The sequence below is a fragment of the Nonomuraea sp. NPDC051941 genome, assembly GCF_044593615.1.
Genome location: NZ_JBIUCF010000073.1, coordinates 1 through 49642, shown reverse-complemented (window position 1 = coordinate 49642; position 49642 = coordinate 1). Strand labels below are relative to the sequence as shown.

The 49642-nt window shown below is 72.4% G+C and carries 41 protein-coding genes; 28 read left to right on the top strand and 13 right to left on the bottom strand.

Annotated features, from left to right (window positions below; all coding sequences use genetic code 11):
* Window positions 1–334: 334 nt before the first annotated feature.
* Window positions 335–3265, bottom strand: coding sequence for an AfsR/SARP family transcriptional regulator (locus ACIHFD_RS61840; protein WP_397374930.1), 2931 nt, complete (start codon window positions 3263–3265; stop codon window positions 335–337).
* Between the two features lie 133 nt (window positions 3266–3398).
* Between ACIHFD_RS61840 and ACIHFD_RS61835 the strand changes: the two genes are divergently transcribed.
* Genes ACIHFD_RS61835 through ACIHFD_RS61820 form a run of 4 tightly spaced genes read left to right on the top strand, consistent with a single transcriptional unit; the run spans window position 3399 to window position 7095 of the window.
* On the top strand, window positions 3399–3851 hold the full coding sequence (locus ACIHFD_RS61835) for a carboxymuconolactone decarboxylase family protein (protein ID WP_350726930.1): 453 nt from the start codon (window positions 3399–3401) through the stop codon (window positions 3849–3851).
* A complete protein-coding gene (locus ACIHFD_RS61830; RefSeq protein ID WP_397374929.1) occupies window positions 3845–4549 on the top strand; it encodes an SDR family oxidoreductase in 705 nt (234 codons plus the stop codon). The genes ACIHFD_RS61835 and ACIHFD_RS61830 overlap by 7 nt, the downstream gene beginning before the upstream one ends.
* A gap of 31 nt (window positions 4550–4580) precedes the next feature.
* Window positions 4581–5876 carry an FAD-binding oxidoreductase gene (locus ACIHFD_RS61825; RefSeq protein WP_397374928.1) on the top strand — a complete coding sequence of 432 codons (1296 nt, stop codon included), beginning with the start codon at window positions 4581–4583 and terminating at the stop codon, window positions 5874–5876.
* Window positions 5877–5889: 13 nt separating this feature from the next.
* Window positions 5890–7095, top strand: coding sequence for an SGNH/GDSL hydrolase family protein (locus ACIHFD_RS61820; RefSeq protein ID WP_397374927.1), 1206 nt, complete (start codon window positions 5890–5892; stop codon window positions 7093–7095).
* Window positions 7096–7106: 11 nt separating this feature from the next.
* Here the strand turns inward: ACIHFD_RS61820 and ACIHFD_RS61815 are convergent, their stop codons facing one another.
* On the bottom strand, window positions 7107–7850 hold the full coding sequence (locus tag ACIHFD_RS61815; RefSeq protein WP_397374926.1) for a hypothetical protein: 744 nt from the start codon (window positions 7848–7850) through the stop codon (window positions 7107–7109).
* Between the two features lie 180 nt (window positions 7851–8030).
* On the opposite strand from ACIHFD_RS61815, the gene ACIHFD_RS61810 reads away from it, so the two are divergent.
* Window positions 8031–9230: a cytochrome P450 gene (locus ACIHFD_RS61810; protein ID WP_397374925.1), complete on the top strand. Its 1200-nt coding sequence runs from the start codon at window positions 8031–8033 to the stop codon at window positions 9228–9230.
* Window positions 9231–9311: 81 nt separating this feature from the next.
* Entirely contained in the window at window positions 9312–10298 is a 987-nt protein-coding gene (locus ACIHFD_RS61805; RefSeq protein ID WP_363972620.1) for an aldo/keto reductase, read from the top strand.
* An 18-nt stretch (window positions 10299–10316) separates the two neighbouring features.
* Here ACIHFD_RS61805 and ACIHFD_RS61800 read toward each other — a convergent pair whose 3' ends face one another.
* From ACIHFD_RS61800 to ACIHFD_RS61790, 3 genes are all read right to left on the bottom strand, one after another.
* The gene (locus ACIHFD_RS61800; RefSeq protein WP_397374924.1) at window positions 10317–10970 is read right to left on the bottom strand and encodes an HAD family hydrolase; all 654 of its coding nucleotides are present in this window, start codon (window positions 10968–10970) and stop codon (window positions 10317–10319) included.
* A gap of 36 nt (window positions 10971–11006) precedes the next feature.
* Window positions 11007–11186 (bottom strand): hypothetical protein, encoded by a 180-nt coding sequence (locus ACIHFD_RS61795; RefSeq protein WP_397374923.1) that lies wholly within the window; start codon window positions 11184–11186, stop codon window positions 11007–11009.
* A 152-nt stretch (window positions 11187–11338) separates the two neighbouring features.
* Window positions 11339–12055: a FadR/GntR family transcriptional regulator gene (locus ACIHFD_RS61790; protein ID WP_397374922.1), complete on the bottom strand. Its 717-nt coding sequence runs from the start codon at window positions 12053–12055 to the stop codon at window positions 11339–11341.
* 308 nt (window positions 12056–12363) lie between these two features.
* Between ACIHFD_RS61790 and ACIHFD_RS61785 the strand changes: the two genes are divergently transcribed.
* Genes ACIHFD_RS61785 through ACIHFD_RS61770 form a run of 4 tightly spaced genes read left to right on the top strand, consistent with a single transcriptional unit; the run spans window position 12364 to window position 18290 of the window.
* Window positions 12364–14670 (top strand): LuxR C-terminal-related transcriptional regulator, encoded by a 2307-nt coding sequence (locus ACIHFD_RS61785; protein ID WP_397374921.1) that lies wholly within the window; start codon window positions 12364–12366, stop codon window positions 14668–14670.
* Complete coding sequence (locus ACIHFD_RS61780; RefSeq protein WP_397374920.1) at window positions 14660–16189, top strand: sugar ABC transporter ATP-binding protein; 1530 nt, start codon at window positions 14660–14662, stop codon at window positions 16187–16189. The genes ACIHFD_RS61785 and ACIHFD_RS61780 overlap by 11 nt, the downstream gene beginning before the upstream one ends.
* Window positions 16183–17190 (top strand): ABC transporter permease, encoded by a 1008-nt coding sequence (locus ACIHFD_RS61775; protein WP_397374919.1) that lies wholly within the window; start codon window positions 16183–16185, stop codon window positions 17188–17190. The genes ACIHFD_RS61780 and ACIHFD_RS61775 overlap by 7 nt, the downstream gene beginning before the upstream one ends.
* On the top strand, window positions 17187–18290 hold the full coding sequence (locus tag ACIHFD_RS61770; RefSeq protein WP_397374918.1) for a substrate-binding domain-containing protein: 1104 nt from the start codon (window positions 17187–17189) through the stop codon (window positions 18288–18290). Before ACIHFD_RS61775 ends, ACIHFD_RS61770 begins: the two co-directional genes overlap by 4 nt.
* Window positions 18291–18293: 3 nt before the next feature.
* On the opposite strand, the gene ACIHFD_RS61765 is transcribed toward ACIHFD_RS61770, so the two are convergent.
* On the bottom strand, window positions 18294–19061 hold the full coding sequence (locus tag ACIHFD_RS61765; RefSeq protein ID WP_397374917.1) for an alpha/beta hydrolase: 768 nt from the start codon (window positions 19059–19061) through the stop codon (window positions 18294–18296).
* Window positions 19062–19168: 107 nt separating this feature from the next.
* Here ACIHFD_RS61765 and ACIHFD_RS61760 point away from each other — a divergent pair, with 107 nt between their 5' ends.
* Genes ACIHFD_RS61760 through ACIHFD_RS61745 form a run of 4 tightly spaced genes read left to right on the top strand, consistent with a single transcriptional unit; the run spans window position 19169 to window position 23376 of the window.
* On the top strand, window positions 19169–20392 hold the full coding sequence (locus tag ACIHFD_RS61760; RefSeq protein WP_397374916.1) for a CoA transferase: 1224 nt from the start codon (window positions 19169–19171) through the stop codon (window positions 20390–20392).
* A complete protein-coding gene (locus ACIHFD_RS61755) occupies window positions 20389–21255 on the top strand; it encodes a MaoC family dehydratase N-terminal domain-containing protein (RefSeq protein ID WP_397374915.1) in 867 nt (288 codons plus the stop codon). Before ACIHFD_RS61760 ends, ACIHFD_RS61755 begins: the two co-directional genes overlap by 4 nt.
* 1 nt (window position 21256) lies before the next feature.
* On the top strand, window positions 21257–22873 hold the full coding sequence (locus ACIHFD_RS61750; protein ID WP_397374932.1) for an acyl-CoA dehydrogenase family protein: 1617 nt from the start codon (window positions 21257–21259) through the stop codon (window positions 22871–22873).
* A 50-nt stretch (window positions 22874–22923) separates the two neighbouring features.
* Entirely contained in the window at window positions 22924–23376 is a 453-nt protein-coding gene (locus ACIHFD_RS61745; protein ID WP_355198100.1) for a GNAT family N-acetyltransferase, read from the top strand.
* On the opposite strand, the gene ACIHFD_RS61740 is transcribed toward ACIHFD_RS61745, so the two are convergent.
* Together ACIHFD_RS61740 and ACIHFD_RS61735 are read right to left on the bottom strand one after the other, a co-directional pair.
* A complete protein-coding gene (locus tag ACIHFD_RS61740; protein WP_397374914.1) occupies window positions 23377–26688 on the bottom strand; it encodes a BTAD domain-containing putative transcriptional regulator in 3312 nt (1103 codons plus the stop codon).
* A 35-nt stretch (window positions 26689–26723) separates the two neighbouring features.
* Window positions 26724–27392, bottom strand: coding sequence for a hypothetical protein (locus tag ACIHFD_RS61735; RefSeq protein ID WP_397374913.1), 669 nt, complete (start codon window positions 27390–27392; stop codon window positions 26724–26726).
* Window positions 27393–27551: 159 nt separating this feature from the next.
* On the opposite strand from ACIHFD_RS61735, the gene ACIHFD_RS61730 reads away from it, so the two are divergent.
* The gene (locus ACIHFD_RS61730) at window positions 27552–29591 is read left to right on the top strand and encodes a sensor histidine kinase (RefSeq protein WP_397374912.1); all 2040 of its coding nucleotides are present in this window, start codon (window positions 27552–27554) and stop codon (window positions 29589–29591) included.
* Window positions 29581–30228 carry a response regulator transcription factor gene (locus ACIHFD_RS61725; protein ID WP_185077309.1) on the top strand — a complete coding sequence of 216 codons (648 nt, stop codon included), beginning with the start codon at window positions 29581–29583 and terminating at the stop codon, window positions 30226–30228. Before ACIHFD_RS61730 ends, ACIHFD_RS61725 begins: the two co-directional genes overlap by 11 nt.
* 39 nt (window positions 30229–30267) lie before the next feature.
* Here ACIHFD_RS61725 and ACIHFD_RS61720 read toward each other — a convergent pair whose 3' ends face one another.
* On the bottom strand, window positions 30268–30945 hold the full coding sequence (locus ACIHFD_RS61720) for a TetR family transcriptional regulator (RefSeq protein WP_350726961.1): 678 nt from the start codon (window positions 30943–30945) through the stop codon (window positions 30268–30270).
* Window positions 30946–31047: 102 nt separating this feature from the next.
* Here ACIHFD_RS61720 and ACIHFD_RS61715 point away from each other — a divergent pair, with 102 nt between their 5' ends.
* The 3 genes from ACIHFD_RS61715 to ACIHFD_RS61705 are packed head-to-tail and all read left to right on the top strand — an operon-like array spanning window position 31048 to window position 34546.
* A complete protein-coding gene (locus ACIHFD_RS61715) occupies window positions 31048–32586 on the top strand; it encodes an acyl-CoA carboxylase subunit beta (protein ID WP_350726962.1) in 1539 nt (512 codons plus the stop codon).
* Window positions 32583–32792, top strand: a complete 210-nt coding sequence (locus ACIHFD_RS61710) for an acyl-CoA carboxylase subunit epsilon (RefSeq protein WP_397374911.1) — start codon at window positions 32583–32585, stop codon at window positions 32790–32792. Before ACIHFD_RS61715 ends, ACIHFD_RS61710 begins: the two co-directional genes overlap by 4 nt.
* An 8-nt stretch (window positions 32793–32800) precedes the next feature.
* Complete coding sequence (locus ACIHFD_RS61705; protein WP_397374931.1) at window positions 32801–34546, top strand: acetyl/propionyl/methylcrotonyl-CoA carboxylase subunit alpha; 1746 nt, start codon at window positions 32801–32803, stop codon at window positions 34544–34546.
* Window positions 34547–34609: 63 nt separating this feature from the next.
* Here the strand turns inward: ACIHFD_RS61705 and ACIHFD_RS61700 are convergent, their stop codons facing one another.
* Window positions 34610–35968 (bottom strand): cytochrome P450, encoded by a 1359-nt coding sequence (locus ACIHFD_RS61700; RefSeq protein ID WP_397374910.1) that lies wholly within the window; start codon window positions 35966–35968, stop codon window positions 34610–34612.
* Between the two features lie 159 nt (window positions 35969–36127).
* On the opposite strand from ACIHFD_RS61700, the gene ACIHFD_RS61695 reads away from it, so the two are divergent.
* Together ACIHFD_RS61695 and ACIHFD_RS61690 are read left to right on the top strand one after the other, a co-directional pair.
* Window positions 36128–37639: a serine/threonine-protein kinase gene (locus ACIHFD_RS61695; protein ID WP_397374909.1), complete on the top strand. Its 1512-nt coding sequence runs from the start codon at window positions 36128–36130 to the stop codon at window positions 37637–37639.
* A gap of 173 nt (window positions 37640–37812) precedes the next feature.
* Window positions 37813–38844, top strand: coding sequence for a TerC/Alx family metal homeostasis membrane protein (locus tag ACIHFD_RS61690; protein ID WP_397374908.1), 1032 nt, complete (start codon window positions 37813–37815; stop codon window positions 38842–38844).
* Between the two features lie 36 nt (window positions 38845–38880).
* Here the strand turns inward: ACIHFD_RS61690 and ACIHFD_RS61685 are convergent, their stop codons facing one another.
* On the bottom strand, window positions 38881–39441 hold the full coding sequence (locus tag ACIHFD_RS61685; protein ID WP_397374907.1) for a TetR/AcrR family transcriptional regulator: 561 nt from the start codon (window positions 39439–39441) through the stop codon (window positions 38881–38883).
* 77 nt (window positions 39442–39518) lie between these two features.
* Here ACIHFD_RS61685 and ACIHFD_RS61680 point away from each other — a divergent pair, with 77 nt between their 5' ends.
* The 3 genes from ACIHFD_RS61680 (at window position 39519) to ACIHFD_RS61670 (ending at window position 43904) form a co-directional block, all read left to right on the top strand.
* Entirely contained in the window at window positions 39519–40391 is an 873-nt protein-coding gene (locus ACIHFD_RS61680; RefSeq protein ID WP_397374906.1) for an NmrA family NAD(P)-binding protein, read from the top strand.
* A gap of 139 nt (window positions 40392–40530) precedes the next feature.
* Window positions 40531–42222: an RNA polymerase sigma factor gene (locus ACIHFD_RS61675; protein WP_397374905.1), complete on the top strand. Its 1692-nt coding sequence runs from the start codon at window positions 40531–40533 to the stop codon at window positions 42220–42222.
* Window positions 42223–42290: 68 nt separating this feature from the next.
* Window positions 42291–43904, top strand: coding sequence for an AbfB domain-containing protein (locus tag ACIHFD_RS61670; RefSeq protein WP_397374904.1), 1614 nt, complete (start codon window positions 42291–42293; stop codon window positions 43902–43904).
* Between the two features lie 142 nt (window positions 43905–44046).
* Here ACIHFD_RS61670 and ACIHFD_RS61665 read toward each other — a convergent pair whose 3' ends face one another.
* The gene (locus ACIHFD_RS61665; protein ID WP_397374903.1) at window positions 44047–44187 is read right to left on the bottom strand and encodes a hypothetical protein; all 141 of its coding nucleotides are present in this window, start codon (window positions 44185–44187) and stop codon (window positions 44047–44049) included.
* Window positions 44188–44640: 453 nt separating this feature from the next.
* Between ACIHFD_RS61665 and ACIHFD_RS61660 the strand changes: the two genes are divergently transcribed.
* From ACIHFD_RS61660 to ACIHFD_RS61645, 4 genes are all read left to right on the top strand, one after another.
* Window positions 44641–44799 carry a hypothetical protein gene (locus ACIHFD_RS61660; protein ID WP_397374902.1) on the top strand — a complete coding sequence of 53 codons (159 nt, stop codon included), beginning with the start codon at window positions 44641–44643 and terminating at the stop codon, window positions 44797–44799.
* A gap of 389 nt (window positions 44800–45188) precedes the next feature.
* The gene (locus ACIHFD_RS61655) at window positions 45189–46634 is read left to right on the top strand and encodes a sialidase family protein (protein WP_397374901.1); all 1446 of its coding nucleotides are present in this window, start codon (window positions 45189–45191) and stop codon (window positions 46632–46634) included.
* Between the two features lie 914 nt (window positions 46635–47548).
* Window positions 47549–47977 carry a hypothetical protein gene (locus ACIHFD_RS61650; RefSeq protein ID WP_397374900.1) on the top strand — a complete coding sequence of 143 codons (429 nt, stop codon included), beginning with the start codon at window positions 47549–47551 and terminating at the stop codon, window positions 47975–47977.
* Window positions 47967–48368 (top strand): hypothetical protein, encoded by a 402-nt coding sequence (locus ACIHFD_RS61645; RefSeq protein WP_397374899.1) that lies wholly within the window; start codon window positions 47967–47969, stop codon window positions 48366–48368. Before ACIHFD_RS61650 ends, ACIHFD_RS61645 begins: the two co-directional genes overlap by 11 nt.
* Window positions 48369–48545: 177 nt before the next feature.
* Here ACIHFD_RS61645 and ACIHFD_RS61640 read toward each other — a convergent pair whose 3' ends face one another.
* Window positions 48546–49442: a hypothetical protein gene (locus tag ACIHFD_RS61640; RefSeq protein ID WP_397374898.1), complete on the bottom strand. Its 897-nt coding sequence runs from the start codon at window positions 49440–49442 to the stop codon at window positions 48546–48548.
* Window positions 49443–49642: the final 200 nt, after the last annotated feature.

Here is a 49642-nt window from a genome sequence, read left to right as displayed (position 1 = left end):
CGCGCAGCGGGTGGCTGAGCTGGAGAAGCGCATCGCCACTCTCACCCGGCTGCGCGACAGCCTTGTCCACCGCATGCCCTGGCCGGCGGCACCTGACGACACCGCAGACGAGCGGGCCACCTGATAACGAGGTGCCGCGGACTTTCGGCAGGGCGAGCACACCATCCAACGCGCCGCGCACCACGCCCGCGACGCGCGGCGGACCAGGCACACCGCGGCCGCCGTCAGCGAGTCCCCCGTGGCGGTGGGGCCGCTGGTCAGTGGGACGAGTGGATCGTCATCGCGATCATCGGTTCTGTGTTGGGGGATGGGAGCTTTGTCGTCGAGGTGCCGATCACCTGTGGTCGGAGGGTTCCGATACGGGGAGGAGCCGGGCGAGGGCCTGGCGGGCGCGCTTTTCCTCGCCTGGGTTGTTCAGCTCCACGGCCAGGTCGAGGGCGGCAGTGTGCAGGCGTACGGCCTGGCCGGGGTCGCCCGTGGTCGCCGCGACCTCGGCCAGGTTGTTGAGTGCCTTGGCCTCGCCTCGCCGGTAGCCGAAGCGCCGATACAGCTCCAGCGCCTGCTCGTGATGGTCACGGGCCTCGGCGTGGCGGCCCAGCCGGGTGCAGGCCACCCCGAGATTGTCCAGGGCGTCGGCCTCACCGCCTCGGCTGTCGATCTCCCGGGACAGCGCCAGCGCCTGGCGGTGCAGGTCGGCCGCGCGTGCGTACTGGCCCAGCCGCTCGTGGACGATGCCGAGGTAGTCCAGCGTCACGGCCTCGCCGAAGCGGTCGCCGATCTCGCGGAACAGCTCGAGGGCGCGCAGGTTCGCCTCCCTGGCCCGCTCGTGCTCGCCTTCGTCCGTACTCACCTGGCCTATGCCGACCAGCGCCCGAGCCTGACCTCGCAGATCCTCTGATGTACGGCAGGCGGCCAGGGCTCGTTGGAAATGGTCACGGGCGACGTCATGGCTGCCCTGCACCTGGTGCACCCAGCCGAGATCGGTCAGTGCCCGCCCTTCACCGGTCGGATCCTCGCGGCGGCGGGCGGCCTGCAGTGCCTTGCCGTACAGAGCGAGCGCATCGCCGTGGTGGGCGTGGTCGTAGAGGTAGCGGTACAGCGTGGTGGCCAGCAGGCCGGTGTGCGTCAGGTCGCGATCGGCGGCCAGGACGAGGTTGGCCCGTTCGGCGTCCAGCCAGGCCAGTGCCTGCGGCGCGTCCTGGAGGGGGACCGGCGGCGGCGCGGTTCGCTCGATGCGCGGTCGCCGGTGGGCGCTGTCGGGGTAGAGCACGTCCATGGCGGCCGACGCCGTGGACAGCTGGTGGCCGAGCAGCCGGGTCAGCGCCGCCTGCCCGACATGCGGCGGCTCCTGCTCGGCGGCGAGCTGCGCGGCGTAGTGGCGGAGCAGGTCGTGGAAGGTGTAGCGGCCGAAGGCGCGCTGCTGGAGCATGTGCGCATCCAGCAGGTCCTCCAGCAGGTCCTCGGTGCGTTCCACCGGGAGATCGGCGAGCGCGGCGGCCGCGTGGGGTTCGATGTCGCGGCCGGGATGCAGCCCGAGCAGGCGGAAGAGCCGCTGCTGGTCGGCGGTGAGCTGCCGGTACGACAGGGTGAACGCGGCCGCCACGCCGCGTTCCGACCTGGCCAGCTCGGTGAGCCTGCGGCGCTCGTCCCGCAGGCGTTCGGCGAGGTGGGCGACGCTCCAGCGGGGGCGGTGCCGCAGGCGGGTGGCGGCGATCCGTACGGCCAGCGGCAGGAACCCGCACAGCAGCAGGACCTCCGCGACCGCCTCGGGTTCGGCGGCCGCGCGCTCGCCCGCGATGCCGGTGAAGAGCGCGACGGAGTCGGGCAGGGGCAGCACGTCCATGGACAGGGTTCGCGCGCCGTCCAGGTCGGTGAGCCGCTGGCGGCTGGTGATGAGCACCAGGCTGTTCGAGGCCCCGGGCAGCAGGGGGCGGATCTGGGCGGTGTCGGCGGCGTTGTCCAGGACCAGCAGCACGTGGCGGCCGGCCAGCTCGGCCCGCCACAGGGCGGCCCGTTCCGTCATGGACGCGGGGATGCGCTCGGTCGCCACACCGAGCTGCCGCAGCAGTGCCTCCAGTGCTTCCGCGGGCCCGAGCGGGCGCTGGCCCGCCGTGTGGGCGTGCAGGTCGATGAAGAGCTGGCCGTCGGGGTAGCGGTCGGCGAGCCGGTGCGCGGCGTGGACGGCCAGCGCGGTCTTGCCGATGCCGGCCATGCCGTCGATGGCGGCGATCGTCACCGCTTGGGAGGCGCCCTCGCACAGCTCCACCAGCTGGACGGAACGGCCGGCGAAGTCGGCGATGTCGTACGGAAGGAACGCCGCCACCGGCCTGGGCATCACGGGCCTGGCCGCCACGGGCCTGGTCGCGGTGGCGGACGGTTCGGCCTGCGCGAGCCGGACGTCGGCGGACGTGGCGGGCTCCGTGGGCCGGATGCCGGTAGCTGCGGCGGGCTCTGCGGGCCGGATGGCGGTGGCCGTGGCGGGCGTCGCGGGGCGGGTGACGGCAGACGCGGGTGGGTCACCGCGTAGCACGGTCTCCTCCACAGCCAGGAAGGCGCGGCCCGGATCAAGTCCCTGCTCCTCGGCCAGCCTGCGGCGATAGTCACGGCCGACGGCGAGCGCGTCCGCCTGACGCCCGGCGCGGCACAGGGCCAGCATCAGCTGTCCGGCCAGCCGTTCCCGTAAGGGATGCGCGGCCAGCTCGGTGGCCAGCAGGTCGATGAGCTCCGCGTGCCTTCCGGCGGCCAGCTCCAGCTCCACCAGCCGCTCGATCGCGGCCAGCCGCTGGTCCTCCAGCCGGGCCCTGGCGCCCTCGGCGAAATGGGCCTGGACGTCGGCGAAGGCGGGCCCACGCCACAGGGCAAGCGCTTCCCGCAGCGTCCGCACGGCCGCGCCCGGCCCGGCGGCCGTCTCGGCTGCGAGCTCGGCGTCCGCCTTCGCCACCAGCCTGGCGAACTCCCGCAGGTCGAGCTGCCCCGGCCCCGGAGTGATCACGTATCCCGCCGGCCGGGTCTGCACCAGGTGGACCGCGTCCGCGGCGCGCAGCGTACGGCGGATCGCGGTCAACGCGGCGTGCACCTGCGCACGGGCCGTGTCCGGCGGCGTCGGCCCCCACATCGCGTCGATCAGCCGCTCGACGCTCAGCACGACGCCGGCATGCAGCAGCAGGTAGCCCAGGAACGCGCGGTGACGCGGGGCCAGGGCGGGAAGCGATCGGTCACCGGCTGACACCTCGACCGGGCCGAGGATCGTCAGCCGCACATCCACCCGCGAATCATACATTTGCCCCTTTGGTAACAGAGGCCCCCATAGGCGATGCATCGACATCGCATCGCGATCGTATGGATCGCCCTCCCCATGCTGGTCACATCAGCCGATCACCACGCATGAGGAGGCTCCCATGCAGGCACGCATGAAGAACCCCGCCCTCGTCCTCCCCGGCGCCATGAAGGCGCTCCTGGACCTCGGCAAGGCCGCCGACCAGGCCGGGCTGCCCAAGGTCACCGTGGACCTGGTGCTGCTCAGGGCCAGCCAGATCAACGGCTGCAGCGTCTGCGTCGACATGCACGCCAAGGACCTGCGCAAGGCGGGCGAGAGCGACGAGAGGCTGTTCGCCGTGGCGGCGTGGCGCGAGGCGCCGTACTTCACCGACGCCGAGCGCGCCGCGCTGGCACTGGCCGAGCAGGTCACCCGGCTCGCCGATGGCGGCCAGGTCGGCGACGAGCTGTGGGACGAGGTCGCCGACCTCTACTCCGAGACCGAGCTCGCCGCGCTGATCATGACGATCTCCACCGTCAACCTGTGGAACCGCCTGAACGCCTCCACCCGGCAGATCGCGGGTGCGGCATGGTAGCGGTCGCGCTCGTCACGGGCGCGAACAAGGGCATCGGTGCCGAGATCGCCCGCCAGCTCGCCGACGCGGGAGTCACCGCGATCATCGGTGCCCGTGACGAGGAGCGGGGGCGCGCCGCGGCCGAGCGGCTCGGCCTGCCGTACGTACGGCTCGACGTCACCGACGCGGCCTGCGTCCGAGCCGCGGCAGAGTGGATCGAGCAGGAGTACGGCAAGCTCGACATCCTGGTCAACAACGCCGGGATCACCTTCGACGACGGGCCGCCCAGCCAGGCCACCACCGCGCAGGCCCGCCAGGTCTACGAGACGAACGTGTTCGGCGTCATCGAGGTCACCAACGCGATGCTGCCGCTGCTGCGCCGCTCACCCGCGGGACGCATCGTGAACGTCTCCAGCGAACGCGGCTCGATCGGGCGCACCCTGGACCAGTCCCATCCGCTGTGGCCGATGCTCAACCTCGTCTACTGCTCCTCCAAGGCCGCCCTCAACATGATCACCGTCTCCTACGCCAAGGAGCTGTGGGACACCCCGATCAAGGTCAACGCGGTCGACCCGGGCTGGGTCAAGACCGACATCAACCACAACGAAGGCATCAAGACCCCTGAAGAGGGCGCCGCCCCGATCGTGGCCATGGCCCTGCTGGACGCCGACGGCCCCACCGCCGCCTTCGTCCAGCACGAAGGCCCTCTTCCCTGGTAACCCCAGGTGATCCCGTAAGGAGACGACAGCTATGGATCTACGTCATGCGGTCCGGGGGCGTGTGCTGCTTCCCGGCGAGGACGGGTTCGACGAAGCGGCCCGCCCGTGGGCGGTGGGCGTCCACCAGCCGGTGTCCGCCGTCGTCGAGGCCGAGGACGCGGCGGATGTGGCGGCGCTGGTGCGGTACGCCCGCGAAGCCGGGCTGACGGTCACCGCCCAGCCGTCGGGCCATGGCGCCTCGGGCGACGCGCAGGGTGTGATCCTGCTGCGCACCGGCCGCCTGGACCGGGTGGAGGTCGACGCGCGGGCGCGCGTCGCCCGGGTCGGCGCCGGAGTGCGGTGGGGCCGGTTGCTGGCCGAGACCGGCAGGCACGGCCTCACTGGGCCGGCCGGCAGCAGCCCGGCCGTGACGGTCGCCGGGTTCGTCGCCGGCGGCGGCGTCTCGTGGTTCGGCCGCATGTACGGCTGGGCCGCCGACTCGGTGCGCGCCTTCGAGATCGTCGACGCCGACGGCAAGCAGGTACGGGTCACCGGCGACTCCGACGCCGACCTGTTCTGGGCGCTGCGCGGCGGCGGCGGCGACTACGCGCTGGTCACCTCGATCGAGCTGGCGCTGTACCCGGCGCCCAGCGTGTACGGCGGGCGCATCACCTGGCCGGCCGCCCGCGCCGGTGCGGTGTTCGACGCCTTCCGCCGGATCACCGCGGACGCGCCACGCGAGCTGTCGGTGTGGATCAACCGGATGGCGCCGCCGCCGCCCGCGCCGCCGCTGGTCACGGTGGACGTGACCTACCTCGGCGGCGACGCCGAGGCCAAGGCGCTGCTGGCCGCCTTCGACGAGATCGGCGGCAGCCTCTCCGACAGCCGCGGCTCCATGGACATCGCCGACCTGGGCACGATCGCGGCCGAGCCGGTCGAGCCCAGCCCCATGCTGGCCCGCACCGAACTTCTGACCGACCTGCCGGTGCAGGCCCTCGCGGAGGCCGAACTCGCACCCTTGCTGAACCTGCAGGTCCGGCATCTCGGCGGGGCGCTGGCCGAGGCCGATCCCGCCGGTGGCGCGGGTGGCGCGCTGGCGGAGCCGTACATGCTCTACCTGCTCGGCCTGCGGCTGCCCCACCTGGCCGATGCGGTACGGGCCAGGCAGGCGGCCCTGGTCGAGGCGCTGGGCCAGGCGGTCAGCGGCCGCAAGCCGTACACCTTCCTCGCGCCGGCGGACGACGCCGCCCAAGCCTTCCCCGCCGACACCCTGGCCCGGCTGCGCGAGATCAAGCGCCGGCGCGATCCCTACGGCGTCTTCCGCGCCAACTTCCCCGTCCTGGACTGAAAAGAGCACCAACATGCTGAAAATCGCGACTGCCGCCGCGCTGGTGGCCGCCCTGGCGGCGGCACCGGCACCCGCCGACGCGGCGACCGGCAGGTGGGCGGCGGCCTGGGCGACCGGCGTCCAGCAGCCGTCGGCCGACGTGTGGTATCCCACCTGGGCGGAGAAGGGCTTCGCCGACCACTCCGTACGGCAGGCGGTCCGGGTCACCGCCGGCGGCTCGGCGGTCCGGATCCGGCTCTCCAACGCCTACGGCACCACCCCGCTCCAGCTCACCGGCGCCAGCGTGGGCAAGGCCGGCGCGGGCGCCGCCGTACAGGCGGGCACGCTCCGCCCGCTGACCTTCGCACACGCCGCCTCCGTCGCCGTCCCCACCGGCGGGCAGGTCGCCAGCGATCCCGTCCGGCTCGCGGTCGAGCCGGGAGAGCGGCTGACCGTGACGCTGTACTTCCAGGGCGCCACAGGACCGGCCACCTACCACAACCTGGCCATGGCCACCTCCTACCGGGCCTCCGGCGACCACACCCGCGACCTCGGCGCGGCCGCCTTCGGTGAGACCAACAGCTCCTGGTTCTACCTGTCCGGAGTGGACGTGTACGGCGGCGCGGCCGCGGTGGCGACCTTCGGCGACTCCATCACCGACGGATACGCCGCCACCCAGGACGCCGACGACCGCTACCCGGACGCGCTGGCCCGCAGGCTGAACGGCCGGCGGCCGGTGCTCAACCTCGGCATCGCCGGCAACCGCCTGCTCAACGACTCGGCGTGCCTGGGCGAGCGCGGGCTGACGCGCTTCCGCTGGGACGTTCTGGGCCAACCTCGCGTCAAGACCGTGATCGTGCTGGAGGGCATCAACGACATCCTCCTGGGCATGCAGGACCCCACCCCCTGCACCACCCCCGTGGTCAAGGTCAGCGCCGCCGACCTGATCGACGGCTACCGGCGGCTCATCCGCACCGCCCACGCGCGAGGCGTCCGGGTCATCGGCGGCACCCTCCTGCCGGCCGGTCTCCCCGGCGAGGCCGAGGCCGTCCGCGACGCGGTCAACGCGTGGATCCGGACCGGCGGCGAATTCGACGCGGTCGCCGACTTCGAACGCGCGGTCGCCGACCCCGCCGACCTCGATCGGATCCGGCCGGCCTTCGACAGCGGAGACCACCTCCACCCGAACCCCGCCGGCTACCGGGCCATGGCCGACGCCGTCGACCTGCACACCCTTTGAGGGCTGGGTGATCAGCGCCGGGGATAATGCGCCTTGGCGTAGTCGTCCCGCGCCTTTTCGCACGCCTCGACCTCCGCGCCCGGTCGGCAGTCGATGTAGACGGCTGTCACCGGCCGGCACATGTCGCTGCCCGAGCCGACGCTGTGCGCGTGCCGGCATCTCTGGTACTGGATGTCGCCTTCGATGCAGAAGCGACGAGCGATCTTCGCGCCGTTGACGCTCCGCGTCTGGCAGGCGCGGTAGACCGGGGCGGCATCGGCGCAGATCTTCCCGCCGCCCCGATAGAGGCAGGCGGCATACCTCGCGGATCCGTCGCACCGGAGCGCCGACCTGCCCAGGAACCGGCAGTACCGGTAAGCCTCCCCGACAGGCTCCGCGCCCTCGGCGCACGTGTTCGGCAACGGCCGGATCACGTCGGCACGGCGGCAGTCGGCCAGGAAAGCCTGCTGGTCGCGGTGGAGGGCGTCGCTGTCGCGGCACCGGCGGCCGGCGAAGCCGGACGCCGCGCAGCGCTCGTACGTCGCCTCTTCCTTCTCGCATCCCTTCTCGTCGGGGACGTCCTCGCAGGACTTCACCAACTCCGGGTCCTTGGTCTCCCGTGCGCTCGCGACCACGGGCGCCGCCGTGGTCCGGGACTCGCGTTCCGGGCTCACCTCGTCCGTGCCGTGACTGAGATATACGGAAGCCGCGGCCACGGCTATTACCGCGAGGACGCCGTATAAGCGGGCCCGCCTGCGACGGCTTTCGATTGTCATCGTCACGCTTTTTTCTGGATAGCCCGCTCGATTCCCTTGCAGATCATGCCACAAACGTTGCAGCGAGACCGAGCTCCTGATTTCGGGCGGCCGAAAACAGGAGCTGGTAAACGGAAATAGCCTAGGGGCGATCCCGTACATAAGGTGGACGCCTGCCATTCCGCGCGCGAAAGGGTGACGATGATCGAGACATTGTTCGATGAGGACTATTTCCGTGACCCGCATCCCGTATTCGCGCGGCTCCGCGAAGGGCGCCCCGTCTATCGCACCGCGACCCCGCAGGGTGTACGGGTCTGGGTGGTGAGCCGGTACGAGGACGTCAAGGCGGCCTGCACCGACCCGCGCCTCAGCAAGGACTTCACGAACAACCCGGACATGATCAAGTCGAACGAGCTGGAGGGCGGCGACAGCAGCGGCTACGAGGCCGTGGTGCCCCACAACATGCTCTTCGTCGACCCGCCCGACCACGCGCGCCTGCGGCGGCTGGTGGGCAAGGTGTTCACGGCGGGCCGCGTCCAGGCGTTGCGGCCCCGTGTCGAGCAGATCAGCGCGAGCCTCCTCGACAAGGTGGGCCCGGAGTTCGACCTGCTCCACGACTACGCCGTGCCTCTGCCCGCCATGGTGATCGGAGAGCTGCTCGGCATCCCCGAGAACGACTGGCCGCAGCTCATCAAGTGGTCCAACACCACCATCGAGGGCGCCGTACTGGATCCGCAGGTGGTCGTGCGGGCCGCCACCGAGTTCATCACCTATCTCGGCGAGCTCTGCGAGGCCAGGCGGGCCGCGCCGGCCGATGACCTGTTCAGCGCGATGGTGCAGGCCCAGGACGAGGAGGGTGCGCTGAGCGGGCGGGAGCTCGTCGACACCGCGTTCCTGCTCACAGTCGCCGGCCACGAGACGACCGTGCACCTGATCTGCAACGGGGCGCTCGCGCTCCTGCGCCACCCCGACCAGCTCGCCAAGCTCCGCGCGGACCCCGGGCTGCTGCCGGCGGCGGTCGAGGAGTTCCTCCGTTACGACGGGCCGGTCAGCACGTCCACCCTCAGGTTCACCAAGGAGCCGGTCACCATCGGCGGCACGGAGATCCCGGCGGGACAGCTCGTGCTGGTGTCCTTCCTGTCGGCCAACCGGGACGCGGCGCAGTTCGCCGACGCCGATCGCCTCGACGTCACCCGCGCTCCGGGCCAGCACGTCGCGTTCGGCCACGGCATCCACTACTGCCTCGGCGCCCCGCTGGCCAGGACCGAAGGCGCGGTGGCCTTCCGCCACCTGCTGGAGCGTTTCCCCGGCCTGCGGCTCGCCGTCCCCGAGGAGCGGCTGGCCTGGCGTCCGGGGCTGCTCATGCACGGCCTGACCGGCCTCCCCGTACGGAGCTCATGAGGCGCGGTGAAGCACGCCGAATTCGACGCTTGTGTCCGGGTCGTGAATCATGGAGGGCCGAGTGGCTGAAAGGTGCTGTGCATGCGTTACCGTCTGCTGGGCCGGACCGGGCTCAGGGTCTCCGAGCTGTTCCTCGGCGCGATGACCTACCGCGAGGTGTCGCCGGAGGCGCGGCGCATCCTCGACCTGTACGCCGAGTCCGGCGGCAATGTCGTCGACACGGCCTCCATGTACGGCGAGAGCGAGAACGTCGTCGGCGAGCTGCTCCAAGGACGCCGTGACCGTTTCGTCCTGGCCACCAAGTACACCGGCACCCGCGACCGCACCGACCCCAACGCCGCCGGCAACCACCGCAAGAACCTCGTGCTGTCGCTGGAGCAGAGCCTGCGCCGGCTGCGTACCGACTACGTCGACCTCTTCTGGGTGCACGTCTGGGACCGGCACACCCCGATCGAGGAGACGATGCGCGCGCTGGACGACGCCGTCCGCGCCGGGAAGATCCTTTACGCCGGCATCTCGGACGCCCCGGCCTGGCTGGCCAGCCGGGCCAACACGCTGGCGGAGTGGCGCGGGTGGACGCCGTTCGCGGGATTGCAGGTGCCGTACAGCCTGCTGCGGCGGGACGCGGAGCGGGAGCTGCTGCCGATGGCGCAGGCGTACGGGATGAGCGTGACGGCGTGGGGGACCCTCGAGCGCGGCGTGCTGTCGGGCAGGTACAACGAGCCCGGCGCGCCGGCCTCCCGCGTGTCGCCCGACTCCCTGAGCGAGCGGGACCGGACGGCGGCGCGCGCGGTCGTCGAGGTGGCCGGCGAGCTGGGTGTCACGGCCTCGCAGGTGGCGCTGGCCTGGGTGCTCGGGCGTGGGGTGCATCCGATCGTCGGGGCGAGCAGCGTGGACCAGCTCAAGGACAACCTGGGGGCCTCGGGGCTCGTGCTGCCCGAGGAGGCGGTGCGGCGGCTGGAGTCGGCGGTGGAGTTCGAGCTCGGCTTCCCGCGTGACTTCGTCGAGGAGGTGGATCGGAGCCCGGCCATCTACGGCGATGCCGTCCACCTGCTGGACGGCCGCTGACCGCCAGACCCCCATGGCTCAGGGCGTCGGGGTGACGGTGGGGAGCAGGGTGCGGGCCAGGCGGTAGGCCTCGGTGAGGTCGTCGCCGCGGTAGTCCAGAGCGGCGAGGTCGGCGAGGTGGTGGTCGGCGTTGACGGCGACGGTGTGCGGCAGGTGGCGGAACAGCGGCGCGTCCGACATCGAGTCGCCGTAGGCCAGGCATTGCTCGCGGCCGAGCTCGAGCCGGGCGCGGGTGCTGTCGGCGATGCGGACCTTGTCGGCGGGCGTCAGGACGCCGCCGGGGTCCAGGGGCGCGGTGAAGGGCAGGGGCGGGAAACTGGAGGCGGCGACCTCGTCGAAGCCGAGCTCCAGCAGGTGGCGGGCGAAGAAGTCCGGGGCCATGGTGATGACCAGGGAGTGTTCGCCGCGGGCCCGGATGTCGGCGCAGACCTCGGCGATGCCGCCGAGCCAGGGGGCGGCGGCGTAGGCGGCGGCCACGACCTGGGGGGTGAGGTCGGCCCAGAGGCCGGGGAGGGCGGCGGAGAAGCCCCGGGTGTCGAGCTCGCCGGCGGCGAAGCGGGCCTCCATCTCGAGGAGCCGCGGCGTGGTGCCGGTGTGGTGGGCGATCTCGAGGCTGGCGGTGGATCCGGCCAGGAGGGTGCCGTCCATGTCGAAGATATGCAGGATGCCCATGGTTGTCCGATTATGTCAGGGCACCCCGCTCGGAGATCAGACGGTGTTCAGCTTGCGGAGGGCTCGGGAGATGCCGTCGAGCGCGGCGTCGAGGTAGCCGGCCCGCAGGCCGTGCGTGATCCTCAGGTGGCGCGCCGCCGAGGCGGAAGTTCTCGCCGGCCCCTCACTTGAAAGGTTGCCTGGTAAGTTGTCAGCCAGACTTTCTTGCCAGATCAAGTGTGTCAAGAGAGGGAAATGTAAATTACGTCGTGCATGTCCTGTCGGACGTGCCGGAAACCTGTCAGGCAACCTGACTTCACGCCGCCGCATGCGGGCACGACGAAGACCCGCCTGTCGGTACAGGCGGGTCTTCGTCGTGCGGACGCGGGTCAGCCGTCGGTGGCGGCGGCCCCCAGGATCTCGTTGCGGTAGGTCAGGAGGTGCCGGCGCCACACCTCCGCCGCCTCGGCGGCATTGCCCTCCCGGATGTGCCTGATGACCGCGCGCGACTCCTGGACGTGGCCGTCGCGGGCACTGGCCTCGGCCAGCGCGCGGCGTCGCAGCTCCTGCCACAACGGCCCCGCGACATGCCGCAGCGCCTCTTCGAGGGCCTGTTCGAGCAGGGGGTTGCGGGCGGCGCGGGCGATGGCCCGGTGCACCGGCAGGTCGCTCGCGTAGGCGCCGGTCTCGGCGTACTCGGTCTCCAGCTTGGCCAGCGTGGCCTCGAGCAGCTCCAGGTCCTCCGGGTGGCGCTTCTCCGCGGCCAGCGCGGCCAGGGCGGGCTCGATCGCGAGCCTGGCCTCGAACACCTGCGGCGGCAGCACCTCCACGCCCCAGGTCGCCACGGTGGCCGCGGTGCCCGTGACCACCGTGCCCCTGCCCTTGTGGGACTTGGCCAGCCCGGCGAGCTCCAGGGCGGCGAGCGCCTCCCTGATGGTGGGCCTGCTCACCGCGAAGTTCTGCGCCAGCTCGCGCTCGGAAGGCAGCTTGTCGCCGGGTTTGAGCTGCTCGTCGCGGATCGCCGCGACGAGCTGGTCGGCGACTTGGACGGCCGCGCTCCTCTTGACCACCGGAGTCACCGAGAACCTCGCGCTGCCACTTGTCACTACTCGATGCTCCTCTTTTGTGACCGTTTGTGCGCTCGTTGGCATCATATCAAGCGGCTAGGCAACCTGACATGCTGACCAGCGACCACCGTCATACGGAGCTCAGCACGGCGTCTCACCAAGGTCAACCACCGTGGCCGTGGTCAGCATCATGCCCAAGGGCGCTTGGGACGGGCATGACCGGCCCGATCGCGGCTGGCACAGGGTTTGCGTCCGCACTGCCATGACGTTGCCCGCCACGGGTAGCAATAAGCCGAGGCCTACGAGGGCGCGCACGGGTGACGAGGTTTGTGGAAGCTATGGGGGCGATGGCGCGGTCACGTGCGGGGAATCTGCCACTGGAGCTCACGAGCTTCGTCGGTCGCAGGAACGAGATCGCCGAAGGCAAGCGCCTGCTCACCTCCGGCCGGTTCCTGACGCTCACCGGAGTCGGCGGGGTGGGCAAGACGCGGCTGGCGCGGCGGATCGCCGCCGAGATGTCACGCGAGTACGGCGACGGGGTCTGGCTGGTCGACCTGGCCCCGCTGATGGCGGGTGCGCTGCTCACCGAGACGGTCGCCGACGCCGTCGGATGCCCCCGGCAGGATCCGGCCTCCCTCGCCGAGTACCTGCACGACAAACGGCTGCTGCTGGTGCTGGACAACTGCGAGCACCTGCTGCCCCAGGTCGCGGCGCTGGTCGGTGACCTGCTGGCGATGGCCCCCGAGCTGCGCGTCCTGGCCACCAGCCGGCAGGCGCTGCACGTCCCGGGGGAGCTGGTCCTCGAGGTCCCGCCGCTGAACGTGCCGGGGACGGCCGAGATGTCGATCGACGGCGTCCTGGAGAACGAGGCGGTGCGCCTGTTCGAGGACCGGGCCGCCTCGGCCGTGCACGAGTTCAGGGTCACCGAAGCCAACAGCGCGGCGGTGGCGCGGCTGTGCCGGCGGCTGGACGGCATCCCCCTGGCCATCGAGCTCGCGGCGGTGAGGGTGCTGGTCCTGTCCGTGGAGCAGATCCTGGAGCGCCTCGACGACCGGTTCCGGCTGCTGACGACCGGGCCCACCACCGCGCCGCCGCGCCAGAAGACGCTCCGGGCGCTGGTGGACTGGAGCTATGACCTCTGCTCCGAGGAGGAGCGGACGCTGTGGGAGCGGCTGTCGGTCTTCTCCGGCGGCTGCGGCCTGGACGCGATCGAGCACGTGTGCTCGGAGGGCGGCATCGCCCCGGAAAGCCTCATGGACCTGCTGACCCAGCTGGTGGACAAGTCGATCGTGCAGCGCCGCGGGCAGGCCTCCGACGTGCGCTTCGAGATGCTCGACACGCTGCGCCAGTACGGATGGAAGCGGCTCGTCGCCTCCGGCCAGGACCAGGCCCTGCGGCTGCGCCACCGCGACTGGTGCCGCCGGCTGGCGGCGCGGGCGGAGGACGAGTGGTTCGGCGAGCACCAGATGGACTGGCTCGGGCGCCTCGTCCAGGAGCAGGGGAACGTGCGCTCCGCGCTGGAGTTCTGCCTGGGCGCGCCGGGCGAGGCGTGGGCCGCGCTCGAGATCGCCGCCGCGATGTGGAGTCACCGGCTCTCGTGGAGCTCCCCGAGCGAGGGCCACCACTGGCTGGAACGGGCGCTGGCGCAGGAGTCCGGCGCCAGCGCCGGGCGGGCCAAGGCCTTGTGGGTCGACGCGTGGCTCGTCCTGCTGCGGGGCGACCCGCAGGCCGCCAAGCCGCTGCTGGAGGAGTGCCAGGCGCTGGCGGAGCGGCTCGGGGACGAGGCCCAGCTCGCCGGCGCGCTGCACATCACCGGGTTCGCCGCGTTGCTGGCCGGCGACTTCTCCCGCGCCATGAAGCTCCTCGACGAGGCGCTGACCCGCCGCCGCGCCCTCGGCCACCGGGGGCACGCGTGGGTGGCCCTCTTCCAGCTGGCCATGACGGCCGTCCTCATGGATGACCCGCGGTCCACGGCGCTCTGCGAGGAGGTGCTGGAGACGGCCGAGCGCGCGAACGCCGAATGGTCGATCTCGTACGGGCTGTGGGTCGCGGCCCTCGACCGGCGGCGCCAGGGCGCGCTCCGGGAGGCCGTGACCATGATGCGGGACGCCGTGCGGCTCAAGGTGCGCTGCAACGACCACCTCGGCCTGGCCCAGTGCCTGGAGGGGCTGGCCTGGATCCTGGCCGACGACGAGCAGTACGAGCAGGCCGCCCAGATGCTGGGCGCCGCCCACATGGTCTGGCAGTCGATCGGGACGTCGCTGCCCGGCCTCGGGCACCTGGTCGGCGCCCACGACCGGTGCGAGTCCGGCCTCCGGCGGAGTCTCACGGAGCGGGCGTTCAAGGCGGCCTTCGACCGTGGCGCGGAGCTCACCCTCGAGCAGGCCGCCGCGTACGCGCTGGACGAGAAGCCCGCGCGGCGCGCGGAGAGCGCCCAGCCCGAGTCCGACGCCACGTCCATCCTGACCCGCAGGGAGCGGGAGATCGCCGACCTGGTCGCGAAGGGCCTGAGCAACAAGCAGATCGCCGAGACGCTGGTCATCGCCCAGCGCACCGCGGAGTGCCACGTCGAGAACGTCCTGCGCAAGCTGAACTTCTCGTCCAGGTCGCAGATCGTCAAGGCGTGGGAATCGCGCCGCCCCGATGGCGAGTGACCCGCGTCCCCGGCCGGGATCGGCGGCGGACCCGGATCCGCTCGTCCGGATCCGGGGGCTGCGCAAGAGCTTCGGCGGCATCCACGCGCTGTGCGGAGTGGATCTCGATCTCCGCCGCGGCGACGTCCTCGCCCTGCTCGGCGCCAACGGCGCGGGCAAGTCGACGCTGATCAAGATCCTGGCCGGCGTCCACCACGCCGACGGGGGAGAGGTCGTCGTGGCCGGCCACCCCCTGGGCAGCCAGGCCGCCTCCGCCGGCATGGCGTTCATCCATCAGGACCTCGGCCTCGTGGAGTGGATGACCGTCGCGGAGAACATCGCCCTCGGCAGGGGATACGCCCGGCGCGGCGGCCTCATCTCCTGGCGCGCGGTACGCCGCTGCTGCGTGGACGCCCTCCGGATCATCGCCGCCCGCCTCGACCCGGACGAGCCGATCGCCGGCCTGACGCGGGCGGAGCGCTCGCTGGTCGCCATCGCCCGCGCGCTGGCCACGGACGCGCGGATCATCGTGCTGGACGAGCCGACCGCCTCCCTGCCCGCCGCCGAGTGCGAGCGCCTCTTCGACGTCCTGCGCACGCTCCGCGATCGGGGCCACGGGATCCTGTACGTCAGCCACCGGCTGGACGAGGTCTACCGGATCGCCGACCGGGTCGCCGTCCTGCGCGACGGACACCTCGTCAGCCAGGGGCCGCTCGCGGGCCGCGACCCGGCCGACCTGGTGCGCGAGATCGTGGGGCGCGAGGAAAGGGCCCGGCGGCGCCGGGCCCGCCGGGCGGGAGAGGTCCTGCTGAGCCTGGACGGCGTGCGTGCCGGGCGGGCGGGGCCGGTGGGGTTCGACCTGCGGTCCGGCGAGGCGCTCGGCCTGGTCGGGCTCACGGGAGCCGGGCACGCGGACCTCGGCCGCGCGCTGGCCGGCGCGTATCCCATGGCGGCAGGCCGCGTGCTGCTCGGCGGCGGCCCGTACCGGCCGGCCTCGGTCGCGGCGGCCGTCGGCGCCGGGGTCGGTTTCGTGTCCGGCGACCGGCAGGAGGAAGGAGCCGCCGCCGACCTGAGCGTGCGGGAGAACCTGCTGGCCAACCCCGGCGCGCGCGGCCGATCGCCGCTGAGCCCGCTGAGCCCGCGCCGCGAGCGCGCCGAGACGGCGGCGATCGTCGAGCGCCTGCGCGTCCGCCCGGCCGACCCGGAGGCGCCGTTCGCCGCCCTGTCCGGCGGGAACCAGCAGAAGGTGCTGATCGGCCGCTGGCTCGGGGCCCGCCGCCGGCTCCTGATCCTGGAGGAGCCCACGGCCGGCGTCGACGTCGGCGCCAAACCCGAGATCCTCCGGCTGCTCGACGAGGCCCTGGCGGCCGGGGCCGCCGCGCTCCTGGTCTCCGCCGACTTCGAGGAGGTCGCGAACCTGTGCGACCGGGCGCTCGTGTTCGCGCGCGGGACGGTGACCGCCGAGCTGAGCGGCGACGCCCTCACCGTCGCCGCCCTCACCCGGGCGGCCACGGCCACCCCAGGGACGGGCCGTTGCTGACGGACGACCGCACACCCCGGAGACGGCCCTCCGCCGGCAGGCTGATCGGCGGGTACGGGCTGCTCGCGCTGGCCGTCATCCTGTTCGCCGCGTTCGCGCTCGCCCTGCCGGACACGTTCCCCACCATGGCCAACCTGACCGCGATCGTCTCCGCCTACTCGATCATCGCGGTCCTGGCGCTGGGCTCGATGATCCCTATCATCACCGGGAACTTCGACCTGTCCCTCGGCTACGGCCTGGGCCTGTGGCACGTCATGACGCTGCTGCTGATCGTGAACGCCGGCTGGCCGTGGCCCGCGGCCTGCCTGGCCGTGCTCGCGGGCGCGCCGGCGGTCGGCGCGGTCAACGGCCTGCTGGTGGAGTTCGCGCGCATCGACTCGTTCATCGCGACCCTCGGCACCGGCAGCATCCTGTACGCCGTCACGGGCTGGGCGACCCAGGGCGCCCGGATCTTCCCCGGCCCCCAGGGCCTGCCCGAGGGCCTGACCGGCCTGTACGACTCGACGCTCCTCGGCCTGCCGGCGCCCGCGTTCTACGTGATCGTCCTGGCCGCCGCGCTGTGGCTCGGGCTGGAACGGCTCCCCGTGGGCCGCTACCTCTACGTCATCGGCTCGAACCCGCGGGCGGCGGAGCTGGTCGGGATCCCGCTCCGCCGGTACGTCGTCCTCGCCTTCGCGGGATCCGGCCTGGTGACCGGCTTCGCGGGCGTGCTCCTCGCGGCCCAGCAGCAGATCGGCAACCCGAGCGTCGGGCTGGACTACCTGCTGCCGGCGTTCGTGGCCGCGCTGCTCGGCTCCACCACGATCAAGCCCGGACGGGCCAACCCCTGGGGCACGGTCGTCGCCATCGCGGTCCTGGCCATCGGGCTGTCGGGCATCAGCCAGCTCGGGGCGGACTTCTGGGTCACCCCGCTGTTCAACGGCGCCACCCTGCTCGTCGCCGTCGGGCTGGCCGGCTACTCCGCGCGGCGCCGGGCGCACACCGGCCGGAGCCTTCCATGAACCTCGCCCGCCTCGTGGCGCTCGTCCTGGTCGCCGGCGGCTGCTCGCTCGGCACCCCGCCACCCGCCCCCGGAGGGAGGTGCCACGACGTGGTGCACACCGCCAGGCGGGCGGTCGCCGGCGCCGAGGCGACGGACGTGCCCTGGGGCGGTCCCACGAGCGGGCCGCGCGCCGTCCCCGGCAAGAGCATCGTCTTCGTCGCCTCGACCATGACCAACCCCGGCGTGGCCGGCACCGCCGACGCCGTACGGGCGGCCGCCCGGTCCGTACGGTGGAGCTTCCGCGTGATCGACGGCCAGGGCACCCCCGCCGGGATCCGGGTGGCCCTGGGCGAGGCGGTCGCGCTCCGGCCGTCGGGCATCGTCATCGGCGGGTTCGACCCGGGGTCTGTTGCGCAGCAGGTCAAGCAGGCCAACGCCGCCGGGATCCAGCTCGTGGGATGGCACGCGACCAAGTCACCGGGCCCCAGCGCGAACCCCCGCCTCTTCACCAACGTCACCAGCCGGGTGGAGGACGTCGCGCGGATCAGCGCGTACTGGATCATCGCCCGGTCGAACGGCCGGGCGGGCGTGGTGATCTTCACCGACTCCTCGATCCCGTTCGCCGAGAACAAGTCCCGGCTCATCAAGCAGACCCTGGCGACCTGCTCTGGCGTCCGGCTCCTGTCCTACGAGAACATCCCGCTCCCCGACGCGGGCACCCGCACGCCGCAGGAGGTCTCGTCCCTGCTGTCCCGCTTCAGGGACCTGTGGACGTACTCGGTCGCCATCAACGACGTCTACTTCGCCGACGCCGCTCCCGCGCTGCGCGCCGCCGGCAAGCCCGGGGAGGGGCCTCCCTACTCCATCGGCGCCGGGGACGGGGACCCGTCGGCGTTCCAGCGGATCCGCGCCCGGCAGTTCCAGCACGCGACCGTCCCGGAGCCGCTGAACGCGCAGGGCAGCCAGATCGTCGACGAGCTCAACCGCGCGTTCGCCGGGCACCCGCCGAGCGGGTACGTGACGCCGGTGCACCTGACCACGACGGCGAACGTCGACGATGCCACGTCCTGGGACCCGCGCGGCTACCGCGACGCCTACCTGCGGATCTGGCTCGGGTAGGCCCTACCAGCCTCGGGACCGCAGGAAGGCGGCGCAGCGGCCGGTCCAGTCGCCCACGACGGGATCGGCCTCGGCCAGCCCCAGCCCGTGCCGGCCGCTGGGATAGACGTGCACCTCCAGGGGGATCCGGTGGCGGGCGAGCGACCGGGCCACCTGGAAGGTGTTCTCGACGGGGACCGCCTCGTCGTCGGCCGTGTGCCACAGGAACATGGGCGGCGTGGCCGGGCCGACGCGGTCGCCGAGCGACAGCTCGGAGCGTACGGACTCGGGCGCGTCCGGGCCGAGCAGGTTGGCGGCCGAGCCCTGGTGGGCGGCCGGTCCGGTGAGCGCGGCGACGGGATAGCAGAGCACGGCGAGCCCGGGGTGGGGATCGGCCCCGTCGACGGCGTCGTGCGGGCCTTCCGGCAGCATGGAGCCCGCCTCGGTGGCGAGCAGCCCGGCCAGGTGGCCGCCCGCCGAGAAGCCGAGCACCCCCACGCGGGCCGGGTCCACGCCGGTCGAGGCGGCGTGGTGCCGCACCCAGCGCACCGCCCTGGCGGCGTCGAGCAGGGGCAGCGGGTGGCGGTGCGGCGCGATCCGGTAGCGCACGACGAACGCCGCGATGCCCAGCGAGTTGAGCCAGCGCGCGACCGGCGCGCCCTCGTGGTCGGCGAGGTGGTGGTAAGCGCCGCCCGGGAGGACCACGACGGCCGGGCTGGGGCCGTCGTGCCGTACGGGGAAGGCGGTGATGGTCGCCTCGGCGGTCGTGGGCCACAGGGGGTGCTCGCTCATGCCGTGCCTTTCTGCGTTGTCCGAGACGGATGTTAGCGAGGGCCCGATGTGAGCGGTTCGGTTAGGTTGGTCGCGTGTGCGAGCTCCCACACCGAGGGCGAGGGCCGATGACGGATGCCGCGCGACCGCTGAAGGGGCTGCGGATCGTCGAGCTCTCCAGCTACGTGGCCACGCCGCTGTGCGGGATGACGCTGGCGCAGCTGGGCGCCGACGTGATCAGGGTCGAGCCGATCGGCGGGGCTCCCGACCGTACGCGCTGGCCGCTGGCCGAGAGCGGGACGAGCCTGTACTGGTCGGGCCTCAACAAGGGCAAACGCGCCATCGAGGTGGACCTGTCTGCCGAGGACGGGCGGCGGCTCGTCGCCGACCTGGTCGTCGGCGGGGGACGGCGCGGCGGGATCGTGATCAGCAACGCCGACCGGCACCCGGAGCTGACCCTCGAGGCGCTGCGGGCCCGCCGCCCCGACGTGATCCACGTGCTGCTCACCGGCCGCCGCGACGGCGGGATCGCGGTGGACTACACGGTCCAGGCGGCGACCGGGTTCCCGCTGCTGACCGGCCCGGAGGACGCCGGGCAGCCGGTGAACGGCGTGGTGCCCGCCTGGGACCTGGCCGCCGGCCTCTACCTGGCGGTCGGGTTGCTGGCCGCGGAGCGGCACCGCGTACTCACGGGGGAGGGGCAGCAGGTGCGGGTGGCGCTGGAGGACGTCGCCCTGGCGGTCGCCGGAAGCCTCGGCTACCTCGCCGAGGCGCAGCTGAACGGCACCTCGCGCGAGCGGATCGGCAACCACGTCTACGGCACCTTCGGCCGGGACTTCGCCACCGCCGACGGCGGGCGGCTGATGGTCGTGGCGCTCACCGAGCGGCACTGGCGCGACCTCCTCGCCGCCACCGGCCTCACCGGCGTGGTCTCCGCGCTGGCCGCCGCCCTCGGGGTGGACTTCGGCGCGGAGTCCGAGCGTTACCGGCACCGCAGGGTGCTCGGCGACCTGATCGCGAGCTGGTTCGAGACCCGTACGCTCGCCGAGGCGTGCGAGGCGCTGCGGGCCACCCGCGTGCTGTGGTCGACGTACCGGAGCTTCACGGAGCTGGCCGCGACGCTGCCCGGGAACCCGCTGATGGGGAAGGTCGCCCAGCCCGGGGTCGGCGAGCACTGGGCGCCGGGCTCGCCGCTGGTGATGGACGGCGAGCAGGCCCCTCCTGAGGCGTCGCCCGAGGTCGGCGGGCACACCGAGGAGGTGCTGCGGGCCGAGCTCGGCCTGTCGGGTGCGGAGCTGGCGGCGCTGCGGAGCAACGGCGTCATCCGGACGACGCGGGGAAGGTCCACGTGAGCTGGGAGCCGCACACCCTCACCACTCGGGAGACAGTGGACCCGGGCCCGGTCGCCGCGCTGTCGGCGCTGTTCGACGACGGCACGCCCGCGGTCGGCCCGGGAGACGCGCTGCCGCCGCTGTGGCACTGGCTCGCCCTGGCCCGCTGGCCCGTCTCGTCCGTGCTCGGCGCGGACGGCCATCCGGCGCGCGGGTCGTTCCTGCCCCCGGTGGAGCTGCCGCGGCGGATGTTCGCGGGCGGCGAGGTCGCCTTCCACGCCCCGCTCGCGGTGGGGAGCACGGTACGCCGCGAGGCGCGCGTGGAGTCGGTCACCGAGAAGCCGGGGCGCTCGGGCCGGCTGGTCGTCGTGGTCGTCGCCATCCGGCTGTACGACGAGCATGACCGGCTCGCCGTCGAGGAGCGGCAGGACCTCATCTACCGGGAGGCGGGGGCCGTCCCGGAAGAGGCCGCTCCGGCCGGGCCCGCGGCGGCCCTGGCGCCCGCCGGCGCGCCTTTCGCCCGGGCGAGGGAGGGTACCTGGCGGTTCGCCACGGACCCGACGCTGCTGATGCGGTTCAGCGCGGCGACGTCCAACCCTCACCGGATCCACTACGACTGGCCGTACGCCACCCGCGTCGAGGGCTACCCCGGCCTGGTGGTGCACGGGCCCCTGATGACGCTCGCCCTGGCGGAGGTCCTGCGCCTGGAGGGGCGCGGCGCGCCCGTGGCGCGCATGCGGCACCGGAACCGCAAGCCCCTGTTCTGCGGCCGGCCGGCGCTGCTGCGGCGGATCGACGCGGCCACGCTGGGCGTGTTCGGCCAGGACGAGGAGCCCCACAGCACCTTGGCGATCGAGTTCGGGGGAGGCGCCGGCCGTGCGTGAGATGACCGAGCCCGGCCGCGCGCGTGCCGTCGTGGAGGCGCTGCGGGGCGTCGTCGGCAGGGCCGCCGCCCATGTCGCCTCCGCGGACCGGGACCAGGCCGTGGCCTACGACGTGGCGTCGATGTCGGCGGCGGTCGCGGCGGCCGGGGCACTCCTCGACCACGTCGCGGACCACCTCGGTGGCCGCGGCGTAGACCCTGGAGCCGGCCACGGCGCAGATCCCGGCCCGGGCCACGGCGCGGACCTGGCGCTGCTTTATGCCGCCGACGTCGCCGCCGATCTGGCCGGTCGCCTGACCGGCAGGGAGTCGCTGTGGGGCGTGGACGGGACGGCCCTGGACGGCGTCGCCGCCGACGTCGCCGCGGGACGCGACCCGGCGTTCCTGGAACGCGTCGCCGAACGCGTGCTGGCCACCCGCGAGGCCGGGCCCCGGCACCTGTCCGCCGAGCTGCAGCTGGTCCGCGCCGCCTTCCGCGAGTTCGCCGCCGACCGCATCACCCCCGTCGCCGACCGGATCCACCGCGAGGACGAGGACATCCCCGCCGACATCATCGACGGGCTCGCCGGCATGGGCTGCTTCGGGCTGTCGATCCCGGCCGAGTACGGCGGCGGCGCCGAGGGCGACGAACTGGCCGCCATGGTGGTCGTGACCGAGGAACTGTCCCGGGCCTCGCTGGGCGCCGCCGGCTCGCTCATCACGCGTCCCGAGATCATCGCCACCGCGATCGCCCGCGGCGGCACCGAGGAGCAGAAACGGCGCCGGCTGCCGATGATCGCCTCGGGGGAGCGGCTGTGCGCCGTGGCGGTCACCGAGCCCGACTTCGGCTCCGACGTCGCCCGGATCACCACGAGCGCGACCCGCGACGGCGACGAATGGGTGCTGAACGGCGTCAAGACCTGGTGCACCTTCGCCGGCCGCGCCCACTACCTCCTCGTCCTGGCCCGCACCGACCCGGCCGGGCACCGGGGCCTTTCGCTCTTCGTGGTGGACAAACCCTCCTTCACCGGCCACGAATGGCGCCTCACCCAGGAGGGCGGCGGGTCCGTCGAGGGGCGTGCCATCCGTACGCTCGGCTATCGGGGCATGCACTCGTTCGAGGTGCGCTTCGACGGCTGGCGCGTCCCCACGGCCGACCTGATCGGCGGGGAGGGCGGTCTCGGGCGCGGGTTCTACCTGCAGATGCAGGCGTTCGCGAACGCGCGGCTGCAGACCGCGGCCAGGGCCGTCGGGGTCATGCAGTCGGCGCTGGAGCTGGCCGTGGACTACGCGCGGCAGCGGTCGGTCTTCGGCCGGCCGCTCGCGGACTACCAGCTGACCCGTGCCAAGATCGCCAGGATGGCCGGGTCGATCGCCGCGTGCCGGGCCTTCACCTTCGCGGCGGCCCGGGCCGTGACGGCCGGCGACGGCCAGCTGGAGGCCGCGCAGGTGAAGCAGCTCGCCTGCCGGGCGGCCGAATGGGTCACCAGGGAGGCCCAGCAGCTGCACGGCGGCTACGGGTACGCCGAGGAGTTCAGCATCTCGCGGCTGTTCGTGGACGCGCGCGTGCTGTCCATCTTCGAGGGCGCCGACGAGGTCCTCGCCCTGCGGGTGATCGCCCGCAGGCTGATGAAGCCCTGACGACGAAATCGGTTGGCGGAGGCCGCGGATCGGCCGAGATCATGGCCCTCATGTCGATCCGTACGGCCCGTGAAGCCGATCTGCCCGCCCTGCTCGCCCTCGCCGTCGCCTTCTACGAGGAGGACGGCTTCACCACGCCGGAAGGCGACCTCGGCGCCAACCTCACCACCTTGGTCACCTCGCCCGCGGCCCGGGTCGCGGTGAGCGAGGAGCACGGCCGGATCATCGCGTTCGCGATCACCACGACCTCGTTCGGGCTCGAGTCCGGCCTGATCGCCGAGCTCGAAGACCTCTACGTCGCCCCGGAGGCGCGCAGGCGCGGCGAGGCCAACGGGCTGATCGAGGACAGCCGGAGCTGGGCCGCGGAGCTGGGATGTTCCCTCCTGGAGATCGTGATCGCCCCCAACGGCAACGACGTGAGCCATCTCTTCGACTTCTACGGCAAGCGTGGGTTCCAGGACGAGGGGCGCCGCCTGCTCAGCCAACCGCTGTCCAGGACGTGATCACGCTCTGGTGGCGACCTGGAGAGGCCGGCGGACGCCGGTGGCGGCGGCGCGGTCGCGCCACCAGTGCAGGCCGGCGGCGTCGGCCTGCTGTTCGAGGGTGGTGAGGTGGGCGGTGGCGGCGTCGTGATGGCCGGTGGCGGTGGCGAGCAGGGCGAGGTACCAGTCGACGGGGCCCAGGCAGAGCACGGCTGACAGGGCGGAGATGCGGCCGCTGTAGGGGAGCAGGGCGGTGTAGGCCGTACGGCATTCGTGGGTGCGGCCGAGCGCGGCGACGGCGGCGGCGCGCAGGCAGGTGGCCGACAGCCAGGACCAGTCCGGGGGAGGGGCTTGACGGGGGCCGCCGTTGAGGCGCCGCGCGTGGTCGAGGTGGCCCTGGGCGCACAGGTGCAGGGTGGTGGCGTCGTGGTGCAGGGTGGGATGGACGCCGCGGACGGTGGCGATGAGCGGCGCGGCGTCGGCGATGGCGCCGCGGTGGTAGCAGAGCGCGACGCGGCCGGTGGCGACGGTCTGGCGGGCATGCCAGAGGTTGAGGTGGCGGGCCTGGTCGTCGGCGTCGTCGTAGAGGCGGTCGGCCTCGTCGAAGCGGCCGTCGAGGGTCTGCCGGTTGGCGTGCCAGAGGGTGTGCTGGAAGCGGGGCCAGGGGAGCGGGTGGAGTTCCAGGAGTGCGTCGCAGCGGGCGGCGGCCCGATCGGCGCCGGCCACGTCGAACGCCTCCAGGCGGCCACAGGCGTCCACCATGCCGGCGAGCAGCTCGACCTGAGGGTTGTCGGTGTGTTCCGCCAGGTCGTGTAACTCGCCGGTGAGGTCCGTCAACCCGGTGAGGGCCCGGGGCCGGGGCACGGTGAGACGGCGGTCGTCGCGGGTGCGGGTGAGCGGGCGGGGGTCGTCCACCGGGTGCCGGTCCGTCAAGGGCAGGCCCGTCAGGGGTCGGTCCGCCACGGGCCGGCTCGCTTGGTACGGGTCGCGTAGCAGCGACAGGGAGGGCCTGCCGAGCGCGGTGAGGGCGCGTACCACCAGGCCGGCGCCCGCGTCGGCGCGGTCGGCGGCGCGCAGGGCGGCGGCTCCGGAGCGGCGGGCGGCGTCCCGGTCGCCGGCCGCCTCCAGGGCCTGGACGTGGTGGAGGAGCAGCTCCACGTGCTGGGCGGGGTCGCCGCCCGAGGCGTCGTGGGCGGCCACCGCATGGCCCCACCACCTGGCCGCCTCCGCGTACGCCAGGCGCAGGCCGGCCTGCTCAGCGGCGGCCACGGCCCAGCGCACGGCCTCGCCGTGCGAGCCCGCCTGGACGGCGTGCCAGGCGATGGCGGCCACGTCGGCGGACGGGCGGGCGGCCAGGGCGGCGGCCAGGTCCCGGTGGACGGCGGCCCTGCGCCGTGAAGGCAGGCCCCCGGCCAGCGCCTCCCGCACCAGATCGTGCACGAACACCAGCCGCCCACCCCCGGCGACGGCCGGCTCCACGCGAAACGCGCGCCCGCCCCCGACGGGCAACCCCGCGCCGACGGCCCGACCGGGCGCATCCTGCGCGCAGGGCAGCCCCATATCGGTGGGGAGGTCGAATGCGTCGCCGGAGACGGGTAGCGCCGCGTCGGTGGCGAGGTCGAGCGCGTCGCCGGAGAGGGGCAGTCCCGTGCGGGCCGTCAGGTCGGCGCTGGGGGCGAGCAGGCCTGCGTGGGTTGCGCGGTCGAGCAGGTCGGCCGCCTCGGGGCCCGCGACCCGCGCCACGATCGCCGGGTCGAACTCCCTGCCGAGCACCGCCGCGACCGCCAGCACGTCCGCGACCTCGGCATCGAGCTGCGACCGCACCAGCCCGGCGACCGTCTCCGGGACGGCGTCCACGGCGTCCACGGAGTGCCCGCCGGCCCGCAGCCGGAGGCATTCCCGCACGAAGAAGGGGTTGCCGCCGGTCCGGTCGGCCAGCCGCGCCGCGGCCTCGGCGTCGAGCTCAACGCCCATGCCGGCCGCCATGGACCGTACGGCCTCCGGCGCCAGGCCCCGGACGCGCAGGCGGACGAGGTCGTAGCGGGCCAGCCGGCTCAGCGGGTCGTCGAAACCCGGGCGGAACGCGGCGACCAGCGTGACGGCGGCACCATCCAGTCGCATGACCAGGTCCCTGAGCAGGTCCAGCGACGCGGAGTCGGCCCGCTGCAGGTCGTCCAGGACGATCACCAGCGGCCGGACGCGCGCGGCCGCGGCCAGCCACCGCGCGACGGCGTGCGCGTCGGCCGGGCGGTCCGCGTCGAGCAGGCCGGCCAGGGTCTGCCGGTCGCCGGGCGGGCAGTGCTGTTCGAGCGTCCGCAGCACCTGGACCCACGGCCACAGCGGCGGCAACCCTTCGGCGTCGTGGCAGCGCCCCCAGAGCACGAGCTGCCCGAGCGCGGCCGAGCAGTGCTCGCCGAACTCCTCCAGCAGGAACGTCTTGCCGATCCCCGCCTCGCCGCTCACCGCCGCCAGCCGCAGGCCGGTGCGGGCGGCCCGCTCGGGCAGCGCCATCAGCTCGGCGAGCCGGTCGTCCCGGCGAGCCGGTCGGGGCTGGGTCGGCACGACCAGGGTGGCCGGGGCGGCCGGCTCCAGGGAGTCGGCCTGGCGGAGGATGTCCTGTTCGAGGGAGCGCAGCTCGGGGCCGGGGTCGAGGCCGAGCTGGTCGGCCAGCTGCCGGGCCGCGCGGCGCAGTACGGCCAGCGCCTCCGCCTGCCGCCCGGTGCGGTACAGGGACAGGGCGAGCAGGCACCACAGCCGCTCGCGCAGCGGGTTCTCGGCCGTCTCCGCCTCCAGGTCCGTGATCACGGCCTGCGGGCGGCCCAGGTCGAGCAGCGCCCGGGCGCGCCGCTCGAGCGCGACCAGGCGCAGCTCGCGCAGCCGGCTCACCTCGGTGAGGGCCCAGGTCTCGTCCCCGAACTCCCCGTACGGCATGCCCCGCCACAGCCCGAACGCGGCGTCCAGGCAGGTCAGCGCCTCCCCCGGCGACTGGAACTCCGACCGGCCCACCAGCTCCTCGAACCGCGACGCGTCCACGTCATCGGCGGCCAGCAGGTAGCCGGGCGGCCGCCCGATCAGCACCTTGGGCTTGGCCCACGGCCCGCGGTCCGGCTCGATCGCCCGGCGCAGGTTCGACACGTACGAGTGCAGCGACGACAGCGCGCTGGGCGGCGGCGTGTCCCCGTACATGTCATGGATCAGGGTGTCGGTGGAGACCACGACCCCCCGTGCGATGAGGAGCCGGGCCAGCACCGCGCGCGGGCGGGCCCCGCCCAGGCCGACGGGCTCCCCGCCGTCGGCACGGACCTCGAGAGGTCCCAGAACTCGAAATTCCACAGCACGTCCGGTTCGCTCAGGCGGATCTGGAGAAGTCAGGCGGATCTGGAGAAGAGGGTGGCCGCGGGCCGCAGGGCCATCAGCAGGCCGAGCGCGGCGTACCCGATGACCAGGTGAGTGCCGCCGACCCAGCGGGCCAGCTGCTCGCCGACCAGCAGGTAGCAGGGGACGGTCACGACCGCCCAGCTCTCCGCGATGAGCGGCCACCAGCGCAGCACCCCGCGCCACCGCGCGGTGGCGGCGAGCTTGACGCTGATCGCGGCCATGCCCAGCATCGACAGCGGCCAGCAGATGTCGAGGAAGGCCAGCCAGGTCTCGTCCTTGACGCCGTCCGGCAGGACGCCGTGCAGCAGCGACCAGACGCTGGCGAGGCCGAGCACCGCGGCCTCGAGCTTGAGCGCCACCGCGGCGCCTCGCGAGGTGCCGATCGCCCGCGTCTTCATCTGCACCCAGAGCAGGCAGAAGATGCCGAGCTGGAACACCAGCCCGGTCAGGTCGATGATCCGCTCGCCCACGCCGACGCCTTGCGTGCCGTGGATGTAGATGGCCGTCGCCCAGGTCAGCGAGCCGACCATCAGCCCGATCCCGGCGCGGCGGACGGCGCTCTCGCTCACGGCCGGGGCGGCGCCGGTGCAGGGGGTGGAGTTGAGCACTTGGGTGTCCGTACGGGCCCGGGCGGGCTCGTTGCGGATGTGGGCGTCCATGGGGTTCCTTCCGGTTTGTTGCGATGCCCCCAACGATGTCCGCCCGCTGTCCCGGGCCGGCAGAGCCGCCCGTCCCTGATCCGGTCCCGAGGCGCCCCGTCGTGTCCCGGGACAGGCTGTCCCGGGACAACGGGACACAAATCCGGCGACAATGCTCAGGTGACAAAAGCCAGCCGCCTGTCCGCGGTCCCGGCGGCGCTCGCGGTCGTGCTCACGGTCGGCACGGTGCTGCTGGACGTCCGCAATTCCGGGATCTCGTTGCCGCCCGGCGCGGGCCTCGAAGCCGTGAGCTGGCCGGCCGCGGTGTCGGGCCTGGCCCAGGCGGTGCCCGGCGCGCTGCTGCTGCGGCGGCTGCCCCGGCATCCCGTCGCCTGGGTGCTGACCCTGTCGGGCGTGCACTGGGCGCTGAACGGCTTCTCCGGCGCCTGGTCGGTGTACGCGATCTACACCTCGCCCGGGGCCTTCGCGGCCGCGCCGGCCTACTGGTTCTACGCCCGGTTCGGCGCGGCGCTGCTGGTCGGGCTGCCGCTGCTGATCCTGCTCTTCCCCGACGGGCGGCTGCCCGCCGCCAAGGGCTGGCGACGGCTGTCGATCGCCGGACTGGGGCTGGCCGGCTACCTGCCGCTGGTGTGGATATTCGTGCCGGCGTCCGCGATGATGCGGTTCGAGAACGCCCCCTTGCCCCCGGAGATCCTGCGGCTCGGCCTCGACGCCGTCAGCCTGGAGCTGCCGTACGAGGCGTGGGCGGTCCTGCTCGGCCTCGCCCGGGCAGGGGCGGCGGTGAGCCTGATCATCCCCTGCGCGGTCATGGTGCACCGTTACCGGCGGGCGGACGCGGAGCGGCGCGCCCAGATCCGCTGGCTGACCTGGGCCGCGCTGGCCGACATGTTCGTGCTCCTGGTGCCCCTGGAGCAGCTGTCGTCGGTGCTCATGTGCGTCGGGATCGCTCTCACCTCCGCCGCGGTGCTGATCGCGGTGACCGAATACCGCCTGTACGACATCGACCGGCTGCTGCCGGCGACCTTCCTGTACGGGATGCTCGCGGTCCTGGTGGTGGCGATCGACGTGGCCGTGTTCACCGTCGCGGGCAGCGTGCTGGGCGAGCGCGACTCCGCGCTGGCCGCCATCGCGATCGTCTCGGTGGCGTACGCGCCGCTGCGGACGTGGTTGTGGCGGGCGGCGCGGCGGCTGGTGCGCGGGGCGCGCGACGACCCGTACGCGATGGTCTCGACGCTCGCCGAGCGGCTCGAGGTCACCACCGAGCCCGACGCGCAGCTCGCCGCGCTGGCCCACACGGTGTCCGAGGCGTTCCGGCTGCCGTACGTACGGGTGGAGATCGAGCGGCCGGGCGGCGTGCGTACGGTGGTCGAGCACGGCGCCCCGGACGGGCCGCAGCTGTCGCTGCCGGTCGCCTACCGCGACGAGGCCGTGGGCCGGCTGGTCCTGTGCCGGGCCGACCTGACCGAGCGCGACCAGCGGCTGCTCGGCGACCTCGTCCGGCAGGCCGCCCAGGCGGCGCGGGCCAGCGAGCTCAGCGCCGACCTGCAGCGCATCCGCGCCAGGCTCGTGACCGCGCGCGAGGAGGAGCGCCGCCGGATCCGCCGCGACCTGCACGACGGCCTCGGGCCCAGCCTCGGCGCCGTCGCGCTGCGCATCGAGACCGCCCGCAACCTGGCCGCCACCGCGCCCGCCGAGTCCGACCGCATCCTGGAGCAGACCGCGGCCGAGGTCTCCGTCGTGCTGGCCGACGTCCGCCGCCTGGTGCACGACCTGCGCCCGCCGGCGCTCGACGAGCTCGGCGTGCTCCGGGCCGTGGAGCAGCAGGCCGACCGGGTCCGCTCCGGCGGCCTGCAGGTCGCCGTGACCGGCGACGACGCGCTCGGCTCGCTGCCCGCCGCGGTGGAGGTGGCCGCGTACCGGATCGTGTCGGAGGCGCTGGCCAACGTGGTGCGGCACGCTGCGGCGACGCACTGCGAGATCATGCTCGGTGTGCGCGGGCGAACCCTGGAGATCACGGTACGCGACGACGGCCGCGGCATCGGCCGCGACGTCGAGGCCGGGGTCGGTATGTTGTCCCTGCGCGAGCGGGCGGCCGAGCTCGGCGGGGAGTGCCAGGTCACCTGCCCGCCCGGCGGCGGGACGCTCGTCAGCGCGCGACTTCCCCTCGAACAGACCACGGAGGTGGCCGGTGTCCGATGAGACGATCCGAGTGCTGCTCGCCGACGACCATCCGGTCTACCGCGACGGGCTGGCGGCGCTGCTGGCCTCCCTGCCCGGCATCGACGTCGTGGGCACCGCCGCGGACGGGCGGGAGGCCGTCGCGCTGGCCGCCGACCTGCAGCCGGACATCGTGGTCATGGACGTCAGCATGCCGGAGCTGGACGGCATCGAGGCCACCCGCCGGGTCGTCGCCGACAGCCCGCACATCGGGGTGGTCATGCTGACCATGTCGGAGCAGGACGCCACCCTGTTCGCGGCGATGCGCGCCGGAGCCCGCGGCTACCTGCTCAAAGGCGCGAACCAGGCCGAGATCGTCCGCGCCATCCAGGCCGTCGCCCACGGCGAGGCCATCTTCGGGCCGTCGATCGCCCGGCGGGTGACCGAGTTCTTCACCGCGCCGCCGACCGAGGATTCGGCGTTCCCGCAGCTCACGCCGCGCGAGCTGGAGATCCTCACGCTGATCGCGGCCGGCCGGTCGAATCCGCAGATCGCCTCGGAGCTGTTCCTGTCGCCCAAGACCGTGCGCAACAACGTGTCCAACATCTTCGCCAAGCTGCACGTGGCCGACCGCACCGAGGCCATCATCCGCGCCCGCGACGCGGGCCTCGCCCGCTGAGCCCCTTCGAAAAGAGGGGGTTGTCAGGGGTTGCGCTTTCTACGTGGACGACTCCAGGTGCTGCTGGATGACGGCCATGACGTCCTGGGGCGAGGCCGCGCGGCTGAAGGTGGCGACGACGATCTGGTCGCCCTTGTCCTGCGGCTGCTCCAGGTGGCGGAAGGTGGCGATCACGTACCGGAGCGCGTGGTCGAGGGGGCCGGAGGGGTCGTACGTGCCGCCCGCGCGCAGCCATCCCCGCAGCACCTGGTTGTGCGCGGCCACCACGGAGGCGGCCATGAGTTCGGCGCGCAGGCCGGCGTCGGGGGAGTCGCCCAGCCACTCGCCGACGAACTCGCGGAACAGCCGCTGGTAGCGGGCCACGCTGGCGATCTCCCTGTCGCGTAGCGCCGGCACGCGGCGGACCAGGCGATATCGGCGCAGCGACACCTCCGCGTCGTCGACGTAGTGAGCGAGCACGATGCGCACCGCGTCGGTGATGGCGACGATCGCGGTGTCCGCGGTCGAGGCCCGCAGCCGCGCGGCGATCCTGTCCAGCAGGGTGTCGTGGTCGGGGAAGATCGCGTCTTCCTTGGAGCGGTAGTAGCGGAAGAACGTGCTGCGGCTCACGCCTGCTCGCGCGGCGATGTCGTCGACGGTGGTCTCGTCGTAGCCGCGCTCGTCGAACAGCGCCACGGCGGCTTCGGCGAGGCGCTGGCTGATGGGCGGTTTCGGCACGTGGTCATTCTCCCGAAAGTTAGGGGTATCCAAGCGTGCGAAACTGAGTATCGTCAATATGAAACTGAGTCTTATCGGTGGGTCTTATCGGCGGAGTGGTGCATGTCAGCGCAAGGCACAGCGGGCAGCCTGGCCCGCCTCAAGGAGCGGTTGGACGAGGCAGTTCACGTGGGCGAGGCCCGGGCGGCGGCCAAGCAGCACGCGAAGGGCAGGCTGACCGCGCGGGAGCGGATCGAGCGGCTGCTGGACGCGGGCTCTTTCGTCGAGCTGGACGCGCTGGCCCGCGGCGGGCTCGTGTACGGCGACGGCGTGGTGACCGGTTACGGGACCGTCGACGGCCGCCAGGTGTGCGTCTTCTCGCAGGATTTCACGGTGTCCGGCGGCAGCCTGGGGGAGGTGTACGGGCAGAAGATCTGCAAGGTCATGGACCTGGCCATGAAGAACGGTGTGCCGATCATCGGCATCAACGAGGGCGCCGGGGCGCGCATCCAGGAGGGCGTGGTCTCGCTCGGCCTCTATGGCGAGATCTTCCGCCGCAACATCCGGGCCTCCGGCGTGATCCCGCAGATCTCCCTGATCATGGGCGCGTGCGCGGGCGGCCACGTCTACTCGCCGGCCCTCACCGATTTCACGATCATGGTGGACGAGTCGTCGCACATGTTCGTGACGGGCCCGGACGTCATCAAGACCGTCACCGGTGAGGATGTCACCTTCGAGGAGCTGGGCGGCGGCCGGGTGCACAACAGCCGCAGCGGCATCGCCCACTACCTGGCCCATGACGAGGACGACGCGCTCGACTACGCCCGGGCGCTGCTGTCGTACCTGCCGCAGAACAACCTGGACGACGCGCCGCACCCCGAGTTCGAGGCCGACCTGGAGCTCGGCGCCGACGATCTGGCGCTGGACGAGCTGGTGCCGGACTCGCCGAACCAGCCGTACGACATGCACGAGGTCATCGCGGCCCTGCTGGACGACGGCGAGTTCCTGGAGGTGCAGCCGCTGTTCGCGCCGAACATCGTGGTCGGCTTCGGGCGCGTGGAGGGCCGGTCGGTGGGTGTGGTGGCCAACCAGCCGATGCGGCTGGCGGGCACGCTCGACATCGACGCCTCCGAGAAGGCCGCCCGGTTCGTCCGCACGTGTGACGCGTTCAGCATCCCGGTGCTCACGCTCGTGGATGTGCCCGGCTTCCTGCCCGGCACCGAGCAGGAGTGGAACGGCATCATCCGGCGTGGGGCCAAGCTCCTGTACGCCTACGGCGAGGCCACGGTCCCGCTGGTCACGGTGATCACCCGCAAGGCGTACGGCGGGGCGTACGACGTGATGGGCTCCAAGCACCTGGGCGCGGACGTGAACCTGGCCTGGTCGACCGCGCAGATCGCGGTGATGGGAGCCCAGGGCGCGGTCAACATCCTGCACCGCAAGCGGCTGGCCGCCGCCGACGACCCGGACGCGCTGCGGGCCGAGCTGGTGCGCGAGTACGAGGACACCCTCGCCACCCCCTACCTGGCGGCCGAGCGCGGCTACGTGGACGCGGTGATCGCGCCGAGCGAGACCCGGCGCGAGGTCACCCGCGCGCTGCGGCTGCTGCGCGGCAAGCGCGACGCCCTGCCGCCCAAGAAGCACGGGAACATCCCGCTATGAACGTGACCGTGCACGTCAACAGGGGCAACCCTTCGCCGGAAGAGCTGGCCGCGCTCGTCGTGGCCCTGCGCGCTCTCGCAGATGACGATGTTCCCGAGCCGCCCGTCAGTGGCTCGTCTGCGCGCCGCCGTGTGCTGCGCCGCCCGTTGGTGACCGGCCCCCGCGGATGGCGGGAGTCGAGCTGGAGTCTTGGAGGATCCCTGTGAGCACGACCTTGCGCAAGGTGCTCGTCGCCAACCGCGGCGAGATCGCCGTCCGGATCGTCCGGGCCTGCCGCGACGCGGGGATCGCCTGCGTGGCGGTCTACGCCGACCAGGACCGCGACGCGCTCTTCGTCCGGATGGCCGACGAGGCGTACGCGCTGGGCGGCGCCACACCGGGGGAGACGTACCTGTCGATCGAGAAGATCATCGAGGTGGCCGCGCGGTCGGGCGCCGACGCGGTGCACCCCGGGTACGGCTTCCTGGCCGAGAACTCCGGCTTCGCCCAGGCGGTCATCGACGCCGGGCTGGTGTGGATCGGGCCGCCGCCCGCGGCGATCACCGCGCTCGGCGACAAGGTGCAGGCCCGGCACATCGCCCAGAAGGTCGGCGCGCCCCTGGTGGCCGGGACCCCCGACCCGGTGTCCGGCGTGGACGAGGTCCTGCGCTTCGCCGAGCAGCACGGCCTGCCGATCGCGATCAAGGCGGCCTTCGGCGGCGGCGGGCGCGGGCTCAAGGTCGCCCGCACCCTGGAGGAGATCCCCGACCTGTACGACAGCGCCGTGCGCGAGGCCGTGACCGCGTTCGGGCGGGGCGAGTGCTTCGTGGAGCGCTACCTGGATCGGCCGCGCCACGTGGAGACCCAGTGCCTGGCCGACGCGTACGGCAACGTGGTCGTGGTCTCCACCCGCGACTGCTCGCTGCAGCGCCGCCACCAGAAGCTCGTCGAGGAGGCGCCCGCCCCGTTCCTCACCGGCGAGCAGGAGGCCCTGTTGCGCCGGAGCTCCAAGGCGATCCTGCGCGAGGCCGGCTACGTCGGCGCGGGGACGTGCGAGTTCCTGGTCGGCCAGGACGGCACGATCTCCTTCCTGGAGGTCAACACCCGCCTTCAGGTGGAGCACCCGGTCACCGAGGAGGTCACCGGCATCGACCTGGTACGCGAGATGTTCCGCATCGCGGCGGGGGAGGAGCTCGGTTACGACGATCCCGAGCCGCGCGGCCACTCGATCGAGTTCCGGATCAACGCCGAGGACGCCGGGCGCAACTTCCTGCCCGCCCCCGGCACCATCACCGGCTGGCGGGCCCCCTCCGGACCGGGCGTGCGTCTCGACGCCGGGTACGAGCAGGGCGAGACCGTGCCGGGCGCCTTCGACTCGCTGATCGCCAAGCTGGTCGTCACCGGCGCCACCCGCGAGCAGGCCCTCCAGCGGGCCGGCCGGGCGCTGGCGGAGTTCGGGATCGACGGCATGCCGACCGTGCTGCCGTTCCACCGGGCCGTCGTGGCGGAGGAGGCGTTCACCGCCGTCCCCTTCACCGTGCACACCAGGTGGATCGAGACCGAGTTCGACAACCTGATCGCTCCCTACGACGGCGTGCCCGGCGAGGCCCCGGAGCAGGGTGAGCGCGAGCGGATCACCGTCGAGGTGGCGGGCAAGCGGCTGGAGGTCGTGCTTCCCGCCGGCACCGCGAAGCCGCGCGCGGCCGCCAAGGCCGCTCCCCGGCGCGAGAAGAGAGGCGCGGCCAAGGCCGCAGCCAGTGGGAATGCCCTGGTCAGCCCGATGCAGGGCACCATCGTCAAGGTGATGGTCACCGACGGCGACGACGTGACCGCCGGGGCCACCATCGTGGTGCTGGAGGCCATGAAGATGGAGCAGCCGCTCACCGCCCACAAGGCCGGGACCATCGTCGGGATGTCCGCCCAGGTCGGAGCCACGGTGGCGGCCGGGACCGTGATCTGCGAGATCAAGGACCCGGCATAACGCCGAGCCGGCCCGCGCGAGGTGCCGGCGCCGGACGCGGCGCCGGCGCCGCCCTCCGGCCGGTCAGCGCTTGAGGCGCAGGCCGCGCAGGAAGCCCCACAACCCGCCGGACCGGGACGAGTCCGGCCCGGCCTGGGCCTCGCCCGCCGCGGACGGCTGCGCCGCTGGCGCGTCGGCGCCGTCGCCGGCGCGCTCGCCCGCCGGTACGTAACCCTCGGCGAGCTCGAACTGGACCGGCAGGGACCGCAGGGCGCGCATGAAGGGTGAGGGGCGCCAGGGCAGCTGGTCGGCCGGGAGCGCGAGCTTGATCTTGGTGAGCCGGCTGAACAGCCGGCGCACGGCGATCGTCGTCATCTGGGTCGCCAGCCGGTGCCCCAGGCAGCTGTGCGGCCCCGCGCCCCACGCCAGGTGCGCGCGGGTGCTGCGGATGGCCTCGTGGTCGAGCGCCCCGGCGAAGCGCGGATCGGCGTGGGCGCCCGCGACGGAGAGCATCACCGGATCGCCGGCGGCGATCGTGTAGTGGCCCATCTTCACGTCGGTCTTGGGGAAGCGGAAGGTCAGGTTGGCCATCGGCGGGTTGAGCAGCGCGACCCGGTTGACCGTCTCGTCGATCGCGCCCACCGACAGGCTCGCCCGCACGTCCCGGTTGGAGACGACCTCGACGACGACGTTGCAGACGAGGCTGGCGGTGAAGTCGAGCAGGCCGGGAAGCATGAGCAGCTCGCGGGCCAGCTCGTCCAGCGTGAGGTCCGGAGCGGCCGCGATCATGTAGGAGGGCAGGTCCTCGCCGGGCCGCTCCCGCTTGGCGGCCGCGAGCTCCGTCATGGCCGCGTACAGCCGCTCGAACGCCGCGGCCGCGTCGGGCCCGGCGTCGATCATCCGCCAGATGTCCATCACGACCTCTTCGCCGCGTGCCGCGGAGAAGCCGAGCATGCGGTTGGCGACCATGAGCGGGAGCGGCCGGGCGTACTGGGCGGCCAGGTCGGCCCACCCCGTGGAGCCGCCTTCCGCCAGCACGCCGATCAGGTCGTCGGCGTACTGCACGACGGCCTGTTCGAGCAGCTGGGCCTGCGGCTGGGTGTGGTCCTGGAACGGCGCCAGCGCCTGCGTCCACGCGTTGCGGAACCGGCGCTGCGCGGCGCCCTCGGAGAAGGCCGAGTTGTTGATCTGGAAGACGGGCAGCAGCGGCCAGTCGGCGGGGATCCGGCCCTCGACGTTCATCCGCCATCTGTCCACGCTCTTGGTCCAGATGCCGCCCGAGTTCTGCAGGACGCGGAGCACCTCCTCGTAGCCGAGGACGAACCAGACCGGCACGCCGAGGACGTCGACCGGGGCGACCGGGCCGTACCTCTTGCGCAGGCGTTCGTGGACGAAGGCGGGGTCCGCGTCGTAGTCCCTGGTCAGCAGCGGTTCTACGGACATCGACAGCAAGGGTTCTGCGGGCTGCTGGGCCCATGGGCCGTGGGTCACGGGGATGAACTACCTCTCTGGGAGCTTTGGGCCGGTTCGCTCAAGAGATCTGAAAGCATCACGCAAAGCGCCCGTCATGGCAAGAGGAAAGTATACGGCGTGTCTTGAATCATGGACGCTGCGTGGTCTCCGGCGGTCTTTCAAGTGATCTGCTATCAAATGTCATGCATCGACGATCACAATCCTCTGGTGAGCCCTGAACCCCAGCAAATAGGCCCATACACCATCATTCGCCCCTTGGGCCAGGGCGGTATGGGGGTCGTCTACCTGGCCCGGGACCAGGGATCCCGGCTCGTCGCGCTGAAGAGGTTGCGCGAGGGACCGGCCGGTGACGCGGGCTTCCGCCGCCGGTTCACCAGGGAGGTCGAGGCGGCGCGCAGCGTGGCCCGCTTCTGCACGGCGCCGGTGCTGGACGCGGGCATCGACGGCGAGAGCGCGTACATCGTCACCGAGTACGTGGACGGCCCCGACCTGGCCACCGCCATCAGGAAACGCGGTCCGATGGCCGGGGCCGACCTGGAGGCCCTGTCCGTCGGCGTGGCGACCGCGCTCACCGCCATCCACCAGGCCGGGGTCGTGCACCGCGACCTGAAGCCGCAGAACATCCTGCTCAGCCCCGTCGGCCCGCGGGTGATCGACTTCGGCATCGCACAGCTCGTGGAGCCGGACGCGAGCCGGTCCACCGGGATCGTGGGGACGCCCGCGTACATGTCGCCGGAGCAGGCCACCGAAGGCCGGATCACGGCCGCGAGCGACGTGTTCGCCTGGGGCGGCGTCGTGGCGTACGCGGCGACCGGCCGGCCGCCGTTCGGGTCGGGCGGCGCGCCCGAGGTGCTGTTCAGGGTGGTGCACTACGCGCCCGAGCTGACGGGCCTGGACGAGCGGCTCAGGCCCCTGGTGGAGCAGGCGCTGGACAAGGACCCGGCGCGGCGGCCCACGGCCCAGCAGCTCCTCGACCGCCTGCTCGGCCGGGAGTCGGTGTCGGTGGACACCGGGGTCCGCACGGTGAGCAACTCGTGGGCGGCCTCGCCGGCCCGCCGCCGGGACGCGCCGGCGACCGGGCGCTGGAAGGCCCCGGTGGCGGTCGCGGCCGCGCTCCTGGTGACCGGGGCCACGGTCGCCGCGGCCTGGCGTCCCTGGGAGACGGCCGCCCACGGCGGGGGAGCGTCCCCGGTCACCGCAACCTCCCCGGCGGCGTACGACGGCGGCGTCCCCCCGCTCGCGCAGCAGGACACGTCCGTGCGGAACCTGGACGGCCAGCGGGTGCCCGTCCACATCACGATCGACAACCTGTACCGCGTGGACGGAGACCTCCGGCTTGAGCTGACCGTGCGGAACGACGCCAAGGACGGCGCGTACGCGGACCTGTACACGATCCTGGGCCGGGACTCGGAGGATCTCTCGAGTGTCGGCCTGACCTACAAAGGCGCGCCGAGGACGCTCCGCCCCTTCATCGAGAAGGACGGCTTCTGCGTCTGCTCCAGCTGGACCTCGGTCAACAACATCGCCCCGGCCAAATCCCAATTCCTCGTCGCGGAGTTCGACAACGTGCCGTGGACGGCGAAGAGGGCGGACCTCGACCTGCTGGGGCTCGGGGAGTTCAAGGACGTCCCCATCACCTGATCCGGGCGGCATAGTGGAGCCTTGGCGGGATATGTCCTACTCTGGGGCTGCGAGGGGAGTACTTCCCAAGTGCCGATCCGGTCAGTACGGACGTACCATGCGTCCCCGGACGGCCGCCCGCTACCCCCGGGTGAAGGAGACCTCGAACGGCTGAGCACGTTCGAGGAGGTTTCATGTCCGCGGGGACATTTCTGGCTGCGCCCGATCAGGGCAGCATCGCGTCCGTCACCCTGTGGGCGGTCACTGTGGCCGCCCTGGTCCTGCTGTTGGTGATCGACATCCTGCTGACCCGGCGCCCGCACGAGGTCCACATGCGCGAGGCCCTGGCTTGGTCCGCGTTCTACCTGGTGCTCCCGCTGGGCTTCGGCGCGTACCTGTGGGGCTCCTTCGGCACCGGGGTGGCCGTGGAGTTCTTCACCGGGTACGTGGTGGAGAAGTCGTTGTCGGTCGACAACCTGTTCGTATTCATGTTGCTGCTGACGGCCTTCGCCGTGCCGAACGAGCTGACCCAGCGAGTGCTGCTGTACGGCATCATCGGGGCGCTCGTGCTGCGCGTGATCTTCATCGCGCTGGGCGCGGCGGCGCTGCAGAGCGGCACGTGGGCGTTCCTGCTGTTCGGGGCGGTCCTGATCGTCACCGCGGGCAAGGTGCTCAAGGAGGCGCTGAAGGGGGAGGAGCAGCACGTCGACGTCTCCTCCATGCGCAGCGTCCGGCTGCTGCGCCGGTTCGTCCAGGTCACCCCCGACTACCGCGGCTTCCGCCTGATGGTGCGCGAGCACGGCCGCCTGGCGATCACCCCGCTGGCCCTGGCCACCGTGGCGGTGTTCGCCACCGACATCGTCTTCGCCGTCGACTCGGTGCCCGCCGTCTACGGGGTGACGGAGGACCCCTTCCTCGTCTTCGCCACCAACGCCTTCGCGCTGCTGGGCCTGCGGGCGCTGTACTTCGTGCTGCGGGACGCGCTGGCCAAGCTGCGGCATCTCAACCACGGCCTGGCCGTCATCCTGGCCTTCATCGGCGTCAAGCTGGTCCTGCACTGGGCGCACGGCATCTGGGCGTGGGTGCCCGAGATCCCCACCCTCGCCTCGCTCGGCGTCATCGTCGGGGTCCTGCTCACCGTCACGCTCACCAGCCTGTACGCCGGCCGGCGCGCCGACGACGCCGAACGCCCCAAGGTGCTCCAGCACGACCAGGTCGATCCGTGAGATCGGCGACCGGGCAGGCCTGTACGGACCCGGTCGTCAAAGGGAGGCGGCGAGGCCGTCCAGGGTGACGGTGATGTGGCGGTCGGCGGCGGCGGGCGACACCTGCTCGTGGAGCCAGGCGGCGGCGGACGTGAGGGCGGTCACGTCCGCGCCGGTCGCGTCGGCGCGCAGGGCGCCCGATTCGCGCCCCCGCGCGACGAGCCGCTCGCCGATCTCGGCCATGCGCACGCACGAGGCGTGCAGCTCCGACGCCTCGTCGTCCAGGCCGCCGGCGATCAACGCGGCCAGGCCGCGATAGGTGGCGGCGTGCGCCGTGGCCGCGCGGGCCCAGGCGGCGAGCGCGTCCGGCGCCGGGCCGGTCAGGAGCCGCTCACCGAGCTCGAACAGGGCCGCGTTACGGTCCCTGAGCAGCGCGCCGATCAGGGCGCGGCGGCTGGGGAAATGGCCGTAGAGCGTGCCGATGGCCACCCCGGCGCGCCGGGCGATGCCCTCCAGGCTGGACTCCACGCCCTGCTCCCTGAAGGCGGCGTCGGCCTCGGCGAGCAGGCGCTCGTAGTTGCGGCGGGCGTCGGCGCGGGGCCGTCGGGTCGTGGTCATGCGGGCTTCCCTAGTAATTCGAGGCTGCCTCGATATAGCCTTAGTCGAGGTTGCCTCAGTTTAGCGGAAGGCTTGTCATGATCTTGGTTACCGGAGCCACCGGATCCATCGGCACGCACCTCGTGCGGCTCCTGGGGGAGAAGGGGGTGGCGTTCAGGGCGCTCGTCCGCGACGAGGACAAGGGGCGGGCCCTGGGCTGCGACGTCGTGATCGGGGACTTCGACGACCCCGGCTCGCTCACCGCCGCCATGGAGGGCGTCGACCGGCTCTTCCTCAACGCGGGCGGCGCCCAGCCGGTGGACGGCGAGCAGCCGATGGTCCGCCAGCAGCAGGCGGCCATCGACGCGGCGCGGGCCGCCGGGGTGTCGAGCGTGGTGAAGGTGTCGGTCTCGGGCGCCCAGCGGGGCGGCCGCCTGGCCCAGGGCGCGCACTGGGAGGTCGAGGAGTACCTCAAGGCGTCGGGGCTCGGCTGGTCGATGCTGCGGCCCGGCGGATTCATGCAGAACTTCATCACCGGGACGGCGGCCTTCAGCGCCGACGGCAAGCTCCTCGACGTTTACGGAGGCGCGCCGGTGTCGTACATCGACTGCCATGACATCGCCGCGTGCGCCGCCGCCCTGCTCACCGGATCGGGCGGCCTCGGCGAGACGTACGAGCTCACGGGCCCCCGGGCGCTCACCTACGCCGAGCTCGCGCAGGAGTTCTCGGCCGCGCTGGGCCGGAGGGTCGAGCACGCCGAGCTGTCCCCGGACGAGCTGGCCGCCGGGGTGCGCGCGCAGGGGCTGCCCGCGCGGTTCGCCGACGACCTGGCCGAGCTCTGCCGGCAGGTGGCGGGCGGCTCGCTGGCCGCCACGACGACCGCGGTCAGGGACCTGACGGGTCGCGAGCCCCGGACGTTCGGGGAGTTCCTGGCGGCCAACGCGGAGGCGCTGCGAACCACGGTGGGCTGAGCCGCGGTTGTACGCCAGGTTGACGCGAGCATTGACACCTCGTAGGCGATAAGTGGAACAATGCGCGTTTTGTGTTATCGGAACGGTGACACTCCTGTCTCCTGATCGGAGCAGCGGAGGCTCCGGATCGAGGTGCTGGATGTACGCGCGGCCGACGTACGAGGTCGAAACGGTGCTCGCCGCCATGGCGGGCGACCGTGACGCGATCGACGAACTGGTCAGGAGCCACCTGCCGCTCGTGTACAACATCGTGGGCCGCGCCATGAACGGCCACCCGGACGTGGACGACGTCGTTCAGGAGACGATGGCCAGGGTCGTGATCGGCGTGTCCGGGCTGCGCGACCCGGGCAGCTTCCGCTCCTGGCTCGTCGCCATCGCCCTGAACCAGGTACGCGAGTGGCGGCAGGCGCCGGGCGCCGCGCTCGCCGCCATCGACGAGGCGATGGGCCTGGCCGACGCGGCCTCCGACTTCGCCGCGCTCACCGTCACCCGGCTCGGCCTGTCCGGGCAGCGCAAGGAGGCCGCCGAGGCGGCCCGCTGGCTCGACGCCGACGACCGCGAGGTGCTCGCGCTGTGGTGGATGGAGGTGGCCGGCGAGCTGGCCAGGGCCGAGCTGGCCGCCACGCTGGGGACGAACGAGCAGCACGCCGCCGTACGCGTCCAGCGCACCAAAGGCCGCCTGGAGACCGCCCGCGCGGTGGTGCGCGCGCTGGCCGCCCGCCCGCCCTGCCCCGAGCTGGCCGCCGTGGCGCAGACCTGGAACGGCGCCCCGTCCGACCTGTGGCGCAAGCGGCTGTCCCGGCACGTGCGCGACTGCCCGGTCTGCGGCGAGCAGGTCTCCGACCTGGTGCCGGCCGAGCGGCTGCTGGCCGGACTCGGCCTGGTGGCCGTCCCCGCCGGCATCGCCGCCGGTCTGCTGGAGATCGCGCGTACGGCCGCCGTGCCGGTCGTCAAGGGCGGCCTGCTGGCCAAGGGCAAGGCGGCGGCGGGTTCGGCGCTGGCCGCCAAGCCGATCGCGGTCACCGCGGCCGGCGTCACACTGATCGCCGGGGGAGCGGTGGTCGTCCAGACCCTCCTGCCCGAGCCCGCGCCGCCCCGGCGGGCCACACCGGCGGTCGTGTCGTCCTCGCCTGCCTCCTCGCCCGCTTCTTCGCCCTCTTCTTCGCGCCGTCCGGCGAGGCCCGCGCGGAGCCCGTACGGACTGACGGTCGACGCCGTGGACCAGGCCCCGCCGAAGAACCGGCCGCCCGCCCCGCTGCCCCGGCGCCCCGCCGGCACGGTCGCCATCGGCGGCAAGCACGGATACTCCAGGTACGGCGGAGCCCCGTCGATCACCCACAGGGGCGACTACGTCACCGTCACCGGCCGCGGCTACGTCCAGGTCCGCTGGGGCATCCTCTACCGCAACCGCGTCGGCCCCTTCCCGCCCGCGACCTGGACCGGGCTCAAGGGCAAGCTGTTCCACGTCGCGTCGGGCGGCGGCCGGCGGATGGACGACGAGCAGGCGCCCGGCGTCACCTGGATGGGCTCGCCCGAGACCGGCTTCGCCCGGCTGCCGCGCGGCCAGCAGCAGATGTGGCAGAACGAGTTCTACTACCTCGACGGCCGCGTCACCTTCCACAACAACGAGAGCGGCACGGACATCGACCTCACCGTCGCGCCCAAGTCCTGGCAGGAGGTCTGGGCCGACCTCTCGGCCAGGCCCGACCCGGCCAAGGGCATCGTCCGGTACGGCCTGACCCGCGACACCGGCGACGACCGCGCCCCCGTCCCCCAGTACGTCACCAGGGGCGCGAACCCGGAGCGGGTCCCGCAGCGAAGCCGGGTCTGAGATTTGTGTTATCCGGGCCCGGCCAGGGGGTCTCCTGTGACGAGAGTGACCCCTGAGGAAGGATTCACATGACCACGCAGCCCTCCCGCCGGAGCGTGCTGAAGGCGGCCGCGACCGCGGGAGCCGCCGCCGCACTGCCCGCCGCGCTCCCCATCGGACCCGCGGCCGCGGCGGCCTTCAAGCACCCCGGCCTGCTGCACACACAGGCCGACTTCGACCGGATGCGGGCCCAGGTGAACGCCGGAGCCCAGCCCTGGAAGGCCGGCTGGGACAAGCTGACGGCCAACGGGCGCTCCAGGAGCACCTGGAAGCCGCGCCCGCTCGAGACGGTGGTCAGGGGCGGCACGGGCGCGAACCACGTCCAGCTCGCCATCGACGTGGCCGCCGCCTACCAGAACGCGCTGCGCTGGAAGATCAGCGGGGAGAAGGCGCACGGCGACGCCGCCCGCGACATCCTCAACGCCTGGTCGGCCGCGCTCAAGGCGGTGACCGGCAACGCCGACCGCTACCTGGCGGCCGGGATCCTGGGCTGGCAGTTCGCCAACGTCGCCGAGATCATGCGCGGCTACCCCGGCTTCGACTTCGAGCGCTTCACGAAGATGATGCTGACGGTCTTCTACCCGATGAACGACCGGTTCCTGAAGGAGCACAACGGCGCCTGCATCACCAACTACTGGGCCAACTGGGACCTGTGCGCCATGGCCTCCGTGCTCGCCATCGGCGTCCTGTGCGACGACCGCGCCAAGGTCGACCAGGCCGTCGACTACTTCAAGCACGGCAAGGGCAACGGGTCCATCATGAACGCGGTGCCGTTCCTGCACCCCGGCGGGCTCGGGCAGTGGCAGGAGGGCGGCCGCGACCAGGGACACACCAGCGTCGGCGTCGGGTGGATGGGCGTGCTCTGCGAGATGGCCTGGAACCAGGGCATCGACCTTTACGGCTACGCGGACGACCGGTTCATGAAGGGCGCCGAGTACGTGGCCAAGTACAACCTGGGCGAATCGGTGCCGTTCACGACGTACAAGTGGGGACAGGGCACGACCTGCGTCCAGCGGCAGCAGACCGAGATCTCCGCCGCCGGGCGCGGGGCCGCCGACCCGATCTGGGCGCTGCTCCTCAACCACTACGGCGTGCGGCGGGGGTTGGCGGTGCCGTACATCGAGGCGTACGGCAAGCGCGTCGCGCCGGAAGGGGGCGGCGGGGACTACGGCGGCTCCAAGTACGACCACCTCGGCTTCGGCACCCTGACCTTCACCCGCGCCACGGCCGGGAGCGGTGGCGGGCTGCTCGCGACGGGGGTGTCGAGGGTGTTCCGGCCGGTCAACCGCCCGGGGACGTACCTCCAGGCCACGGGCCGGATCGGGGCGGAACCGGTCACCCTCCGCGTCGTGCCCGGTCTGGACGACGCGAAGGCCTACTCCTTCGTCGACCCTGAGGGGCGTTACCTGCGGCATCGCGACTTCCTGATCCGGTTCGAGACCAACGACGGGACCGCCCTGTTCCGGCGCGACGCCACCTTCCACGCCCGGCCCGGCACGGCCGAGGGCTCGGTCCGCCTGGAGTCCCTCAACTACCCGGGCCGCTTCGTCCGCCACCGCGCCGAGCTGCTGCGCCTGGACAAGACCGACAACACACCCCTGTTCCGCGCCGACTCCTCCTTCCACCCCACCCCACCTGCCTGACCTCTGGCAGCTCCACCGCTTGCCCCGGCCCGCCATCCGTCCCCCGAGGGACCTCAGCCGGAGTGCGGCCTGTTCTTCGGCTGGGGGTCTTCAGGGGAGCCGCTCGGTGGTCTCGGCGGCCGCCCGGAGGCCGGGCCGGGGGTCAGTCGGCGTGGGCGTACTGGGCGGCCTGGAGGCGGTACATCGCCGCGTACGAGCCGCCCACGCGCATCAGGCTCTCGTGGCTGCCATGCTCCACGACCTTCCCGGCCTCGAACACGTAGATGCGGTCCGCGCGCGTCACCGACGTGAGGCGGTGGGTGATGAGGATGACCGTGCGCCCGACGCCAGTCCGGTCCGGCGGCGAACAGGCCAGACTCGCAGCACGAAGACTCATCCGAAACGCGAGCGCCAGCACTGAGCCGGACAAGCTCTGACGGCGCGGTGGGTCCACGCCGGTCGGCGGCCCAATCCCGCATTCCCTCCAGACGTGCCGCGCTGAGGTGCCCGGCAGGCACGTCAGCCAGAGCCGGGCCGATGCCGAGCATGACATCGCGAACGGGGGGGTGGGCCCTTGCTTTACCCGGGGAAGGGTTGGCTACCAGCCACCGAGGTGGCGCATGCCGCCTGTGGAGCGTGCGCCGCCACCTACGCTGGACGGCGACCAGCCGCCCTGGTCGCCTGCGGGGGTCCAGCCGCCTTGATTGCCTCGTGTCTTCATGATCGTGAGCATGCCAGGTGGGCGTGGGGCGGGGCAATGCGCTGGGTGGCGGGGAGCCGGCGCGGGCCCGGCGCGGTGCCGCCGGTGGCCACGTTGGCCTCGCGGCCGTCGGCCGGCAACACCCCGCCGACGATGTCCAACCGCTATGACTCCATCGCCGCCTACCCTTGGGTGCGCTGCCTGGCCGGGCGGTGACCGGAAACCCGGCCGGACGCGGCCTGCTGTCCTGACTCCCGAGCGGGGTCTCGGGCCGCCGGGCTGGCCTACACCCTGATCGGGGCTGACGGCTACGGCGCGCTCGTGTCCTGCGCCGAGCTGTACCGGAACGGGCGGGATCGCGAGGAGTTCATCGCCTACCTGCGCGAGCAGAAGGAGATCAGCCCATCTCGCCAGGACCGGGTCACCGCCATCACCTGACGGCCGCCTCACCGGCCGGGAACGGGCTGACAGGAGTGGCTGACGAAACTGATCATGAAGCAGTAATCTGCCCTGCGTCGTTTGCCGCTTTCGCCGGGGACGCCATGCCCCCGATGAGGCGGCGACGCTCCCTATAGACGCTTCATCAACAAAGATGAGGAAGGCTCGTGATCCGACGCTCCAGGGCATTATTGCCCGCAGCGGCCCTCCTGTTCGTCTGCGCCGTCGCGCAGCCCGCCGCCGCCGAGGGTGCCGCACCTGTCGTACGACCGGTCTCGGGCATCAGCCCGCTGCCGGCAGACTGCGGACTTCCCTCGGCCGACGGCTACACCCTGAACCCCAACGTCGAAGTCCTGCCCATGCTGGCCAGGGACCCGAACCGGCCGTGGCACCTCGTCACCGTGTTCCAGCAGGACCGCTGGAACCGGTACGGCAGCAACGGCGCGGTCACCGCCGTCTCGGACGACTACGGCAAGACCTGGAAGCGCTCCGAGAACCTGCCGGCCTTCTCCCGCTGCAACGGCGGCACGGCCGCCAACGGCGGGGACTACGACGTCACGACCGACAACTGGGTCACGGTCACGCCGTCGGGCGCGGCGGTGGCCGCGTCGTTCTCGCTGTCCCGCGCCGGCGACGTGACCGCCATCCTGGTGTCCCGCTCCGCCGACGGCGGCAAGAAGTGGGACGCGCCGGTCACCCTGCAGCGGGACGACAACCCGCGCTTCTTCAACGATCGCCCGACGGTGACCGCGGACCCGTACCACCCGGGCGTGGTCTACGCGGTGTGGGACCGCATCGACAGCACGGACGCGGGCTGGGTGCAGCCGATCTACCTGGCGAAGTCGACCGACGACGGGCGCACCTGGACCACGAGCAAGGTCTACGACGTGCCCAACAACAGCGGCGTCATCGGCACCCAGCTGGTGCCGCTCGCGGATGGGACGCTGCTGATCGGCATGCACCACGAGACGGACACCGAGGGCGCGACCCAGGTCATCCGCTCGACCGACGGCGGCAAGACCTGGTCGGCGCCGACGCTGAACGTTCCGGCCCCGCTCGCGGTGGGCCCCCGCATCCCGGACCCGGACAACTCGGGTGACCCCATCCGCAACGCCTCCCTGCCGCTGCTGGCCGCCCAGCCGGGCACCAAGACGGTGAACGCCGTCTGGCAGAGCCAGGAATCCGACGGCACCTTCCACGTGGCCTACTCGCGGTCGACGGACAGCGGGAAAACCTGGTCCAGCCCGGTCCGCGTGGACAAGACGCCCACCGGCTCCGCCGCGGTACCGGTCGTCGCCGCGTCCCGGACGGGCACCGTGGCCATCACCTACTACGACTTCCGCAACAACACCTCCGACCCCGCGACCCTGCCCACCGACGTGTGGGCCGTCACCTGCGCCGACGACTGCACGCAGTCCGGGTCGTGGCGCGAGCAGCACATCGAGGGGCCGTTCGACGGGCGGAAGGTTCCGGCGACGAGCGTGGGACGCCTGATCGGGGACTACACCGGCCTGGTCTCGCTCGGCGCGACGTCCTTCACGAGCGTGTACGGCGTGACCACCGGCGACCCCGCCAACCCCGTGGACATTCACAGCGCGGCTTTCACCGGCTGAGCACGTGAACACCACCGGCGAGGTTCGGTCGGACCGGACCTCGCCGGCCAGGTGGGCGTCCGGCCGGGTCAGGAGCTCTTCGGCTCGTCCGGCGCGCGCTGAGCCGGGCATGGCCGGCTGATCGGCTGCGCCGCCGGTACCCCCGCGGGTGCCCTCCACGGAGAAGGTGATCGCTCCGCACCTTCTCATTCCCGCCGCCCGCTCCCGCCTCCTGGGAAATCTACTAAGTAAAGAGCGCGGGATTAATGCAAGGTCTTGCCTAAAGGGTCGAAAAAGGCACGGGCTTCGCCCGTACGCCATCCAAAACCAGGGAAATGCCCAGGCGGGCGCGCGGAACAACGGTTGTCCACGATGTCCTCGTTGAAAACCTGGCGCGTTGTCCGGCTATCGTTTCCAGATAGAACCGTGTATCCAGAGCGTGCCCCTCGCCGCTTGCTCCACGTCCTTGAAAGGGCGTTCATGACAGCCGACATCTGCCCGACATGCCAAGGCGTGATCCCCGCCACGCACCCCGCTGCCTACACCGCCGCCCGTGGACGGCTGATCGTCGCCAACGGGTACTGCCCAGGCCATGCTCCCGCCACAGCGCGCGATTCCGGAGACCCCGGACCGGCCGAGAGCGCACCATCCTCACGCCGGTCGATGCCTGCGGTTTCCGCTTCAGCACCTGCACGATGATGTGCTCGCTCGGGTCGCGCGCTTTCTATGTCAGCGTGGGCTCCGGGTGTCTGCCGTGCGTTCGCGTGCGCCTCTGGGCCGGGGTGCCATCGGCGACCGCACTTCCCCCGCGCTCGACCTCCAAGAGGTTCAGCGGTGGGCAACCGCATTCCCATCCTCAGCCCAGACGGTCCTACCGCCCAACTCGCTGCCGCGTTGCTGGAGATGGCCGACCTCGCCGAATCAGGAAACGAACGGTGACAAGTCCCTCCGATCAGCCGCCGATCGACCCCGACGCCATCGCTCAAATACAGGCGGCCGCCATCATGTGGCCGTGCCCGGCGTGGTGCGTCTCCAGTCATGATCATGATCCGCCCGAGGTCCGCACTCACCGGAGCCAGGCCAGACAGATCGGCAGCAGTACAGGCGTCCTGGTGCTGCTGCTACAAACTGACTATGGCAACGGCATGCTGCACCCACTGCATGTCGATGTGTTCGACCGGACACGTCAGGCACCGGACGGGACCTTCCCCTCCACGCAGTTCTCCCTTGCGAAGGCGGTCATCATGGCCGACGTGCTCAACAAGTTGGATGGCGTTCGCCCACCCTTCACGTGGAGTTGGCCGCCGCGCTCCGCGCCGCGGCCGCTCTGGCAGCTGAGCAGAAAGGCGACCAATGAACGCTGACGTGGTCAACGAACTACTCCGGCAACGTGAGGAGATCAACCAGCGTGTCCGCGCCTTGCTTGAGCAGTGGGACGCGCGCATGGGTGCCATTCAGGACGAGCTGTTCGAATATGCCAGCAGCAACGCCTGCGAGATCAAGGCTGGCCGTATGCCCGGCTCGCCGTTGGGCGATGGTGCGTTCGCGGACATCGTGGATGGCATCCAGGTTCATCTTGCCGAGCGGGACGAGGACGCCGAGACGTTGCCCACCGTCGCGGTGCTCGTGTACGACCCTAGGACCAAGGTTCGTGTCGAGTTCAACACGCCTCCTGCTGCAGATGCCCTGCTTGCGCTGATAGCAGGCTTGCGCGACGCGGCCGCGCGCGCCATCGAGCCGAAGGGCGACCGGTGACCAAGACGCCCGACCAGGACGTCGCCAGGTGGAACGCCAGATGGCTCGTGGGCACGTCTGTCCTCTGTTGGGTCATCATGGCGAGGACAAGGCGACCTCGTAGGGGTTGGCCGAGCGGGGCGCTGTGGTGGACGCGGCGCTGCACATCGTCCAGGACGATCTCACGGCCGGCCAGGGTCAGCTCGATCGGATGGGTGACCCTGACGCCGAACTCCAGGTCGGCGCGGCGGGCCGCTGATCACTTCTGTCCTCACCGTCGTCCTCCAGCGGCAGCCCGAATCGCTGGATGCGTTCCGCCGCCTCCTCCTGCCCGCGGTCAAAGAGCAGAGCGACCAGTCGCTGGGCGGCGTAGGGAGCGCCGACGTCGACCAAGGCGCGAAGGTCGTCGGTTCGTCTCTGTTCGGCCAGCAGCGCGGCCAGTTGCTCGGCGGCCTGATAGTGTCCGGCTTCGATCAGAGTGTGCAGGTGATCGGTGCGGCCTTGGCGAGCCAGCAGCTGGGACAGCCGGCGGACGGCGGTGTGATGTCCCGCGGTGACGAGAGCACGCAGATCCTCTATGGGGCCATGCTCGGCCAGCGCCTCGATGGCGGAGTCGTGGCCCGCCTTTGCCAACGTGCGCAGGTCCTCGATCTGGCCTTGCTCAACCAGCATGTCGACAAGTCGTCTGGTCGCCTGGTCGTGGCCCGCTTTGGCCAGCGCGCGAAGGTCATCGATCCGGTTCTCCTTGGCCAGCAGCCGAGCCAGATGATCTTCAGCAATGGAGTGGCCGGCTTCGGCCAGGGCGGTCACGATGGTGATGGCCTCCCCTGTCTTGCCTTGCTTGGCCAGCAGCTTGGCCAGCTGGTGGGCGGCAATGTGGTCGCCCGCGTTGGCCAGCGTGCGCAGGTCGTCCATGCGGTCGTGCTGGGCCAGCAGATCGGCCAGCTCGCGGGTGGTTGTGGGGCCGCCGGCGCTGGCCAGGGCGCGCAGTTCCTCGAGCGGAGCACGCTGGAGCAGAAGGCCGATCAGCCGATGGATGACGGAGCGGTGGCCCGTGGCGGCGAGGGGGTGCAAGGCGGCGATGGCCTCGTCCACCTTGCCCCGCTCGAGTCGGTCACCGAGGTCGCGGGCACGCCGGCCGCCGTCATCCGGAGGTCAGACGGCACCGTCCCGTTCGGTCATCGGATCCACCTGTGGGATCTGACGCCGACAGCCCGCTGATCAGAGCCCCCTCCGGCGGCGGAGACCGTCACATCGGTCGAGATCAGGTGGCCGGAGCCGGGCGGGACCACGGG

Coding starts and splice junctions, on each gene's coding strand:
- ACIHFD_RS61835 (WP_350726930.1), top strand. CDS start 3,399: ATGCAGGCACGCATGAAGAACCCCGCCCTCGTCCTCCCCGGCGCCATG.
- ACIHFD_RS61830 (WP_397374929.1), top strand. CDS start 3,845: ATGGTAGCGGTCGCGCTCGTCACGGGCGCGAACAAGGGCATCGGTGCC.
- ACIHFD_RS61825 (WP_397374928.1), top strand. CDS start 4,581: ATGGATCTACGTCATGCGGTCCGGGGGCGTGTGCTGCTTCCCGGCGAG.
- ACIHFD_RS61820 (WP_397374927.1), top strand. CDS start 5,890: ATGCTGAAAATCGCGACTGCCGCCGCGCTGGTGGCCGCCCTGGCGGCG.
- ACIHFD_RS61815 (WP_397374926.1), bottom strand. CDS start 7,850: ATGACAATCGAAAGCCGTCGCAGGCGGGCCCGCTTATACGGCGTCCTC.
- ACIHFD_RS61810 (WP_397374925.1), top strand. CDS start 8,031: ATGATCGAGACATTGTTCGATGAGGACTATTTCCGTGACCCGCATCCC.
- ACIHFD_RS61805 (WP_363972620.1), top strand. CDS start 9,312: ATGCGTTACCGTCTGCTGGGCCGGACCGGGCTCAGGGTCTCCGAGCTG.
- ACIHFD_RS61800 (WP_397374924.1), bottom strand. CDS start 10,970: ATGGGCATCCTGCATATCTTCGACATGGACGGCACCCTCCTGGCCGGA.
- ACIHFD_RS61785 (WP_397374921.1), top strand. CDS start 12,364: ATGGCGCGGTCACGTGCGGGGAATCTGCCACTGGAGCTCACGAGCTTC.
- ACIHFD_RS61780 (WP_397374920.1), top strand. CDS start 14,660: ATGGCGAGTGACCCGCGTCCCCGGCCGGGATCGGCGGCGGACCCGGAT.
- ACIHFD_RS61770 (WP_397374918.1), top strand. CDS start 17,187: ATGAACCTCGCCCGCCTCGTGGCGCTCGTCCTGGTCGCCGGCGGCTGC.
- ACIHFD_RS61765 (WP_397374917.1), bottom strand. CDS start 19,061: ATGAGCGAGCACCCCCTGTGGCCCACGACCGCCGAGGCGACCATCACC.
- ACIHFD_RS61760 (WP_397374916.1), top strand. CDS start 19,169: ATGACGGATGCCGCGCGACCGCTGAAGGGGCTGCGGATCGTCGAGCTC.
- ACIHFD_RS61750 (WP_397374932.1), top strand. CDS start 21,257: ATGACCGAGCCCGGCCGCGCGCGTGCCGTCGTGGAGGCGCTGCGGGGC.
- ACIHFD_RS61745 (WP_355198100.1), top strand. CDS start 22,924: ATGTCGATCCGTACGGCCCGTGAAGCCGATCTGCCCGCCCTGCTCGCC.
- ACIHFD_RS61735 (WP_397374913.1), bottom strand. CDS start 27,392: ATGGACGCCCACATCCGCAACGAGCCCGCCCGGGCCCGTACGGACACC.
- ACIHFD_RS61715 (WP_350726962.1), top strand. CDS start 31,048: ATGTCAGCGCAAGGCACAGCGGGCAGCCTGGCCCGCCTCAAGGAGCGG.
- ACIHFD_RS61710 (WP_397374911.1), top strand. CDS start 32,583: ATGAACGTGACCGTGCACGTCAACAGGGGCAACCCTTCGCCGGAAGAG.
- ACIHFD_RS61700 (WP_397374910.1), bottom strand. CDS start 35,968: ATGTCCGTAGAACCGCTGCTGACCAGGGACTACGACGCGGACCCCGCC.
- ACIHFD_RS61695 (WP_397374909.1), top strand. CDS start 36,128: ATGGACGCTGCGTGGTCTCCGGCGGTCTTTCAAGTGATCTGCTATCAA.
- ACIHFD_RS61690 (WP_397374908.1), top strand. CDS start 37,813: ATGTCCGCGGGGACATTTCTGGCTGCGCCCGATCAGGGCAGCATCGCG.
- ACIHFD_RS61685 (WP_397374907.1), bottom strand. CDS start 39,441: ATGACCACGACCCGACGGCCCCGCGCCGACGCCCGCCGCAACTACGAG.
- ACIHFD_RS61680 (WP_397374906.1), top strand. CDS start 39,519: ATGATCTTGGTTACCGGAGCCACCGGATCCATCGGCACGCACCTCGTG.
- ACIHFD_RS61675 (WP_397374905.1), top strand. CDS start 40,531: ATGTACGCGCGGCCGACGTACGAGGTCGAAACGGTGCTCGCCGCCATG.
- ACIHFD_RS61670 (WP_397374904.1), top strand. CDS start 42,291: ATGACCACGCAGCCCTCCCGCCGGAGCGTGCTGAAGGCGGCCGCGACC.
- ACIHFD_RS61660 (WP_397374902.1), top strand. CDS start 44,641: ATGCGCTGGGTGGCGGGGAGCCGGCGCGGGCCCGGCGCGGTGCCGCCG.
- ACIHFD_RS61645 (WP_397374899.1), top strand. CDS start 47,967: ATGAACGCTGACGTGGTCAACGAACTACTCCGGCAACGTGAGGAGATC.